The following is a 57671-nucleotide window of genomic DNA, read 5'->3' as shown; positions in this document are numbered from 1 at the left end:
ATGGCTCGAGCGGCCCCCAGCCAGCAGCAGACTGCCCCGCAAAGGGCGCGTCCCAACCCGGACGATCTGCCCCCCTGGGATCTGGATGGGATGCCCGCTGCGAAAATCGACACGCCTACCTCTGTCGCGCTGGCAGTCGCGCCGATGCCGGTGCCCGCCGCCGAGCAAAGCGAATTGCAGCCAGCGGCACCCCTGATGGAAACCATCGACTGGGATGAGCTGGAGAGCGAAGCCCAGCCGGAGGAGGGGGAGGAGGTCGCGAGGCTTATTCCATCCTCCCTGCTGGTCAACTGCGGCGATCCCTGGGCCGAGCTCATCGCCCGCACCGGGGTCGGTGGCCGGCTGCGCCAGCTGGCGATCAACTCGGTGATGACCCGGCAGGGGGAGCGGGTATCGCTTATCCTCAAACCCGAGCAGCGCCATCTGGTCAGCGATCGGGCCCTTGCCGACCTGGCCGAGATCATAGGCCCAGAGCTTGGAGAGTCTGTGCGCGTCGAGGTGACGCTGGGCACGGATCCGGCGCGGGAGACCCCGCTCGAGATCGAGCACCGCCTCTATCTGGGGGTGCGTGAGCAGGTGAGCCGGGATCTGGCCGAGGATCCCAACGTACAATTTCTACAACAGCGATTCGGGGCCGTGCTCCACCCAGAGAGCATTGAGCCGCTGAGTCGCTAAATCCCATGCCGGGAGCCCGCTCCCGGTTGAAACGCAGCGTGGCTGTCCCCATATTCAGGACAGACAAACCCACAGCCCGGCGCTGGATGCCGGATTTCAAGACGAGAGACGACCTATGTTTGGTAAAGGTGGAATGGGTAACCTGATGAAACAGGCCCAACAGATGCAAGAGCGCATGCAGAAGATGCAGGAGCAGCTTGCCCAGATGGAAGTAGTCGGTGAAGCCGGTGCTGGCATGGTCAAGGTCACCATGGCCGGCAGCCACAGCGTGCGCCGCATCGAGATCGATCCGAGTCTGATGGAAGATGACAAGGAGATGATCGAGGATCTGGTCGCCGCCGCAGTGAACGATGCCGTTCGCCGGGTGGAAGAGCAGAACAAGAGCAAGATGGGCGAGCTGACCGGTGGCATGCAACTGCCCCCGGGCTTCAAGATGCCGTTCTAAGCCAGTGGGTTCACCCTTGCGACCGCGCTATCTTGCGGCTCGAGGGGAACCAGAATGAAAAAGGCCAGAGCCATGCTCTGGCCTTTTTATTGATCAGCGTTTGGTAACTGTGGGGGAACTCAGGTTCTGCGGCGCCATGCCAGCGGCAACAACAGGAGGCCGAGCAGCCCTATGCTGCCGCCACCGGAGGAGGTGGTCGAGGCGTTGTGCGACTCAGTGCCGGACGAGGAACCGCCGGCGATGGCCGCATCGGTCTCGCGTCGCGGGGTGGTGACGGCGATGAGGCTTGCATCGAGACGCTGGCTGGCCCCATTGGGTTGGGTGGCGTTGAGTCTCAACCGGTAGAGCTGATAGGTGTCCGGCGTGAAGTTCGCATCGAAGCGCAGCTTGATGCGGCATTGCTCGCCTGCCGCCAGCACGGACGGGCACTCGTTTCGCATGGCCGGGGCGTCGGTGGTGGCGCCGTTCAGGGTGATCGCCTCGGCCGATCCGTTGAGCACCGTATAGCTGACCCAGCTGTGCTGGCCGGCGGGTAGGGCAACCAGTTGATGGCTGGTGAGGCTGACGGCGTTCATCTTCTCGGCCAGCCAGTCTCTGAACAGGGGCGCGAAGGTATAGCCCCCTGGCTGTCCCAGGCCGCAGCGTTGACTGCCATAGCTGGTAATGCCGACGAGGCCGCTCTGGTCGGTGAGGGGACCGCCACTGTCACCCCGGCAGGTATCCTGCCCGGCTATATTCCCGGCGAAGATATGAGTCTGGGTATTGTCATACATCCAGCGATCCCTGAAACCCTGAAATGCCAGCTCGACTCTCAGTAATTGCGGGCTGGCGAGGCTGGCGTTGGGATTAATTCCGCCATATCCCCAGGCCGAAAAACGAGAGCCGTTATTATAATCCGCGGGCGTCTCCTTGGCGGAGATGGGCAGGGTATTATTTTTGCTGGCGGTATTCAGGTGCAGCAGCGCAATATCCGAGTCGGCCTCCATATGGCCGGTACCGATATTTCTGAGAAAGCCGCTGAGATAAGTGTCATGCATGATGATCTGATCGACCCTGATGCGCGCATGAGGCTTGCTGAGATCGCTCACCCCGATGGCCACCTGCATGCCGTCGAGCTTGGCCTCTTCCAGACAGTGGGCGGCGGTGAGCACCCAGTCCTTGGCAATCAGGGTGCCGCCACAGTAATTGCGCCACTGACCGTCGCTGTCGTTGCCGATGGCTACCATCCAGCTGGGCGCCGGGGTGGTGGTCCCGCCGAGAATACGCGGCACAGCGGCTTGTTGCCCATGGGCTACGGATACAAATAATGACAACATGGTCAGCGATAATGTTTTCATGCTGGTATCGAGCATATTACTGTCTCTTTTGTTATTAATAATGAATCTGCGAATGTATTAAATAATACAGCGGTGGGTCATTTGAATATCGTGATCGGTGAGGTGGTTTTAAATATTTGTTTATTCATTCAATGATGCTGTCATTGATAGTGTATAAAATGTTCTGAAAATGATGCTTATATATATTGCATGGCAATTTCAGCCCGCAGGAAAATTGGTTACTCTGGCCAGCCGCTTATTATTCTGAACTATATCAATTCACCGCTCGGGTGTGCGTTGTCCGCGCCGGGCCAAGATCGCCATATAAGGGTGCGCGCAGGAGTGCCGGCGTGGCGGGAGGACGTGGGGTAAGGGTGGCCAGCCGCCCAGTTCCCAGTCTCTCCTGACGAGGGCCGCGCTGGCCCAGATAGAGAAAGGTGGGCATTTATCCTGGGCTTACTCTTCCTCCAGCGGCCTGAAGCAGTCAACCAGATGGTCGATCAGGGCGCGAACTGAGGGCAGCAGTCCACGGCGCGAGGGGAAGACGGCGTGGATGACCTCCCGGCGAGGAGCCCAGTCCGGCAGCAGCCGGATCAGCCGGCCGTCCGCCAGGGGCTCCCGCACCATCATGGCGGGCAGCTGTACCACTCCCACGCCGTCGATCGCCCCCTGGCGCAGGGTCTGCATGTCGGTCGCCACAAAACGGGGGCTGTGATGCTGCTTCACCTGTGCCCCTTCCGGCCCCTGCAGCGTCCAGTGATGACCCTCTATGCTGGGCCCGTGCCCCAGGCTGGGACAGGACAGCAGATCGGCGGGGGCCCGTGGCACCCCATGCCGCTCGAGCAGGGTTGGGCTGGCGACCAGGTACTGGTTCGCATGGCCCAGCACCCGCATGGCCAGATCGCTGTCTTCCAGCGGCAGCGGCCGCACCCTTATCGCCATGTCCAGCCCCTCGGCCACCACGTCGACCGCCCGATTCACCCCGATCAGTTGCACGCTGACGCTGGGGTACTGCAGGGCGAACGCCACCAGCATGCTGCCGACATGGGCATGCTGCAGGTCGAGCGGACAGGAGATCCGCACCAGGCCACAAGGTGCCTGATGAGTGGATTCAATCACGGCCTGGGCCGCCTCGGCCTCGACCAGCACGGCGCGGCAGCGGGCATAATATGCTTGGCCCAGCTCGGTGACAGTGAAGCTGCGGGTCGAGCGCTGGATGAGCCGCACCCCCAGCCGCTCCTCCAGCATGGCGATGCGGCGACTGAGCTTGGACTTGGGCATGCCGAGCGCCCTGCCGGCCTGGGCAAAGCCGCCGTGATCCACCACCTGGACGTAGTAATAGAGATCGTTGAGGTCTTGTTGCATCGCTCATCGTTCACAAAATAGGACTCTGACGTCAAATAATACGCCTACCGCGAATATCGTTCTATATGCAGACTGTATCCAACGCCACCATCTCGGAGCGGCAACCTTGGAGAGCATCATGAAAAAAGTTATCGGTATCTACAGTGCACCTCGCCAACACTGGGTTGGCGACGGTTTCCCGGTGCGTTCGTTGTTCTCGTACCACAGCCACGGCAAGGCGCTCAGCCCCTTCCTGTTGCTGGACAGGGCCGGGCCGGCGGAATTCGAGCCCGGCGACCATGCCCGTGGCGTGGGTCAGCATCCACACCGCGGCTTCGAGACGGTCACCATCGTCTATGAGGGGGAGGTCGCCCACCGCGACTCGACCGGGCAGGGCGGCGTGATCGGCTCAGGCGACGTGCAATGGATGAGCGCCGCCGCCGGCATCATGCACGAGGAGTTCCACTCGGAGGCCTTCACCCGTGCGGGCGGTACCCTCGACATGGTACAGCTCTGGGTCAATCTGCCCGCCAGGGACAAGATGTCGGCACCGGGCTATCAGGCCATCCGCAGCGACAGCATCCCCGAGGTCGCCTTGCCCGATGGGGCGGGTAGCGTGCGCCTCATCGCCGGCGACTACGCCGGCCGGCAGGGGCCCGCCCGCACCTTCTCGCCCATGAACGTCTGGGATCTGCGGCTCAAGGCCGGGGCCAGCCTGGCGCTCCCCGCGGTCGATGGCTGGAACACGGCCATAGTGGTGCTCAAGGGATCGGTGTGCATCAATGGTCAGGAGGAGGCGGGCGAGGCACAGCTGGTGCTGCTGGATCCCCGCGGCAGTGACCTCCAGCTTGAGACCCGCGAGGGGGCCGTGCTGCTGCTGCTCAGCGGTGAACCCATCGATGAGCCGATCGTGGGCTATGGCCCCTTCGTCATGAACTCGCAGGAGGAGATCACTCAGGCGATCGATGACTTCAACAGTGGACGCTTCGCCAATATCGCCCATTGATCCTCAGCGGCGTGCTTGATGTCGTCGGATAAAACAAACAAAGCGCCTGATGGCGCTTTGTTTGTTTCTGACTGGTGGTAACGGGGACTAGCTCAGCCAGCCCAGCGTCATTGCCAGCCGGCCACAGAGCGCGGCCAATATGATGCCGAGCAGGGTGCGCAGCAGCCAGATCATCACCAGCTGGCCCAGGCTCACCGGGATCTTGGTGGCCAGGACGCAGGGGATGGAGGCGGAGAAGAACAGCACCGAGCTCACCGACACCACGGCCGCGACATAGCGCACCAGCAGATCGGCGTCCTTGAGCAGGATGGCGGGCAGGAACATCTCCGCCAGCCCCGCCGCGAGCGCCCTGGCCGTGACCAGCGGCTCGCCCAGATCCAGCAGCCAGGTCAGGGGCCACAGCAGCCAGCCAAGTAGATCGAACAGCGGCGTGTGTTGCGCCAGCAACAGCCCGAGCAGGCCGACCGACAAGATGGTGGGCACCACGGCTGCCGCCATGTAGAGCCCATCCTTGAGATTGTCCTTGAGCTGGCGCAGCACGGGGTCCGCCTGGTTGGCCTGGGTCAGCCCCGAATCCAGCGCGGCTTGCCAGCGGCTCTTGCCGGCGGGCAGGGGCTCATCGGTCTCGCCGTGGTGCGCCATGCCGGAGATGGGGGGCACCCTAGCCAGGATGGCGGTGATGACGAAGGTGATCACCAGGGTGGACCAGAAGTAGAAGTTCCAGTGCTCCATCAGGTTGAGGGTCTTGGCCACGATGATCATGAAGGCGGCCGACACCGTGGAGAAGCCGGTTGCGATGATGACGGCCTCCCGCACCGTGTACTTGCCCGCCAGGAAGACCCGGTTGGTGATGAGCAGGCCGACCGAGTAGCTGCCGACGAAGGAGGCGACCGCATCGATGGCGGAGTGGCCTGGGGTACGCCAGAGCGGCCGCATCACGGGTTGCATCAGCACCCCGATAAACTCGAGCAGGCCGAAGCCGAGCAGGAAGGTGAGGGCCATGGCGCCGATGGGGACGATGAGGCCCACCGACATGGCCAGCTTGTCGAACAGGAATGGTAGCCGATCCGGGGTCATCAGCCAGGCCGGCCCCACGCCGGCCACATACATGACGGCCAGCACCAGCCCGAGCAGCTTGAACAGACTCAGCAGCCGGTCGATGGGGCGGGCCCGCCAGCGGCCGTCCAGCAGGGGCGTGATGGCGCCATAGGCGATCAGCAGCAGGATCAGCCCCAGGGCGAGCGGACGCTGCACCATCAGGAATCCGGCCAGGTGATCCACCAGTATGGTGCTGCGTCCCGCCAGTTCAAAGGGCACGAAAAAGATGGCGATGCCCAACACACTGGTCGCCAGCAGCTTGATGCCTACCCCCGGTTTGACGGGCGCCGTGAGTACCTGCTCAGGTTCCATTTGTCCTCCTTGTGATCCCCATGGGGCAACTCCTTCTGTGGTGTGAAATTGTATATACAATATCCATCCAAGGCCGAAAGGGAAGCAATAAATAAACAAAGATGCAACATTTGGTTAATTTAGGTCTCGTATGAGGTTTGATTGTTGTTGGCAGGGGGAGGCAGGGGTGGAGACCCAGGGTGCAGCAGGAGGAGAAAAAATGGCTGCCGGGGGGAGGGTAATGCGCAGCGCCTGGAAAAAGGCGCGGGACAAACCTGGTGGTATAACGACAAAAGCAATATGAAACATTAGCTTGGATTTAAAAATTTCCCGTCCCTTCATTCATGGGTACTTTTTTCATTACTATTTATGGATTGGTCATAAAACCTTTGTTCATTTGACTACTTTTCGAGTTTCCCATTGCAGAGTAAGATGCCACTTCAATAAAAATAAGAATTGGGAGTTCGGGTGTGAAGGCATTAGAAAAAGAAAGGATATCGCCGTATATCAGCCAGTTATACGAGTGCGGTATTAATGACTCTGACATTAAGTTGGTGGTGGACCAATTTCGCTCCGACCTGTCCGGCAGCTCGTCCCTGTTCTTATTGCGGGATGATGACAAGAGCGACGGTATCAAGCTCTTCTCCAGCGGCCTGAGCGAGGCGCAGCAGCAGTTCTATGTGCAGCACCATCGCCAGGATGTGTGGTTCAACCATTACCTGGACAAGGGCTGCCAGGGCATCGTGAGCGCCAACGCCATCTCCAATTCCGCCGGCCTGCTGGCCAGTTTTGGCGCCCAGTTCGCGGCGGGCGGCGTCTGCCGGGTGAAGGGGCGCGGCCTCAGCAGCCTGTGCAGTTATCGCGGCGCGGCCCAGGATGACTTCAGTGCCCAGGATCTCTCCTCCCTGACCGAGATCTATTCCGGCCTGGCCGCCTGGAGTCAGCATTATTGGAACCTGCTGGCCCTGGAAACTCAGAACTATCAGCTGCAACAGCTGGTGAAAAACCATAATAAGCCCAGTGCCATCATCGATGACAAAGGCCATATTCATTATTCCAATGTGGCGTTTAACCGGATCTCCGATGAAAATGTGGAGCTGCGGGCGATCAATGGTATTTTCTCGCTGCAAAATAAGGAGCAGCAACGCCAGCTCAAGGAGATATTGAATGGCTTTGCCTATCTGTTGCCGGGGGCGAGCGCTTATATGTCCATTCCCCGTCAGGCCAATTTAAGGCCGCTGCTGATCCAGTGCACCCTGATGAGTGGGCTCAGCCGCTTCGAGCGTTATGTCGAGGTGGTGCTGCGCGATCCCGAGCACTCCTTCAACCCGGATATCGAGGCGCTGGCCAGCCTCTATCCCCTCACCATAGGCGAGAAGGAGCTGCTGGTGCTGATGAGCAAGGGCTACAGCAGCAACGACATCGCCGAGCTGCGGGGAGTCAAGGTTGAGACAGTCCGCTCCACCCTGAAGGGGGTGTTCAAGAAGACCGACTGCCACAGCCAGAACGAGCTTCTGCTGCTGCTGCAATCCATCTCCTGAGGTGCCGCCAGCTATGCTTGGAGTGAGCCGGACATAGTGCCCGGCTTGCGCCTCCCGCCCGGGAGGCCTGTGGGGGAAGCGTCATGGAATCACTCAAGGCGAAGGATTATATGCAGACCAGGCCTATCACGTTCGGCGCGGACATGATGGTGCAGACGGCGGTCGCCAAGTTTCTCAACAGCCACCAGCTCGGTGGCCCTGTGGTGGATGCCAAGGGCCATCTGATCGGCTGGGTGTCAGAGCAGGACTGCATCGCCGTCATGTTGAAAGAGGCCTATCACTGCGAGCAGGTGGCCCAGGTCAAGGATGTGATGCGCAAGGAGGTGCTGGCGGTCGGACCCGACACCAGCATCCTGGAGCTGGCGGAGATGATGATGGGCCAGAAACCCAAGATCTATCCGGTGGTGGAGGGGGGGCGCCTGCTCGGGGTGATCAGCCGCCACAACGTGATGCAGGCAATCCATGCCCAGTTGGGCACCTGCTTCGTGCATCAGGCCAGGGGCTGACGCCCGGCTCGACATTCGTCATCAGGAGCAGGCCGGGTGCCTGCTCTTTTCATCCGTACCATTGCGCTTATCCGGACTCGGCACGCTTTAAGGCTTGCACCGCTCCCGCCCGCTCTTTAGGATCTCCCCAGCTATCGATATGGCCCCCCGCGGGCTTTCTATAAGGAATCTGTACCTTGTCTCTCTCTATCGAGGCGCTGCGCCGCCGTCTCTCTGCCTGCATGAATCTTGATGCCCGTCGCCTTTCCAGTCGCCTGCACGGGGTCAAGAAATTGCCTGAGGGCAAACAGACCGCCGTGCTGGAGACCCTGGCCGCCGATCTGGACAGCGCCGAGGCGCGCTATCGCTCCCGCCTGGCGGGGGTGCCCAAGGTCACCTACCCGGCCAACCTGCCGGTCAGCCAGAAGCAGGCCGAGATCGCCAAGGCGATCAGTGAGCATCAGGTGGTGATCATCGCCGGCGAAACCGGCTCGGGCAAGACCACCCAGATCCCCAAGATCTGCCTGGCGCTCGGGCGCGGGGTGAAAGGCTACATAGGCCACACCCAGCCGCGCCGGCTGGCGGCCCGCACCGTGGCGGCCCGCATCGCCGAGGAGATGCAGTCCGAGCTCGGCCAGTACGTGGGCTACAAGGTGCGCTTCACCGATCAGGTGAGCGAGCAGACCCACATCAAGCTGATGACCGACGGCATCCTGCTGGCGGAGATCCAGCACGATCGCATGCTGACCCAGTACGACACCATCATCATCGATGAGGCCCACGAGCGCAGCCTCAACATCGACTTCATCCTGGGCTACCTCAAGCAGCTGCTGCCGAGGCGGCCGGATCTCAAGGTGATCATCACCTCGGCCACCATAGATCCCCAGCGCTTCTCCAATCACTTCAACCAGGCGCCGGTGATAGAGGTGTCTGGTCGTACCTACCCGGTGGAGGTGCGCTATCGGCCGCTGCTGGAGGGTGAGGGGGATCGCGACGAACTGCAGGGCATCTTCGATGCGGTCGAGGAGCTGGCGCGCGAAGGGCTGGGGGACATCCTCATCTTCATGAACGGCGAGCGGGAGATCCGCGACACCACCGACGCCCTGCGCAAGCTCAACCTGCGCGATACCGAGGTGCTGCCGCTCTACGCGCGCCTCTCCAACAGCGAACAGAACAAGGTGTTCCAGCAGCACGCCGGCCGGCGCATCGTGCTCGCCACCAACGTGGCGGAGACCTCGCTGACGGTGCCGGGCATCCGCTATGTGATCGATCCGGGTACCGCCCGCATCAGCCGCTACTCCTGGCGCACCAAGGTGCAGCGTCTGCCCATAGAGCCCGTCTCCCAGGCCAGCGCCAACCAGCGCATGGGGCGCTGCGGTCGGGTCGCGGACGGTATCTGCATCCGCCTCTACAGCGAGGAAGATTTCAACAACAGGCCCGCCTTCACCGATCCCGAGATCCTGCGCACCAACCTGGCCTCGGTCATCCTGCAGATGCTGGCGCTGGGCCTTGGCAACATGGAGGCCTTCCCCTTCGTCGAGCCGCCCGAATCGCGCCACATCAAGGACGGCCTCTCCCTGCTCAAGGAGCTGGAGGCGGTGCGCGAGCTGCCCGCCAGCCGCGAGCAGGAGCCCAAGCTGCAGCTGACCGAGAGTGGCCGCCAGCTGTCGCGCATCCCGCTTGATCCCAGACTCGCCAAGATGGTGATCACGGCGGCACAGACCGGCTGCCTGAGCGAGGTGATGGTGATCACCGCTGGCTTGAGCATCCAGGATCCCCGCGAGCGGCCGATGGAGAAGAAGCAGGCCGCCGACGAGCAGCACCGCCGCTTCGAGGACAAAGAGTCCGACTTCCTCGCCTTCGTCAACCTGTGGAACTACCTGAAAGAGCAGCAAGACCTGCTGGGCAGCAACCCGTTCCGCCGCCTGTGCCAGAAGGAGTTTCTCTCCTACCTGCGGGTGCGCGAGTGGCAGGACATCCACTTCCAGCTGCGCCAGACGGTGAAAGAGCTGGGCTTCAAGAGCAACTCGGAGCCGGCGGACTTCAAGACGGTGCACTGCGCCCTGCTGACCGGCCTGCTCAGTCACATCGGCAACAAGGATCTGGAGAAGCCGGAGTTTCTGGGGGCCCGCAACGGCCGCTTCCACCTCTTCCCGGCCTCCGGCCTGTTCAAGAAGCCGCCCAAGTGGGTGATGGCCGCCGAGCTGGTGGAGACCTCCCGCCTCTATGCCCGCATCAACGGTCGCATCGAGCCCGAGTGGGTGGAGCCGCTGGCCGGTCACCTCATCAAGCTGCACCACAGCGACCCCCACTGGTCGAAGAAGAACGGCGCCGTCATGGCCAAGGAGAAGGTGACCCTCTATGGCCTGACCCTGGTCAACGAGCGGCTCATCAACTTCAGCACCCTGGATCCCGTCCTGTGCCGCGAGCTGTTCATCCGCCGCGCCCTGGTGGAGGGGGACTTCGAGACCCGCCATCGCTTCTTCGGCGAGAACCGCAAGCTGCTGGCCGAGGTGGAGGCGCTGGAGCACAAGTCGCGCCGCCGCGACATCCTGGTGGATGACGAGGACCTGTTCCGCTTCTACGACGCCCGCTTGCCCCAGGAGGTGATCTCCAGCCGTCACTTCGACAAGTGGTGGAAGGAGGCGCAGAAGCAGGATCCCGAACTGCTCAACTTCGAGCGGGAGATGCTGATGAAGGGGGATGCGGCCCACATCAGCGATCTCGACTACCCGAACTTCTGGCTGCAGGGGCGGCTCAAGCTCAAGCTGAGCTACCAGTTCGAGCCTGGGGAGGCGGCCGACGGTGTCACCCTGCACATCCCGCTGCCGCTGCTCAACCAGGTGGAGGTGAAAGGCTTCGAGTGGCTGATCCCCGGCTTGCGCCACGAGCTGCTGGTGGCGCTGATCAAGTCGATGCCAAAGCCGATGCGCAAGAACTTCGTGCCGGCCCCCAACTATGCCGATGCGCTGCTCGCCAGTATCAACCCCGAGCAGGGGCCGCTGCTGGACGAGATGGAGCGCCAGCTGCGGCGCATGACAGGGGTGACTGTGCCGCGCGAGGCCTGGGATTGGTCGGCGGTGCCCGATCACCTGAAACTCACCTTCCGGGTGCTGGATGACAAGCACAAGCCCATCGCGGAGGGCAAGGATCTGGAGGCGCTGAAGGAATCCCTGCGCGGCAAGGTGCAGGAGACCCTGTCCCAGGTGGCGGATGACGACATCGAGCAGTCCGGCCTCACCCTGTGGAGCTTTGGCGAGCTGCCGAAGGAGTACAGCCAGAAGCGCGGCGGCTTCGAGGTGAAGGCCTATCCGGCTTTGGTCGATCAGAAAGACTCGGTCGCGATCCAGCTGGTGGAGAGCCCGGTGGCCCAGCAGCAGCTGATGTGGAGCGGCCAGCGTCGGCTGATCCTGCTGGGGGTGCCATCCCCCATCAAGTACCTGCAGGAGAAGCTGCCGAACAAGGCCAAGCTCGGCCTCTACTTCAACCCCTTCGGCAAGGTGGCGGAGCTTATCGACGACTGCATCGCCTGTGGCTGTGACAAGCTGATCGAGCGCCACGGTGGCCTGGCCTGGGATGAGGCGGGCTTCGAGGCGCTCAAGGAGTTCGTGCGCGCCGAGCTCAACGATGCCGTGGTGGAGGTCGCGAGTCAGGTGGAAACCGTGCTGACCCTGTCCCACGAGATCAAAAAAAGGCTCAAGGGCAAGATGCAGCTCGATACCGCCTTCGCCATGTCCGACATCCAGCTGCAGCTTGACAAGCTCATCCACAAGGGCTTCGTGACCGAGACCGGCTGGCAGCGGCTGCCGGACCTGCTGCGCTACCTGCGCGCCATCGAGCGGCGGATGGAGAAGCTGGCCATCGATCCCAATCGCGACCGGGTCTACATGCTCAAGGTGCAGAGCGTCGAGGCCGACTACAAGGCGCTGCTCGCCAAGATCCCGAAATCCCAGCCGATCCCGGCCGAGGTGGCCAACATCCGCTGGATGATCGAGGAGCTGCGGGTCTCCTTCTTCGCCCAGCAGCTGGGGACCCCTTATCCGGTCTCCGACAAGCGGGTATTGAATGCGATAGCCCAATGCTAAGTTGCTATGTTGCTGTTTTTCTGCGCCATAATGTGACGGAATGCTTGGGCGAAGAGAGCGAGGGGAGGTGGTGATGCTGGGGATCTGGTTAGGAGTGGCGCTGGTCAACATCAGCGGCTATCAACCCATTGCGGAGCAAACCTGGGTGCAGCTCAATCCGGAATACTATCCGCTGCACCGCGCCGTGCCCCCCATCTTCGTGGCCTGGCGGGGCAACCAGTTCCCGCCGCTGGAACAGAAGAAGAAGAACGGCCATTGGCAAGTCCTGTTCCCCGCCCGGCTGGTGCCTCCTTTCGACTTGTTTGAGGGGGAGGCCCAGCTCTCCAAGGCGTATCTGGCGCGCCTCAAGCGCATCGACGAGATGGCCTATGGCATGGCGCCCCATCAAGCGGTCAGTCAACTCGCCAGTGCCCCCTCGTCATGGGATGAGGGGAGCAGTGCTCCCTTTATCGCCGAGTTCTCGCTGCCGGGAATGGACGCGGCAAGGGGCCGGACGACACAGACAGAGCCCCTGCTGGCCAGCCTGATGCGTCATGGCGCCCTGGGCGCGCAGGCGTCCGAGCGGGCCGCCGCAGTGCAGATCGCGGCTGTCAGCCAGCTGGTCGAGGCGACCACCCTGACCCTGTCTGCGCCGGCGGCGGGAGGCGAGTCGCGGCTCTGCCATCAGGTGGTGGCGGGGGAGACCCTCTGGCGCATCGCGAGCCAGCTGGTGGGGCAGGGAGCCCAGGCCGGGGCCGATACCTACAGCTATCTGCTGGCGCTGGTGGCGGAGAACCGGACCAGCATGGGCAAGGGGATCCAGGTGCGGGCCGGCCAGAGCCTCTATTGCCCGCGGGCCGAGACCCTGGCCCAGTTCGATGCCATGAGCCCGGCTCAGCGCCAGCAACAGTTTGCCCGGCTGGAGCAGGGGCACTGATCGCCCAGGGTCCGCCGCCGCGACAGTTCGTCTGATGGGAAGGCTCGGGGGATCCCGCACGGTTCGCGGCTTGTATCCGCTATGACCCCATGCTAGTATTCGCGCTCGTTTTGCGAGGTGCTGACCGGTCGCAGTCAACACCATAAATTCATCTTAAAAGAGATAACCACTATGTCTTTCGTATTCCAAGCTGAAGTCCGTTCTGACCTGGGGAAAGGTGCGAGCCGCCGCCTGCGTCACGCTGACCAAGTTCCTGCCATCATCTACGGTGCAGGCAAAGAAGCTCTGTCCATCACCCTGGACCACAAAAAAGTAGTACTGGCCCAAGAAAAGCCGGAATTCTACGAGTCCGTACTGACCATGGTCATCAACGGCGAAGAAGTTAACGTAAAAGTGAAGGCTATCCAGCGTCACCCGGTACGTTACAAGCTGGTTCACCTGGACTTCGTTCGCGTCTAATCGCGTCGATCCGGTTGAATAAAGAAGCCACTCTTCGGAGTGGCTTTTTGCATTCTGGCGTTCTTGTAGCGGCCATGAAAAAGGGCGACCCGCGGGTCGCCCTTTGGTCGTCTGCCTCTCTACCAGACCGGCTGGGTGAGGTAGGGATTGCTGACCCGCTCGCGACCGAAGGTGGAGCTGGGGCCGTGGCCCGGCACGAAGACGATGTCATCGCCAAGGGGCAGCAGGGTCTCGGTGATCGAGCGAATGAGGGTGCAGTGATCGCCACGGGGAAAGTCGGTGCGGCCGATGCCACCGGCGAACAGCACATCGCCGACCCAGGCGAGCCGCTCGGCCTGGCTGAGCAACACCACATGGCCCGGGGTGTGGCCGGGGCAGAAATAGACCTCCAGCTCGCAGTTACCGATTGTCACCTTGTCGCCCTGCGCCAGCCAGCCGTCCGGGCTGAAGGCGGGGGTGTGGGGAAAACCGAACATCTGGCTCTGCTGGGGCAGCATGTCGAGCCAGAAGGCGTCTTCCTTGTGGGGTCCGATGATCTTGACCCCGCTCTGCTCGCGCAGTTGGTCGGCGCCCCCCACGTGATCCAGATGACCGTGGGTCAGGATGATCTTCTCCAATACCAGGTCGTGCCGGGCGATGGCCGCCAGCAGCTTGTCTGTCTCACCACCGGGATCGATCAGCGCCGCCTGGCGGGTCTCGTCGCACCAGACTAGGGAGCAGTTCTGGGCGAAAGGGGTGACCGGGATCACCTCGAATTTCAACATGCTGGGGTCTCCTGATTGGCCTCTGCGGCCTGCTGCTCGGCGAAGAAGGCGAGGCAGGCCTGCTTGTCGCCCCGAAAGCGGATCCGCTCCCGTTTGTTGTTGAGCTGATAGAGATACATGGGATCGTAGTAGCGGGTCAGCAACAGGCGGATCCAGGCCAGGTGCAGCTCGGTGTGGCCGCTGCCGGCCTGCTCGCAGAGGGCCGCCTGCATCAGCTGATCCAGTTCGCGATGATCCTTGTCCCCGAGCCGCTTCTTGAGGCGCGCCAGGGCATCGGTCAGGTAGCCGGCAAACAGCGGCCAGCCCTCCTCGGCGCCGTACATCTCCTGGTAGCGCTGCCAGAGATCCTGCACGTAATCGACCCGGATCTGCTCGGCCCGCTCCTCTTGCGGCACATCCACCACCACCAGCGGTGCCTGGCACATGGCCTCATAGAGGCTATGGGGCAGGGCACAGCGGCCGATAAGACGGCTCTCGTCCTCCACCACGAAGGCGTGCTCGCCCCGGTGACGGCGCTTGAGCAGCTCGATGGCGATCTTGTTCTCGAAGTTGATGTTGCTGGGCTGGCCGCCCGGCAGCTGGCCGAAGGAGGAGCCCCTGTGATGGGCGTGCCCCTCCAGATCCACCGCCTGGGCAACCTGGCCCAGCATATGGGTCTTGCCGGAGCCGGTCATACCGGTCAGCACTGTCCAGTGGCACTCGGTCGCGGCCCTGTCCTGGGTGTCGATCAAGAAGCGGCGCAGCTCCTTGTAGCCCCCGGCCACCCGCGGACGGGTGACGCCGGCCTCGTGCAGCCACTGCTGCACCGTCTGCGAGCGCAGGCCGCCACGGAAACAGTAGAGCAGGGCATCGGGCTGCTGGCGCAACTGGGCCAGCCAGCCCTCGAGGCGCTCGGCGCGCACCGCGCCGCCCACCAGCTTGTGGCCGAGCGCGATGGCGGCGGCCTGGCCCTGCTGCTTGAAACAGGTGCCCACCTTGGCGCGCTCCTCGTCCGTCATCAGCGGCAGGCTGACGGCAGTGGGGAAGGCGCCCTCCTTGAATTCGATGGGCGCGCGCAGGTCGATGAGCGGCACATCCTGCAAGAAGATCCCGGCCAGGTCCGTGGCGAGTGGCAGTTCACTCATCGTGCATCACCCCGCAAGGCCTGGGCCAGATCGATGTCGGCGGCAAACCGCGATGAACTCATTGGATGACCTCGATAAAGCGTTCGCCATCCAGCGCCTTCATCACGCCGATGGGGGAGAGGCTGAGGCCGGCATCGGCGGCGATGCTCAGCAGCTCGGCTTCGCTCTCCTTGCCGACGGCCACCAGCAGGCCGCCGCTGGTCTGGGGATCGCACATGATGTTGCGGGTGCGATCGTCCATGGCATCGAGCTTGTGACCATAGGAGTCGTGGTTGCGCAGGGTGCCACCGGGCACGCAGCCCTCGGCCAGGTAGTAATCCACCTCGTCCAGCAGCGGCAGCGCCCCGAACTCGAGGCGGGCGCACAGCTTGGAGCCTTCGCACATCTCCAGCAGGTGGCCGGCCAGACCGAAGCCGGTCACGTCTGTCATGGCGTGCACGCCCGGCAGGGCTGCGAACTGTTGGCCGATCTTGTTGAGGGTGCACATGGCGTCGGGGGCCAGCTGCTCGTGCTCGGGCTTGAGCTTGCCCTTCTTCTGGGCCGTGGTGAGGATGCCGATGCCGAGCGGTTTGGTCAGATAGAGTACATCGCCGACCTTGGCGGTGTCGTTCTGTTTGATGGCATCGAGCGGCACTATGCCGGTCACCGCCAGGCCGAAGATGGGCTCGGGGGCGTCGATGCTGTGGCCGCCGGCCAGGGAGATCCCCGCCTCGTGACACACCTGGCGGCCACCGTCGATCACCTGCTGGGCCACTTCCGGGGCCAAGGTGTTGATGGGCCAGCCGAGGATGGCGATGGCGACGATGGGCTTGCCACCCATGGCATAGATGTCGCTGATGGCGTTGGTGGCGGCGATGCGGCCGAAGGTGAAGGGGTCATCGACGATGGGCATGAAGAAGTCGGTGGTGGAGACGATGCCCTGACCGTTGCCGATGTCCACCACGGCGGCGTCATCCTTGCTGCTGTTGCCCACCACCAGGGTCGGATCGTCGAACCCCGGGATCTGGCTCTTGAGAATGGTGTCGAGCACCTTGGGGGAGATTTTACAGCCGCAGCCAGCGCCATGGCTGTATTGGGTCAGACGAATGGAAGACATACTTACCCCTCTTGGTTCAAGCTCGTTCAGGCTGGTGCGACGCTGCTCGAGAACGGCGCGGCCATCACGGTACGGATAGATCGCAGAAAACGGGTGACCTTGGCTGGCATAGCGGGCGGACCGCTGAATGGGCCGTCGAGTCGGACGGGGCGCCGGGGGCAGGGACCCCTCAGCAGCGCCACCAAGGGCCACGGGACGGGGCATTATGCCACAAAGCGAGTGCGGGATCCGAACCGCAATTGAGATGAATGCACACGGGCGAGGCGCGCAGGCACCGCCGTGGCCCTGATGGCCGGGAGCGGCTCTGCTACAACTTAGGCATCCCTTTCTCGCAAGGTAAGCGCCATGAGCCTGAGCTGGTTCTCCTGGGCCCTGTTATCGGCCATTTTCGCCGCCCTGACCGCCATCTTCGCCAAGCTGGGGGTGCAGCATATCAACTCGGATCTGGCGACCCTGATCCGCACCGCCATGATCTTGCTGGTGCTCGGCTGTTACATTGGGCTCAGCCGCCAGTGGAGCAACCCGCTGCAGCTGTCTGGCCACAGCTGGCTGTTCCTCGGCCTGTCGGCGCTGGCGACCGGGGCCTCCTGGCTCTGCTACTTTCGGGCCCTGCAGCTGGGGGAGGCTTCCCAGGTCGCACCGATCGACAAGTTCAGCCTGGTGCTGGTGGTGCTCTTCGCCTGCCTCTTCCTCGGCGAGCGACCCGCGCCGCGGGAGTGGCTGGGCATCGGCCTGATTGCGGTTGGGGTACTGGTGCTCGCCATCAGGCGCTAGGGGGGCGATGACAAGTCTCGTGGGGTGATGGGCGGCAGGCGCCGAAGGATGGGGATAGACTGGGTTGTCACCCACCGAAGCGGAGCAGCCTTGTCATGAAACTCTATGCCCACCCTTTCTCGTCCTACTGCCAGAAGGTGCTGATCGCCCTCTACGAGAACGCCCTGCCGTTTGACTATCGCAACCTGGAGGATCCCCAGGCCAACGCCGAACTCGCGGCCCTCTGGCCCCTCAAGCGCTTCCCCGTCCTGCAGGATGGCAAGCGCACCGTGCTCGAGAGCAGCACCATCATCGAGTATCTCCAGTGCCACCATCCCGGCCCCCAGTGCCTGATCCCGGCCGGTGATGCGGGCATCAAGGTGCGCATGCTCGATCGCCTGTTCGACAGCTATGTGATGACCCCGATGCAGAAGGTGGTACTGGACCAGCTGCGGCCAGAGTCTGAGCGCGACAGCCATGGGGTGGCCGAGGCCCGCGAGATATTGGACAGTATCTACCCCTGGCTCGACGAGCGGCTCGAAGGGCGCCGCTGGATCGCCGGTGATGCCTTCACCCTGGCGGACTGCTCCGCCGCCCCCTCGCTCTTCTATGCGGATTGGGCCCATGAGATCCCGCCCGTTCACGCCAGGCTGCGGGCCTACCGTGCCCGTCTGCTGAGTCGGCCCTCGGTCGCCCGGGCGGTGGACGAGGCGCGGCCATTTCGCCACTACTTCCCGCTGGGGGCGCCGGATCGTGACTGAACAGGGCGGTGGCAGGCTGTCCTCACAGGCTCGGCATCTTGTCGACCCAGGCAGCAGCGAGCGCGCAGGGGGGCGACGGTATCAGCAGGGGGAACGTAATGCTTTATGCATTAAAGTGGGTTTTTATGAAAATATCGCCGATATTTCCCCGGGGAATTTTCAATATCAGTGATTTAATGCGCAGTTTTTTGCATAGACAAGAGCGCAACTCTCTCTCCTGCCGTTGGGGCTGAGTTCCCCAAGCCCCAACGGTTGGCAGTGAAGGAAGGGCGATTCGATGGGTATCTGTGGCAAGCCCCTTGGTCAGCGTGACCCTCGTTATCTCTTGCCGTGGAAGGGCGCAAACAAAAGGCCCGCTAGCGATAGCGGGCCTTTTCTGTGACACGGTAGGTCTCCCTTTACTGGCAAAGAGAGCCCTGCGGTCGCTGCGGCTTAGCGGGCGCGCACCGCCAGCCCCTTCAGGTAGAAGCCTTCCGGATAGGCGGTGCCGATGGGGTGATCGGAGGCCTGGGACAGCAGCTCCAGGATCTGGGCATCGCGGCCGGCGTCCAGCGCGGCATCGGCCACTATCTTCTGGAACAGGCTCTGCTCCATCAGGCCGGAGCAGGAGTAGGTCAGCAGCACGCCACCCGGCGCCAGCAGCTGGAACGCCAGCATGTTGATGTCCTTGTAGCCGCGGCAGGCACCCAGCAACTGGGCCTTGCTCTCGGCAAACTTCGGCGGGTCCAGCACGATGACATCGAACTTCTCGCCCTTCTCGCGGTATTCGCGCAGCAGCTTGAACACGTCGTGGCGGACGAACTGGGTGTTGGAGACATCCAGCCCGTTCAGCTCGGCGTTCTGGCGGGCCATGTCCAGCGCGTTCTGGGAGAGATCGACGTTGACCACCTCACGGGCGCCGCCCTTGAGGGCATAGATGCCGAAGCCACCGGTGTAGCAGAAGCAGTTGAGCACCCGCTTGCCTTCGGCGTACTTGGCCACCGCCTGGCGGTTGTCGCGCTGATCCAGATAGAAGCCGGTCTTGTGGCCGTTGCGGATGTCCACCAGGATCTTGACGCCGTCGTTCTCTTCGATCATCACCGGCTCGGTCGGGGCCTCGCCATGGATGACGCCGGTGCGCTCCTGCAGGCCCTCTTTCTTGCGTACCGCCACGTCGGAGCGCTCATAGATGTTGCACTCGGGGTAGAGGGTACGCAGCGCCAGGGTGATCAGCTCGCGCTGGAACTCGGCCCCGGCGGAGAGGATCTGGCACACCAGGAAGTTGGCATAGCGATCTATGGTCAGGCCCGGCAGGCCGTCCGACTCGGCGGCGCACAGGCGATAGCCGGTGAGACCCTGACGCTTGATCAGCGGATCCCGGGATTCCTGGGCATATTTGAGGCGGCGGATAAAGAAGTCCAGATCGATGGTCTCCTCTTTATCGAAGGTCCAGACCCTGGCCCTGATCTGGGAGCTGCCGGACCAGGCGCCACGGGCGAGCCACTTGCCATCGTTGCTGTAGATCTCGACGGTGTCGCCATCGATGGGGTTGCCTTGCACCTTGTCGATCCCCTTGGAGAAGATCCAGGGGTGACGGCGCAGCAGGGATTTTTCGCGGCCTTTGACGAGATAGATGTATGTGCTCATGGGTGTTTGCCGATGCCAGGAAGAGGAGGGGGCACATTCTAGTGTTAAAGAAGGGCTTAAGCCAGCCTTGCCCTGCGGCTTTCGTGGTCCCGCCCTGCGCCTCGCCGGTCCTGACGCACCACCAATGTTAAACAACTCGATAAACCTGAACCTTATCTGTCACTTGCCGGCAACAAACTTCTGCAATTGTTAGCCAGCTCGCGGTGTGAGCCGGGAAAAGCGGGCAGAGTATGTGCGCCGTCTGGCTCTTGCCTGCGGCAGGTACTAAGGTGCTGCGGCCTCAGGGTCGCCCAATATCACTGGCAACAATAAACAAGAAAGGAAGGCTTAACATGTCAGGAAGACACTCTCTGCTGGCGCTCTCGATCGGGCTGGCATTGTCTGGACAGGTGCAGGCACAGCTGCTCATCACCGAATATCTGGAAGGATCCGGCAACAACAAGGCGGTGGAGCTGAGCAATCTCGGCGCCAGCGCGGTCGATCTCGGCCAATACCGGCTGGCCCTCTACGCCAACGGTCGCACCCTGGCGGCGGGGCCGACCAACAGCCTGGCCCTGCAAGGGACCCTGGCCCCCGGCGCCAGCCTGGTGCTGGCCCACCCCTCGGCGCTGGCCGCCACCCTGGCCAAGGCCAACCAGACCAGCGGCAACCTGGTGTTCAACGGCGACGATGGGCTGGTGCTCTATCGGGGGGACGAGATAGTCGACAGCCTGGGTCAGATCGGGGTGGATCCCGGCACCGCCTGGGTGTCCGGCGCCGTCTCGACCCTGGACATGACGCTGCGGCGCAAGGCCGGCGTCAACCTGGGGCGCACCGGGGCCGAGGCCGCCTTCGACCCGGCGGCGGAATACCAGGGCTTCGCCAGGGATGAGGTGAGCGGCCTGGGTTGCAGCGGCGAGCAGAGCTGCGATGGCTCGCAGCCGCCGGTCTTCGCCTGTCCGGTGGACGAGTTGATCCCGGTGCCGGCCATTCAGGGCAGCGGTGATCGCAGCCCGCTGGTGCCGGCCGGCAAGTTCGAATCCGAGACCGCCTATGCCACCCGCGGGGTGGTGACCCAGGTCGTGAGCGGCCTCTACAAGGGCTTCTTCATCCAGGACGCGCAAGGAGACGGCGATCCCGCCAGCTCCGACGGCCTGTTCGTGCAGAGCAGCCAGACCAGCGGGCTGGTGCCCGGGGCCGAGGTGTGTGTCTCCGGCAAGGTGAAGGAGTATTACAACCAGACCCAGCTCAGCGCCGACGCCCTGACGGTGACCCAGCCCATGGTGGGCTTGGTGCCGGCGGTGGATCTGGTAGCGACGGCGGGCGAGAGCCTGACCACCCTGCTGGAGCGCCACGAGGGGATGCGGGTGCGGCTGGTGCCCGAGTCCAGCCTGGTGGTCACCCGCAACTTCAGCTTCGACTACGATGGCAAGCGCAACAACCTGGTGCTGGCCTACGGCGCGCCACTCATCAAGTCGACCCAGAAATTCCCGGCCATGAGCGAGCAGGCGAGCCAGTGGGCCGAGCGCAATCGGCTGAATCAGCTGGTGGTCGAGACCGATGCCAAGGCGCCGGATGGCGTCCTGCCCTGGTATCCCGCCTTCGATGCCGAGCAGGGTTATCTGCGCATCGGCGATCGGCTGAGCAACCTGGAAGGGGCCATCGGCTACTCCTATGACTTCTACCGGCTGGTGGCGGACAACCGCATCACCCCGGCGGACGTGGACCACCGCGGCTGGGATAGGGTGCAGACCCCTGAGTTAGCCGCTGCGGGGGATCTGCGGGTGGCGAGCTTCAACGTGCTCAACTTCTTCACCACAGTGGTGGGGGGCGATGCCAACCCGACCGGCAGCAACCGAGGCGCCTTGACGGTGGCCGAGTTCGAGTTGCAGCGCACCAAGATCGTCAGCGCCATCACCCGGCTCAACGCCGATGTGGTCGGGCTGATGGAGATAGAGAACAACGGCTATGGGGAGAGCTCCGCCATCGCCAATCTGGTGGGGGCCCTAAACGCCGCCCTGCCGGACGAGCAGGATCACTACGCCTGGGTGGCCTCGCCGGATGGCCAGCCCATGGGCACGGACGCCATCACGGTGGGGCTCATCTACCGGCCCGCCAAGGTGAACCTGGAGGGCGGCGCTCAGCTGATCCCGCTGCCGGTGCAGGTGGCCGAGGCCGTCGACGGCGCAGGCAAGCCGGTCAGCATCCGGCAGGGCATGCGCGACTCCCTGATGCAGCGCTTCCGCTCACCCAAGGGGGATGCGCCGCTGACCCTGGTGGTCAATCACCTCAAGTCCAAGGGCTCGGCCTGCTATGAGGACTATCCCGACTATGCCAGCGCCGATCCCCTGGATGGGCAGGGGCACTGCAACGCGCTGCGGGTCTCCGCCGCGAAAGTGCTGGGGGAGCGACTCAAGCAGGAGGCGGGGGATCTACTGGTGATCGGGGATCTCAACGCCTACGGGATGGAGGATCCGGTGCGGGTGCTGACCGACTATGATCCGGCCGCCCAGAGCCGCCAGATCATGAGTGCCGGCTTCACCCAGCTGGCGGGGCAGCCCTATGAGGAGCAGCCGAGCGCGGTGGGCAAGGGGGCCGGGCTGGTCAACCTCAACACCCAGTTCCACGGCACCGACACCTACTCCTACAGCTATGAGGGGGAGCTGGGCAATCTGGATCACGCCCTGGCGAGCCCGAGTCTGGTGAGCAAGGTGATCGGCATCGAGGATTGGCACATCAACTCGGCCGAGAGCAACTTCTTCGAGTACGGCAGTAAGTTTTCGGGTCAGCTGGCCAAGTCCGAGGGGCCGTTCAGCGCCTCGGATCACGATCCCGTGCTGGTGGCCATCCAGTACCCGCTGCCGCCGACCGGGGAGCTGAGTCTGAGCATGAGTGCGGCCAGCGTGGAGGAGGGCAACACCCTCAGCCTGGCGGTGCAACGGCTGGCCGGCAGCCATGGCGCCGCCAGCGTCAGCTGGCGCGTGCAGCACGGCAGTGCCGACGGCCAGGACGTGGCGCAGCTCGGCGGGGTGCTGAACTGGGCGGACGGGGACAAGGAGGAGAAGACCCTGCAGATCCCCATCCTGAGCGACACCCGCAACGAAGGGGATGAGACCTTCAGCCTGGTGTTGCACGATGCCAGCGGCGCCACCCTGGGGGAGCAGCATCAGACCCTGGTGACCATCAAGGACAAGCTGGCCCCCTCCACCATCGCGCTGCAGAGTCCCGTCATCAAGGTGAGTGAGGGTGACTGGCTGGTCGAAATCCCGCTGGTGCGCAGCGGCGACCTGCGTCAGCCCGCCCGTGCCCAGCTGGCACTCGATGGCCTGAGCGCCCGCTGGGGGCTGGACTTCCTGCCCTGGTTCGGCCAGTCCGTGAGCTGGGCCGCCGGTGAGGGCGGCGTCAAGTCCATCAAGGTGCTGGTCATCGACGACTGGTTTGTCGAGCCCACCGAGCAGTTCAGGGTCAGCCTGCAGCGGCTGCAAGGGGCGCAGGCCGGTGATCAGCAGGAGACCCGGGTCGACATCCAGGACAACGACAAGTCCTGGTGGCCCTTCGGGCGCTGAGTCGGCAGGCAGAAAGGGACCCGAGGGTCCCTTTTTTCATTCGCTGGCGGCCCGTCACGGGGCGTTCAAACGCATACTCATAAAAAAGGCCATCCGTTGGATGGCCTTTTTGTTTGAGTGTCGAACCTCAGATCCGCAGACCCGTCATCGCCTGACTCAGCTCGGTGGCGGTGGCCTTGAGGCCTGAGGTGCCGGCGACCGAGGCGCTGGCCGACTCTTCCACCCGACCGGCCTCGTTGCGCACCTGATCCAGGTTGCGGGTGATCTCCTCGGCGACCGAGCTCTGCTCCTCGCTGGAGGTGGCGATCTGGGTGCTCATCTCCAGCACTGCGTCGCTGTGGCTGCTCAGCTTGTCGATGTCCTGTCCCACCTCGGTGATGAGCGCCTGGCTGCTGGCGGCGCGGCCGACGGTCTTCTCCATGATGTCGTTGAGCGCCCCTGTGCCGGCCTGCAGCTCCTCGATCATCTGCTGGATCTCCACCGTGGCCTGCTGGGTGCGGCTGGCGAGGGTACGCACTTCATCGGCCACCACCGCAAAACCGCGACCCTGCTCGCCGGCCCGGGCGGCCTCGATGGCGGCATTGAGCGCCAGCAGGTTGGTCTGCTGGGAGATGGCGTTGATGACGCTGACCACCTCGTTGATGCGATTGGCGTTGTGGGTCAAGCGCTCGACGGCGCCCGAGGCATTGCCAATCTCATCGGCCAGGGTACGGATCGCCGTGATGGTGCGGGCCACCCGCTCAGCGCCGTTGGCGGCCTCCTCGCTGGACTGGCGGGTCTGCAGCAGGGTGTTGTTGGCGTTGCGGGCGACTTCCCTGATCGCGGCGGACATCTGCTCCATGGCGGCGGCCAGGGAATCCATGTGCTGGCGCTGGGCGCGGGCCAGGGTTTCCCCGTCGCTGGCGTGCTCGCGGAACTCGTCGGCGGCCATGGCCAGCGCCTCGGCGGACTCATCCACGAGACGCACTATCTTGTGCTGGCGATCGGTGAATCTGTCTATGCTGCCGGCCAGGATGGAGAACTCGTCCCGCACCGGGAAGAAGTTGAGGCGGAAGGTGAGATCCCCGTCGGCCACCGTCTGCAGCGCCTTGTTGGTGGAGTAGAGCGCCCCCGCCACGAAGGTCATCAGATAGTGGGTGATGAGGGCCAGCAGGGCGGCCAGCACGGCGATGATGGTGAGGGTCTTGCCTTGCCCGTCCCACGGGGAGTAGTGGCTGGCATCCAGGGTGCCGGTGACATAGCCGGCCTGACCCGCGCTCGCGCTGAAGCTGTAGTGATCTCCCTGCTGGCTCAGGCCGCCGCTGGCGGTCTGGCTCAGGGTAAGCTCGGCCGGCAGGTTGAGGGTCGGCTGCTGGCTCACCAGTTGCGCCGTGGTCTCGACCCGTTGCTGCAGCTGATCCAGCCGCAGCTGCATCTGCCGATCATGACCGTCGGCCAGCAGATACCAGGTGAGGAAGGCGATGAACAGCAGGGGGCACCAGAAGGTGATGAGAAATTTTTCGCTGATTGTGAGGTGAATGAGATAACGGTCAACCCACCGAAACTTTACTTCTTTCATAATGATATTGCGTCCTGCAAGGGAAGAGTGTCGCACTCATTATCGCCTTGGAGGGAAATTTCTTAAGGGAAAGGTGCCGAAAATGGGAGAGCAATCGTTTGTCGTCCGGGTCTGGGGCCAGGTGCAGGGCGTGGGATTTCGCTACTTCACCCGGGAGCGGGCTCTGCAGCTGGGGCTGCGGGGTCATGCCTACAATCTGGAGGATGGCTCGGTCGAGATCCTGATCGCCGGCCCCGAGGAGAGGGTGCAGATGATGCTGGGCTGGCTGGAGCACGGCCCCAGGACGGCGACTGTGACCCGAATGGAGTGTGCCAAGGCAGCGCCGCCCACGGGCAGCGGCTTTCATACCAACTAGCAGAAGGGAGGCAAGAGCATGGAGAGGATGCCACAGACGGCATGGCTGGAGCAGGCGCACAGGCTCATCGATCAGTATTGGGCGGCCACCCTGGCCCTGCGCCAGCGGGCGGATGTGGCCGAGGTGCACGCCTACCGGATCGCGGCCCGCCGGCTGCTGGCGCTGCTCGCCCTGTGGCGCCCCCTGATCCACCAACCCGGGCTGGAGCGGCGCCTGCACCGCGCGACCTGTCGACTCTCCGCCCTGCGGGATGCCCAGGTGTATGGGGAGCGCTTCGGCGGCAAGGCCGTCCCCATGCCGCCAGTCCGGGTGCCCATGTTGACGGTGCGCCTGGAGCGCTGGATCAGCCGCCTGGCCCAGGTGCCCACCGACTTCAATCCCTTGCCACTGTTTCAACTGCAGCTGGTGCTGCGGCTGGCCGACGGGCTGGCGGCGCCGCTGGATGCCGCCGCCAGCGAGCGGCGCCAGTTGCGCCATTGGCATCGGCTGCGGCTGATCCTCAAGCAGACCCGCTACGGGGTGGAGCTGCTGGTCGGGCAGGGGGTCGGCGATCCGGCCTGGCTGGCCATGCTGATCGAGTGGCAGGAGCGGCTCGGTCAGCTGCAAGACGGTCGGCAATGGCTCAGACGGCTGCGCCGCAAGCGGGTCAGCGACAAGCGCAAGCGTCAGCTGCATCGGCTGGAGGCGGCGATGCACTGCCAGTTGCAGCAGCTCGATTGCCAGCAGGCGGAGCTGGTCGGGCTCAGGATGGCGATGCTGCGCCCGGCCTGACGATGGATCCCGGCCCTGCCGCGGTGATGAGGAGCGAGAAAGGAAGAGATAAAAAAAGAGAGGCCAATGGCCTCTCTTCTTGATCGCAGCGTGTTGATTACAGCGTGCGGGTCGCGCTTACTTGACGCGCATGCCGGGCTGGGCGCCTTCCTGCGGCTCCAGGATCCAGAGATCCTTGCCGCCCGGGCCTGCGGCCAGCACCATGCCCTCGGACATGCCGAAGCGCATCTTGCGCGGCGCCAGGTTGGCCACCATCACGGTCAGCTTGCCTTCCAGATCTTCCGGGTTGTAGGCGGACTTGATGCCGGCGAACACCTGACGGGTCTCACCGCCGAGATCCAGCTGCAGCTTGAGCAGCTTGTCGGCCTCCGGCACGGCTTCGGCCTTCTTGATCAGCGCCACGCGCAGGTCCAGCTTGGCAAAGTCCTCGTAGGAGATGGTCGGGCTGATGGGGTCATCCGCCAGCGGACCGGCCACCTTGGGTGCCTGCTCCTTGGCCAGATCTTCCTTGGAGGCTTCGATCATGGCCTCGATCTTGGCGGGCTCGATGCGGGAGAACAGCGCCTTGAACGGGGCCAGCTGGTGGTTGGTCAGCGGCTTGGCGACTCCTTCCCAGCTGAGGGTCTCACCCAGGAAGGCTTCGGTGCGCTCGGCCAGCAGCGGCATGACGGGCTTCAAGTAAGCCATCAGCACCCGGAACAGGTTGATGCCGACGGAGCAGACGTCCTGCAGCTGCGCATCCGCGCCTTCCTGCTTGGCGATGACCCAGGGGGCCTTGTCGTCCACGTAGCGGTTGGCCTTGTCGGCCAGCGCCATGATCTCGCGAATGGCGCGGCTGAACTCGCGGGCCTCGTAGGCGTCGGCAATAGACGCGCTGGCGTTGGCAAACTCGGCGTAGAGCTCGGGTTCGCTGCAGCTGTCAGCCAGCTTGCCATCGAAACGCTTGGTGATGAAACCGGCGTTGCGGGAGGCCAGGTTGACCAGCTTGTTGACCACATCGGCATTGACGCGGGAGACGAAGTCTTCCAGGTTCAGATCCAGATCGTCGATGCGGCTGTTGAGCTTGGCGGCGTAGTAGTAACGCAGGCATTCCGGATCCAGGTGCTTGAGATAGGTGCTCGCCTTGATGAAGGTGCCCTTGGACTTGGACATCTTGGCACCGTTGACGGTCACATAACCGTGCACGTTGACCTTGGTCGGCTGGCGGAAACCAGCCCCTTCCAGCATGGCTGGCCAGAACAGGCAGTGGAAGTAGGCGATGTCCTTGCCGATGAAGTGATAGAGCTCGGCGGTGGAGTCTTTCTTCCAGTAGCTGTCGAAATCGATGTCGCCGCGCTTGTTGCACAGGTTCTTGAACGACGCCATGTAGCCGATGGGGGCATCCAGCCAGACGTAGAAGTACTTGCCAGGGGCGCCCGGGATCTCGAAGCCGAAGTAAGGGGCATCACGGGTGATGTCCCACTGCTGCAGGCCGCTCTCGAACCACTCCTGCATCTTGTTGGCCATCTCTTCCTGGATGGCGCCGGAGCCGCGCACCCAGCCGGCGAGCCAGGTTTCGAACTGGGGCAGGTCGAAGAAGAAGTGCTCTGAGTCCTTCATCACAGGCGTGGCGCCCGAGACGGCGGACTTGGGATCGATGAGCTCGGTCGGGCTGTAAGTGGCACCGCAAGCGTCGCAGTTGTCACCGTATTGCTCGGGGGACTTGCACTTGGGGCAGGTGCCCTTGACGAAGCGGTCCGGCAGGAACATGGACTTTTCCGGATCGAACAGCTGGGTGATGGTACGGCCCTTGATGAAGTCGCCCTCTTTCAGGCGCCCGTAGATCAGCCCCGCCAGCTCGCGGTTCTCGTCGCTGTGGGTGGAGTGATAGTTGTCAAAGCTGATGTTGAAGCCGGCGAAATCCGTCTGATGCTCTTCGGACACGGCCGCGATCATCGCTTCCGGGGTGATCCCGAGCTGCTGCGCCTTGAGCATGATGGGGGTGCCGTGCGCATCGTCGGCACAGACGAAATGCACCTGATGGCCACGCATTCGCTGATAACGAACCCAGATATCGGCCTGGATGTGTTCCAGCATGTGACCGAGATGGATGGAGCCATTGGCATAGGGGAGGGCGCAGGTTACCAGCATTGTACGAGGATCAGTTGCCATAATACGTTCTTTATGTGCCTGTTGGGATGATACAGTGCCGTGCATGTTACCCGAATTGGGGGCGGCCTGCCTAGGGTTGTGGCCTTGCCTGGCGCGGCAGAGGGCATCCCGGATCCGCAGTCAAGCCACTGATTTGTGTGCGGTAACCGTTCACCTCAGTGTAATGAACGATACGGACAATAATTCCAATCAAATTGCGGTATGTCGCTCGTCTCAGCATAACGACAACATAATGGGGAGTTAATGGTGATTGATTCAGTAAAACAGATCCTTGCCGAATTTAAGCCGGCAGGGTGGGGCAAAGATCTGGTGGCGGCCGGTTTCGTGCGTGCCATCGAGCATCATGAGCAGCGCCTGACCATCAAGCTGGTGCTGCCGTTTGCCGGGCGCTCCCTGTTTGCGCAGATTAAGCAAGACTTCGATTCCCGCCTGCGCATCGCAACGGGAACCGCCGCCATCGACTGGCACTGCGACATCGAGGTGGCGAGTATGCCCCGCGCCCAGCAGATGGCGGCGGTGCAGGGCATTCGCAACATCCTGGTGGTGGCCTCCGGCAAGGGCGGGGTGGGCAAGTCCACCACCGCCGTCAACCTGGCGCTGGCGCTGAGCAGGGAAGGGGCGCGGGTCGCCATCCTGGATGCGGACATCTATGGTCCCTCCATTCCGACCATGATGGGCACCCTCAAGGAGCGTCCCGGCAGCCGCGACGGCAAGACCATGGAGCCGGTGATGGCCTGTGGTCTCAAGAGCAACAGCATCGGTTACCTGGTGGCCGAGCAGGATGCCACCATCTGGCGCGGTCCCATGGCGAGCAAGGCGCTGGCGCAGATCCTGCACGAGACCCGCTGGGGCGAGGTAGATTACCTGGTGGTGGACATGCCGCCGGGCACAGGGGACATCCAGCTCACCCTGGCCCAGCAGGTACCCACCACGGCGGCGCTGATCATCACCACCCCGCAGGACGTGGCGCTGGCGGACGCACGCAAGGGCATCGCCATGTTCAACAAGGTGCATGTGCCGGTGCTCGGCATCATAGAGAACATGAGTTATCACGTCTGCAGCGCCTGCGGTCATCACGAGGCGCTGTTCGGGACCGGTGGCGGCCAGAAGATGGCAGAGCAGTATCAAGTGGCACTGCTTGGCCAGCTGCCGCTGCACATCGACATCCGTCAGCACATGGACAATGGGACTCCCACCGTGTTCGGTGCGCCGGAAGGGGAGTTGGCTGAGGCTTACCTCAAGCTGGCCCGCCGGGTCAGTGCCGAGCTCTATTTCAGCGGTAAACCGATTGCGACCCCGCTCTACACGGTGGCGCTGGACGAATAATCGGCTGTTGGCCGATTGCAATGGATTTAGGGTGGGCATGGCTCACCCTTTTTTATATAATGGATCGGTTTAAACAATCCCCAGTGCTCTTCTCCTTAGGTATTTTCAATGTCTGATACTCAACATTCGTGTGTGATCATCGGTATTGCTGGTGCATCCGCATCCGGCAAGAGTCTTATCGCTCAAACCATTTATGAAGAGCTGGTGGCCGAACTGGGCGCAGGTCAGATTGGTGTGATCACCGAAGATTGCTACTACCGTGATCAGACCCACCTGACCATGGAAGAGCGGGTCAAAACCAACTATGACCATCCGAATGCCCTGGATCATGATCTGCTGGTGCAGCATCTGAGCCAGCTGGTGCGCGGAGAAGCCGTCGATATTCCCCAGTACTCCTATACCGAACACACCCGCCTGGCGGAGGTGACCGCCTTTGCCCCCCGTCGGGTCATCATCCTGGAAGGGATACTGCTGCTGACCGATAGCCGGCTGCGGGAGCTGATGGATGCCTCCATCTTCATGGATACCCCGCTGGACATCTGCCTGTTGCGCCGCTTGGTGCGCGACGTGCAAGAGCGCGGCCGGACCATGGACTCGGTGCTCAAGCAGTATCAGAAGACGGTGCGCCCGATGTTCATGCAGTTCATCGACCCGTCCAAGCAGTACGCCGATGTGATAGTGCCCCGCGGCGGCAAGAATCGCATCGCCATCGACATGCTCAAGGCGCGCATTCGCCACATGTTGATCGGATAAGATGCTACAAGCCGGGCGATGCCCGGCTTTTTTAAATGAATCATTTAGCAGGAGAGTCGCCCAATGCGTCTTTGTGATACCGATATCGAACGCCATCTGGATGAAGGCAAGATCGTCATTGAGCCGAGGCCCGGTGTTGAGCGGATCAGTGGCGTCAGCGTCGATGTGCTGCTCGGCAACGAGTTCCGGGTGTTCCGCGATCACACCGCCCCCTATATCGACCTGAGCGGCCCGAGCAGCGAGATGGCCGATGCTATCGATCGGGTGATGAGCGACGAGATCCACATTGCGGACGGTGAGGCCTTCTATCTGCATCCGGGTCAGCTGGCCCTGGCGGTGACCTACGAATCCGTCACCCTGCCGGCCGATATCGTCGGCTGGCTGGATGGTCGCTCCTCCCTGGCCAGACTGGGGCTGATGGTGCACGTGACCGCGCACCGCATCGATCCGGGCTGGTCCGGTCGCATCGTGCTGGAGTTCTACAACGGCGGCAAGCTGCCGCTGGCGTTGCGCCCCAAGATGAAGATAGGCGCGCTCAACTTCGAGATGCTCTCAGGTGCCGCCGCCCGTCCTTACAACAAGCGGGAAAATGCCAAGTACAAGAGCCAGCAGGGGGCGGTGGCCAGTCGAATGAATCAGGACTGATTGAGCCTCGTATACTGCTAGCTTGTAGAGGGTACCCAGGTACCCTTTTTTCATTTTCTGGTCAGATGCCATGATGCTTGGCATCGAGGTCCTCGCCGTCGCCACAGGGCGAAACCGCAAAATCGGTTGCGGGGAAAGAGCGAAAAAACGGGTTCTCATAGATGAATTGGGGTTGATTGAAACCTATCCAGAAGGGAGAGGAGGGGTTTAATTAATCTCTGACAAGGCGCATTCCCACAGGCCCTAAGACATTTTCTGACGGAATGCCCTTTTTTTTTCTTACTGAAATATTTCAACAACGGGTATGGCGCATCGAGCCTTCTGGCATAATCCGCCGCAACTCATAAACAGGTTCGTTTTTATGTTTGAAATGTTTAGTGGTTTGGGTTTGTGGTGGTCAATCGGTTTGGTATTGGCCGTTTTTTTTGTGCTGGCTTATGAATTCATCAACGGCTTTCACGATACCGCCAACGCGGTAGCAACGGTTATCTATACCAAGGCGATGCCCGCTCATACGGCGGTAGTGGCTTCTGGTCTGTTCAACTTTGCCGGGGTCATGATGGGCGGATTGGGGGTGGCATACGCCATAGTCCATCTGTTGCCCATCGATCTGCTGCTCGGCATGGATTCCACTCAGGGTTTGATCATGGTGTTCTCCCTGCTGTTCTCTGCCATCGTCTGGAACCTGGGTACCTGGTTCTTCGGCATCCCGGCATCCAGCTCGCACACCTTGATCGGCTCCATTCTGGGGGTCGGTGGTGCCTATGCCTGGCTCAATCACCAACCTCTTACGCAGGGGATCAACGTCGGTAAAGCCATCGACATCATGCTCTCCCTGATCATCTCTCCCACCGTGGGTTTCATCATCGCCGCCTTGTTGCTGTTTGCCATGAAGCGCGTCTGGCAGGGCAGCAAGATCCATAAAACCCCGGAAGAGCGTCTGCTGGTGGACGGCAAGAAGCATCCACCGTTCTGGGCCCGTGTGACCTTGATTTGCTCCGCCATGGGCGTGAGCTTCGTGCATGGCTCCAACGATGGCCAGAAGGGCATAGGTCTGGTGATGCTGGTGCTGATCTGCATGGCACCTGCCTACTTCGCCCTGGACATGAGCAGCCGCTCCTACGAGCTGGATCGGACCCAGGACGCCAACCAGCGCATCCTGGAGATCTACCAGCGCAACCATGAGCAGGTGTCCCAGGTCGTGAACTTCAGCGTGCCGGCTCATGCCCAGCAAGAGCTGATGACACACTGCTCCGCCGGTGAGGCACTCGAGGCGATGGCCACGCTGGATAACCGTCTCGGTCAGGTGCGTACCTATGAAGAGATGGACTTGACCGACCGCCGCGAAGTGCGTCGTCTGCTGCTCTGCATCGACGACACCGCCCGCAAGGTCTCCAAGTTGCCGCTGCCGGCCAAGGAGCTGACCGATCTGGCCAAATGGCGCAAGGATCTGACCGCGACGGCCGAATATGCACCGACCTGGGTCATCGTCTCCATCGCCCTGGCGCTGGGTTGCGGTACCATGGTGGGCTGGCGCCGTATCGTCTACACGGTCGGTGAGAAGATTGGCTCTTCCGGCATGACTTACAGCCAGGGGATTGCCGCCCAGATCACGGCCGCGGCCTCCATCGGGGTAGCCAGCCTGACCGGCATGCCCGTATCCACCACCCATATCCTCTCCTCTGCGGTGGCGGGGACCATGGTGGCCAACAAGTCAGGGCTGCAGAGCCAGACCATCAAGACCATACTGCTGGCCTGGGTGCTGACCCTGCCGCTGACCATGTTGCTCTCCGGTGGCCTGTTCCTTATCAGCAACAGCCTGTTTGGCAACTGATAGCAGATAACCTGATTGAATGACGAAGGGCCTATGGGCCCTTTTTTCATGCCTGCTTATCAGCAATGGTGTGCGCTACTTAGTGATCGAATCAGACTATATGCCATCAAGCTGGATTTGTGATACACAGATAAACACCCCCGACCTTACCTCCATCAACACCCTCAGCAAAACCCTGCCACCAAGCCAAGGGATCACCTCCCAACGAGAGCTTGAAAGGGCAGGAGCACTCAGTGCTGGCTCCTCTTGCGCTATGGTGCTTGAGCGTTGAGATATGGTGATGATGGATGGATGGTCAGCCTCGTATCCTGATAAGACAGTGCTGTTGCCTGGAAGAGGCATCTCGGTTCAATGGGGCATATCGCGTGTCATCACTCGGCCAGAGAGACGAACGTTATGTGTCGGCACCTGTGGGCAGGCTAAATGAAAGAACAGGGAGTGAGGTATGGAGCCAAATTCTGTGGTGCTGCCTATGTGGGGAGAGGCAGTGTGCCGGATACCTCGCGGGAAGACGCGCGTGAGCAGGCCGCAGCGACCGTATGACCGGGGCAGATGTGCATCCCGATTGCAGGCAAGACACCATTCGGCAGTGACGCCAGAGCAGAGTAGCTCCAAGAAGAGAAAGACAGAAGATAGGGGATGCGGATCTACTGAGGGGGTATCTCGACAGCCAAGCAAAAAAAGAGCCACACAGGGTGTGGCTCTTTTTATCAGACTAGCGAACTAGCAGATCAGGGACGACCCGCCGGGCTGGTTGCCACGTTGACAGCAGCAGTGCTGCCAGCGTGACGGCCAGAGCTGGCGACTTCGTTGCGAACCAACGGTGCCTGTTCGACCGGCTGCTCAGACTCAGGCTGGGCAGGGGCCGCAGCCGGTGTCGCCATAGGCGCAGAGGCTTTGCGAGCTCGCGCCAGAACACCTGCACCCTGATCGACCGGTTTGGTCTGGGCAGCCACGGCGGCCTTGGCAACGGTCTCGACCTGAGCCGCGACTACTGGTGCGGGCTCAGCGACGGGGGCGGCTGCAACTTCCTCAACCGGCAATGCGGCTTCGGTGCTGACCACAGGTGCCACTTCCACGGCGACAGGAGCAGGAGCAACCTCGGCGATGGGGGCCTCAACCACAGGCGCCTCTTCGACGACCACGGCAGCAGCGACTTCGACTTCCGCCACAACCGGCTCGGCAACGGGGGTCACCTCTGCAACGGTTTCGGCGACCGCCTGGACTGCCTGGGCAACCACTGGCTCAACGACGGGCTCAACCACAGTCGCAGCGGCCTGTTCACGGGCTTCTTCCGCCACGGCTTCCGCGACCACGTGCTCGGTCAGGGCGGCAGAGGCTTGCAGCGCGGCGGCAACGGCTTCGGCGCTCGGGATGGTGATGACGGGTACCGCAGGCTCTTCCACTTTCACCTGAGCTGCATCCGCCTGAGCGGCCGCAGTCAGTTGAACGTCAGCCTGGGGATCATCATCACGCTGGCCACGTGCATCTTCGTTGATGCGCTTGCGACGCTGACCTTCGATCCGCTGGCTGCGCGGGGTACGACGAGAGCGGCGCTGACCGTCGGTCTGCTCCTCTTGCTCACCGGCCACAGCCAGCGTCTCGACGACGTCATCCGCCTGCTCGTCCACCGACAGGGCAGGGGTGTCGGCAGCAACGACATCGACACGAACCTGCTTGCGCAGTTGACGACGTTCGCGGCGCTCGGCCACCTTCTGCTCTTTCTCCTGCTGCGGCTCGTCATTGACGATGGCAGCATCAAGCTGAACGGCTTCTACCGCTTCAACGACGACTTCGGCACGAGGTTCACGCGGAGCACGGGGTTCGCGAGCCGGGCGCGGGGCGCGGGGTTCACGTTCCTGACGCGGCTCACGAGGTTCGCGATCCACACGCGGTTCGTTGCGTGCTTCGCCACGGGGCTCGCGCTCCTGACGGGGTTCACGATCCATGCGCTGTTCGCTGCGGGCTTCACCACGGACTTCACGTTCCTGGCGCGGCTCGCGCTCTTTGCGCGGACGACGGTTGCGGCTCTCGCCACCCTCGCGGTTGGCGGTACCTTCACGCTTCTCACCCGCTTCCGCAGTGTTGCGGTTGCTGCGGTTGTCGTCGCGACGGGGACGCTGACCACGGGCACGGTTCTCATCGCGCTGATGGCGGTGACCGTCATCCTTGCGATCTTCCCGTTGCACGGCCGGCTTCTCGGCAGGGGCTTTGACATCGGCAGGGGCGGCGTCGGAACCGAACAGACCGGAGATGGCCTTGCACAGTTTACCGAACAGACCCGTTTCGGCGGCAACCGGTGCCGGCGCGGCGACGGGCGCCGGCGCGACGGGCGCGGGTTGGGGAGCCTGCACGAAGCCTTGCAGCAACGGCTGCTCGCGCTCGATCACCTGAGCCTGCTTCGGCTGGTAGACCGGCTTGGCAATCTCGGTTTTCAGCTCGTAGCTGGCCGCTTCCGGGACTTCATTCTGACGAATGCGGGTCACTTCGTAGTGCGGGGTTTCCAGATGCTGGTTCGGAATGATGTACAGACGCACTTCATTACGCTGTTCCAGGCTGGCGATGGCGGTACGCTTCTCGTTGAGCAGATAGGCGGCGACATCGACCGGCACCTGAGCATGAACCTGCTCGGTGTTGTCCTTCATGGCCTCTTCTTCGATGAGACGCAGGATGGACAGGGCCAGTGATTCGTTGTCACGGATCACACCCTGACCCTGGCAGCGAGGGCAGATGTGGCTGCTGGACTCGTTGAGGGAGGGGCGCAGACGCTGACGGGACATCTCCAGCAGACCGAAACGGGAGATCCGTCCCAGCTGGATGCGGGCTCTGTCCTGGTGCACGGCTTCACGCAGACGGTTTTCCACTTCGCGTTGATGGCGAACCGGCGTCATGTCGATGAAGTCGATGACGATCAGGCCACCGAGATCGCGCAGACGCAATTGACGGGCAATTTCGTCGGCCGCTTCCAAGTTGGTCTGCAGCGCCGTCTCTTCGATATCGCCGCCCTTGGTGGCGCGGGAGGAGTTGATATCGATGGAGGTGAGCGCTTCGGTCGGATCGATGACGATGCTGCCGCCGGAGGGCAGACGCACTTCACGCTGGAAGGCCGACTCGATTTGGCTCTCGATCTGGAAGTGATTGAACAGAGCAACTTCGCCCTTGTACAGCTTCACGCGGTTGAGAAAATCGGGACGGACCAGCTCGATGTGAGACTTGGCACGCTCGAAGATGACAGGGTTGTCGATCAGGATCTCGCCGACATCGCGACGCAGGTAATCACGGATGGCGCGCACGATCACGTTGCTTTCCTGATGGATAAGCACCGGAGCGGAGCGGTTCTGTGACGCCTTGTGGATGGAATCCCAGTGGTTGAGCAGAACGTTCAAGTCCCATTCCAGCTCTTCCGGGGATTTACCCACACCGGCGGTGCGCACGATGAGGCCCATGCCGTCCGGCACGGTCAGGCCACTCAGGGCTTCTTTCAGTTCTGTCCTTTCATCACCCTCGATGCGACGGGAGATACCACCGGCACGGGGGTTGTTCGGCATCAGCACCAGGTAGCTGCCGGCCAGGCTGATAAAGGTAGTGAGGGCCGCACCCTTGGTGCCACGCTCTTCCTTATCAATCTGGACGATCACTTCCTGACCTTCGCGGATCACTTCTTTGATGTTGGGACGACCCTGATAGGAGTAACCGGAGGGGAAGTAATTGCGGGCGATTTCCTTTAATGGCAGGAAACCGTGGCGCTCGGCGCCATAGTCGACAAAAGCAGCTTCGAGACTGGGTTCTACGCGGGTGATTTTACCCTTGTAGATGTTCGCTTTCTTCTGCTCGTGTCCCGGACTTTCAATATCCAAATCGTAGAGCTGTTGTCCGTCAACCAGCGCTACGCGCAACTCCTCTTCCTGAGTCGCGTTGATTAGCATTCTTTTCATTGAGTTCTCATTATTTTGTCATTTTGATTCCTCCACAGGGTCCTGCCGGTGCCGGCCTCGGGTCTTCAGCATGCTTGGGCAACCTCCCGGTTGGGGCATGCATGAGGCGCAAACTAAGGGCACTCTGGTTCTGCCTTCTCGAGAAGGCGTGAATTAAGGATACCGATGTGGAGACAATTAAACCGGTTCTGTTTGCGTTCTCCATGCGTTGTACCTCGCACCCGGGAACCGTCATGTTCTTGTATACACGGTGTTTCGGGATTGGGTGGCATAATTTTTGGCCACTTAGTACAAGGCTTGAACACAATGACAAAACCTTGTTTATTATCCCATTTAAACCACTTTTATAGCAAGGTGCCATTTTTTAACAAAGCATGCAGCCAAGGGGCACCGGCAGTGTTAAAATCCGCGCCATGACACAGATACATCAACAAGTGCAGCTGCTCACCATCGAAGCTGAGCATGAAGGGCAGCGCATCGACAATTTTCTCAAGACTCAGTTAAAGGGCGTCCCCAAGAGCCTGATTTATCGCATCCTTCGAAAAGGAGAGGTGCGCGTCAACAAGAAACGCATCAAACCCGAATACAAACTCTGCCCAGGTGACGAGGTGCGGGTTCCGCCCGTGCGCGTTGCCGAGAAGAACGAATTGCCCTCTGCCAACCTCGGCAGCATCCAGCGTCTGGAGAGCCAGATCCTGTTTGAAGACGAGGCCATGATAGTGCTCAACAAGCCGTCCGGCATGGCCGTGCACGGTGGCAGCGGCCTGAGCTTCGGGGTCATCGAGGGGCTGCGAGCCCTGCGCCCGGAAGCTCGCTTCCTGGAGCTGGTGCACCGCCTCGACCGCGACACCTCAGGCGTACTGCTGGTTGCCAAGAAGCGCAGTGCCCTGCGCAGCCTGCACGAGCAGCTGCGGGTCAAGACTATGCGCAAGCAATACCTGGCGCTGGTGCGTGGCCAATGGCAGTCCCACGTCAAGGTGGTCAATGCGCCGCTGCGCAAGAACGATCTGCAATCCGGCGAGCGGGTGGTGCGAGTCAACAGTGACGGCAAGCCATCCGAAACCCGTTTCCGGATCGCCCGCCAATTTGCCGAGGCGACGCTAGTGGAATGCAGCCCCATCACCGGCCGCACCCACCAGATCCGGGTCCATACCCAGCATGCCGGCCATCCCATCGCCTGTGATGACAAGTATGGCGAAGCCGCCTTCGACGAGAAGATGCGCGCCCAGGGCTTGAAACGGCTGTTCTTGCACGCCTGGAAGCTGAGCTTCACCCATCCGGCCGATGGCCGCGAGATGCAGGCGGAGGCGCCGCTCGCTCCCGAGCTCGACAACTTCCTGAACAAGCTGGCGCGCTGATGAAGGCTATCCGGCTCGCCATCTTCGACTGGGACGGTACCCTGATGGATTCGGTGGGCCGGATCGTCGCCTGTGTGCAGGGGGCTGCACGGGATTGTGGCGAACCCGTGCCGACGGCGCAGGAGACGCATCAGATCATCGGGCTCAGCCTCGAGGTCGGCATGCCCCGACTGTTCAACCTGCCCCAGGGCGGCGAGCGGGCTCAGGCCCTGATCGCCCGTTATCGCCACCACTACCTGCATGATGACACACCGAGCCCGCTGTTTGCCGGGGCCAGCGACTTGTTGCATAACTGGCATGAGCAGGGTATTGCGTTGGCGGTGGCCACGGGCAAGTCCCGCCGTGGCCTGGACAGGGTACTGGGCGAGACGGGGCTGCGCCCCTTGTTTGCCGCCACCCGTGGCGCGGACGAGGCGAATTCCAAGCCCGATCCCCTGATGCTGGTGCAGATCCTGGATGAACTGGGGCTGGCCCCTCATCAGGCGCTGATGATAGGGGATTCCGTCCACGACATGGCGATGGCGGAGGCGTTGCAGATGCCGCGCCTCGGCGTGACCTGGGGCGTGCACGACAGGGCCCGGTTGGCCGAGCATCATCCCGTCGCCATCGTCGATACCATGGAGGCGCTGAGGCAACAGCTGAGTTGATCGGCCTGCTTATCTACTCATCGTAAAACGGGAGCCTTGGCTCCCGTTGTTGATCTCGGCGCATGCCGTGGCTTAGGGCAGGGCCAGACCATGCAGACCCAGCAGCTCGATCAGGCCGATGAGGGGGAGGCCGATCAGCGCATTGGGATCCCGCCCCTCCAGCCCCCTGAACAACACTATGCCCAGCCCCTCGCACTTGAAGCTGCCGGCGCAATCGAGCGGCAGCTCAGCCTCCACATAACGGCGGATCGCGGCCTCATCGAGGTAGCGAAAGTGCACGGTGAAGGGTTCGACCAGCTGCTCAACCTGACCGCTTGCGGCATCCAGCACGCACAAGCCGGTATAGAAGGTGACGCTCTTGCCCTGTGCCGCCATCAGCTGCGCCACCGCCTTCTCCACCGTACCCGGCTTGCCGAGAATGCGGCCGTCACACACGCACACCTGATCCGAGCCGATGATCAGCCCCTGCTTATGCTGGCTGGCAATGGCGCTCGCCTTGGCATGCGCCAGCCGGGCGACCAGCGTCTCGGCCGATTCCCCGAGCAGAGGAGTTTCATCGACGGCGGGGGAGGCGCATTGAAACGGCAGGCCGAGTTTTTCCAGCAGTGCCTTGCGATAGCGGGAAGTGGAGGCGAGGATCAGGGGAGTGCGCATATTCTGGTGATATCCATCTATAAATCAATTGGTTGATTCTACCGATGTGGGGCGAACAGCACAAATAGACTGGAAGGTCACAGCCAGGGGGGCCGGTGCTGACTGCCCACGCCGCGGCCATGCGGAGGCGTGGAGAGGTCGTCTCACAGACCACCGGAAAAACGGCTATAAGCATAGGGTAATGAGGCGGGAGAGACCGATGACTAGATGCGGAGTACTGGCCCTGATGCTGATCTCCCTGGCGAGCTGGGGGCAGGGGTGGCAACGCCAGCAGAGTGAGGCGGGGGTGATGCTCTGGACCCAGCCCCGTCCCCCGTCCCCCTTCCTGGCCCTGCGCCTGGAGATGAGAGTCATGGCGGATCCCGTTGCGCTGCTGGCCGTGCTGCGGGACACCGCGCGTCATCGGGAGTGGTTGCCCCAGAGTCGCGAGGTACGACTGCTGGCAAGGTCTGGCCCCGATGACGATCTGGTCTATACCCGACTGGAATCCCCCTGGCCGGTACAGGACAGAGAGCTTATCACCCGTTCTCATCTGAGCAGACGGGCCGACTGCGGGCTGGAACTCAAGGTGTGGGCCGAGCCGGATGCCTTGGCTGCGCGTCCTGGTCTGGTGCGGATCCGGGCCAGTGCCGGGCGCTGGGAAGCGTTGCCACAACAGGATGGCTCTACCCTGATCAGGCTGGAGACCTATACCAACCCAGGCGACAACCTGCCGGGCTGGCTGGTCAATCCGATGGCTGTCAAGGCGGCGCTAGCCAGCTTTCAGGCCATCCGGCGATTAATGGAGGCGCAACCCCGATCAAAGTCTCAAAAGAAGCTGCTTGGTGGCAGTAAACATTGTCCTGCCACTCCCTGAGGGGGAAAGGAAGGTGCGGTTGCGATCAGTCACCCATAACCAGCACGGGGCAGGTGGCGGGGCTGTCAGGAGTGCTCACGATCACGGACTCGATGCGATAGAGGCCGTCGTAATCTGCCGCGGCCCCCTCGCTGTCGGCGTTATCTTCGAAATGACCGGTAACCTCGACATAGATCGGCTGATGGTCGCCCAGTTTACTGACCTTGTCCCGCAAGGGTTGCAGCACGCTTTTCTCGCCCAGCACCCAGAACGCGTTGTCCGAGCCGCAGGGAATGAAGGATTCGACCTCGCGCTCCCAGTAATAGTGGCCGGTGGCCTTCTCTTCGGCGAATGCGGGTAGCAGTAAGCTGCCAACTGACAGCAACAGGGCGAACGACCAGGGGATCAGGCCTTTCATGGGCACACTCCAGATGATGTCCTTATAAGATCCACCCTTATCCTAAGACAGAGCATAAGACGCTGTAAGGGTGTTTTTTGACCAGTGCGTCAGGTTCAGTCGAGGGGGAGGGCCGCGCGGTCGTCCGCATCAGCCTGGATCTGCTCGCTCAGCATGCCCCTGCTAGTGCGTTGCCACTGGATCGTGCAGGATCCTGTGTGGGATCCCGAGGTTTGTGGCATAATCAGCCACCGATGAACACAAGTTCCTGTATTCAGGGGACCTGTGCGGTTAAAATCATCGGCGGTAAGGACTTTTTCCTTTGACTATCCCTTGTTGGACCTATAATATTCGCGCCCTATGCAAAAGGTGAAGTTGCCCGTTAAGGTTGATCCAGTCCGTAATGCCTTGAAGCTACTCGACTATGTCGGGATAGTGGAAAAGTCGCAGATGCCCAGATTGGAAGCGTCAACCGAAGGCTTGCGAAGTGATGTGGATGTCACTGTGCAATTTGGTAAAGATATCCAGCATTTGACCGTTATGAAAGGCACTGCCCATGCCAAGGTCAATCTGGTTTGCCAACGTTGTGGAGAGGCATTCGAACACCTTTGTGAAGCTGATTTTATCTACACTCCGCTGTTTGAAAAAACAAACGAGGAAGAACTGCCGGAAGCTTATGAGCCCATTGAGTTGGATGAAAACGGCGAGATAGATCTTCATCAAATCCTGGAGGATGAACTCATCCTCTCGTTGCCTCAGGTAGCAATGCATCCAATGGATGTTTGCCCGCGAGGGAACATGGAGATGACTTGGGGTGATATCGAACCTGCTGATGAGCGGCCGAATCCCTTTGCAGTTCTTGAAGAGCTCAAACGTAAGTGAATTTTTAGGAGTTAGCCTACCATGGCCGTACAACAGAACCGTAAAACCCGCGCCAAGCGTGGCATGCGTCGTTCCCACGATGCACTGACCGCAGCAGCACTGACTGTTGATCAGACCAGTGGTGAAATCCATCGTCGTCACCACGTGACTGCCGATGGTTTCTACCGCGGTAAAAAGGTAATCGCTTAAGGATTGCCTTTGTCTACGCAAACTGTCGCGCTAGACATAATGGGGGGAGATATTGGCCCCTCGGAAACAGTGCCTGCCGCCGTGCAGGCACTGTCTCTTCTGCCTCAGCTCAAACTTATTCTGGTCGGTGACCAACACCAGACCGCCTCCCTGTTACAGCAACATGGCTTGCTGACTCATCCCCGCGTTCGTATCGTGCATGCTTCACAGGTGGTGAGCATGGGCGAAAAACCGATCGTGGCGCTGCGTACCCTGAAAGACTCCTCCATGCGTGTGGTCCTGGATCTGGTCAAGGCCGGTGAGGCCGATGCCTGCGTCAGCGCCGGCAATACCGGCGCCCTGATGGCCATGGCCAAGTGTGTGCTCAAATCCCTGCCCGGTGTCGATCGGCCTGCGCTGATCAAGGCGCTGCCAACCCTGAGTGGCAAACGCACCGTGATGCTGGATCTGGGGGCGAACGTGAGCTGCGATGCCGACACCTTGCTGCAATTTGCGGTGATGGGGTCTGTGGTGGCGGAGCGGGTCGAGGGGATCGCCTCACCCCGGGTGGCGCTGCTCAACGTGGGGGAGGAGGAGATCAAAGGCAACGATCTGGTGCGCCACAGCGCCGAGCTGCTACGGCAGTGCAGCGCGCTCAATTTTGTCGGTTTCATCGAGGGAGACAGGATCTTCAGCGGTGAATGTGACGTCATCGTCTGCGATGGCTTCGTCGGCAACGTGGCGCTCAAGACGGCCGAGGGGGTGGTGCGAATGATGGCCCAACTGGCCGGATATCCCCGCAAGAAACGCAGTTTTCTTGGCCGGATCGCCGGATTTATGTTCAAACGGCGTTTTTCTTACCTGAACCCCGACCAGTATAATGGCGCAAGTCTGTTAGGATTGCGCGGCATTGTGGTAAAAAGCCATGGGCGGGCCGAACGGCGCGCTCTGTGTAATGCGATCCTGCTGGCCGCACAAGAGGCCAAGCATCAGCTTCCATTGCAAATAGCAGATCGCCTTGAATCTGTCTTTTCCGACAGGGACCTATAAGAACTCTATGCATAGCAAAATTCTGGGTACTGGCAGTTACCTGCCGAGCTCGGTGCGTACCAACGCCGATCTTGAACAGATGGTTGAGACCAGTGACGAATGGATCGTGGAACGTACCGGGATCCGTGAACGCCGCATCGCAGGGGCCGACGAGACCGTCGCCACCTTGTCTCATCAGGCTGCCTTGCGGGCACTGGACGCGGCGGGCCTGACGGCGGCCGATCTGGACATGATAGTGCTGGCCACCACCAGTGCCGAAAATGCCTTCCCTGCTGCCGCCTGTGAACTGCAGGGCCTGCTCGGGGTGCCGGGGATCCCGGCCTTTGATGTGGCCGCCGCCTGCGCCGGTTTCACTTACGCCCTCGCCATCGCCGATCAGTTCGTCAAATCCGGTGCGGCCCGCCATGTGCTGGTCGTGGGGGCCGATGTGCTCTCCCGTATGTGCGATCCGAAAGATCGCGGCACCATCATCCTGTTCGGGGATGGGGCAGGGGCCGTGATCGTGGGCGCCAGCGAGACGCCGGGGATCCTGTCGACCCACTTGCACGCCGACGGCCGTTATGGCGAGCTGCTGAAGCTGCCGCAGCCCCGTCGCGGCATGCCGGGCGCCGAGCTCGAAGCCTACATGTATATGAAGGGCAACGACGTGTTCAAGGTGGCGGTTACCCGTCTGAGCGAGATCGTGACCGAGACCCTGGCCGCTGCCGGCATCGATCCGAGCGAGCTCGACTGGCTGGTGCCACATCAGGCCAATTTCCGCATCATCAACGCCACCGCCAGGAAGCTTGGCATGGGGTTGGACAAGGTGATCCTGACCCTGGATCGCCATGGCAACACCTCCGCCGCCTCCGTACCCATCGCCTTCGATGAAGGGGTACGGGATGGCCGTATCAAACCGGGTCAGCTGGTGCTGCTGGAAGCCTTCGGCGGTGGTTTTGCCTGGGGTTCGGCGCTGGTGCGTCTCTGATACCACGCGGCGCCCGGATGTCGGGTGCCCGCATAGCGATTTCGTCTTACCTTAAAGGAATCAATGATGACCCGATTTGCCATTGCCTTCCCTGGACAAGGCTCCCAGAGCGTCGGCATGCTGGCCGAGCTGGCCGAGCAACACGTCGTGATTAAAGAGACCTTCGCCGAGGCGAGCCAGGTCCTGGGTTATGATCTGCTCAGCCTAGTGCTGGACGGTCCTGCCGAGGATCTGAACAAGACCTGGCGCACCCAACCCGCGCTGCTGACCGCCTCCGTCGCCCTGTGGCGCCTGTGGCAGCAGCAGGGTGGGGCCACTCCCGCCGTCATGGCCGGTCACAGCCTGGGCGAGTACTCCGCCCTGGTCTGCAGCGGTGCCCTGGACTTCGCCGATGCGGTCAAGCTGGTCGAACTGCGTGGCTTGGCCATGCAGGAAGCCGTGCCGGAAGGCACCGGCGCCATGGCCGCCATCATAGGTCTGGACAACGAGTCCATCGCCGCCAACTGCGAGAAAGCGGCGCAGGGCCAGGTGGTCTCCCCGGTCAATTTCAACTCCCCGGGCCAGGTGGTGATCGCCGGTCACAAGGAAGCGGTCGAGCGTGCCAACCTGCTGATGAAAGAGTCCGGCGCCAAGCGTGCACTGCCGCTGCCGGTCTCGGTGCCGTCTCATTGCGCCCTGATGCAACCTGCCGCCGAAAAATTGGCAGCGGCGCTGGATGGGATCGAGATCAAGGTTCCAACCATCGCAGTCATCAATAATGTCGACGTATCCTGTGAACAGGATCCGGCCGCCATCAAGCAAGCCCTGGTGCGTCAGCTGTTCAGCCCGGTTCGCTGGACCGAAACGGTCGAGCGGATGGCGAACGATGGCGTGACCCTCGAGATCGAGATGGGACCGGGCAAAGTATTGACCGGGTTGGCCAAACGCATCGACAAGCGCGTGGAAGGTATCCATGCCAACGATGCCGCCTCATTCGAGCAGGCGCTGGCCCAGATCAAGTAAACAGGAGCGAGTCATGAGTTTTACCGATAAGGTTGTGTTGGTCACCGGAGCCAGTCGTGGTATCGGCCGTGCGATTGCCGAAACTTTTGCGGCCCGTGGCGCGAAAGTGGTGGGGACCGCGACCAGCGAGAGCGGTGCCGAGGCCATCAGTGCCTACCTGGGTGAGCAAGGCTGTGGCATGGCGCTGAATGTGACCAGCCCAGAATCCATTGAAGCCGTCTTCGCCGCCATCAAGGCGCGCTTTGGCGACATCGACATCCTGATCAACAACGCGGGCATCACTCGCGATAACCTGTTGATGCGGATGAAAGATGATGAGTGGAACGAGATCATCGACACCAATCTCACCTCTCTGTATCGTCTGAGCAAGCCGGTATTGCGTGCCATGATGAAGAAGCGTCACGGCCGCATCATCAGCATAGGTTCAGTGGTCGGAACCATGGGCAATGCGGGTCAGGTCAACTATGCTGCCGCCAAGGCGGGCTTGGTTGGCTTCACCAAGTCGCTGGCCCGTGAAGTGGCATCCCGTGGTATCACGGTGAATGCGGTGGCGCCCGGTTTTATCGAGACCGATATGACCAAGGCCCTCAATGATGAACAGCGTGCCGGCATCATGAATCAGGTGCCTGCCGCCCGTTTGGGTGATCCGAAAGAAATTGCTGCCGCTGTGGTATTCTTGGCGTCTGATGACGCTGCTTATATCACCGGCGAAACCCTGCATGTTAATGGCGGGATGTACATGGTGTAATCAATTTGTCGTGAGATCTGTTCAAATTTGCGATAATACGCCGAAGTTTGGCGAATTTCGTGGTTTGACCAGCGGCAAGCTACTTGCAAACTCACGTCAATTGAATACACTACCCCAACCAGACGCAATAGCGTATTTTTAAAGGAAAATTCAGGTCATGAGCAACATCGAAGAACGCGTAAAGAAAATCATCATCGAACAACTGGGTGTTAAAGAGGAAGACGTTAAAAACGCTGCCTCCTTCGTCGACGACCTGGGCGCTGACTCTTTGGATACCGTTGAACTGGTAATGGCGCTGGAAGAAGAATTCGATACCGAAATTCCTGATGAAGAAGCCGAGAAGATCACCACTGTTCAAGCGGCTATCGATTACATCACCGCTAATCAGGAATAAGTTCCTGTTCTGAAAGAAGCGGCCCAAGGGCCGCTTCTTTTATGTTTACTCCCTTTCAAAATACCTCTCGGAGACTAGCTCAGTGTCAAAACGCAGAGTCGTGGTGACCGGCCTGGGGATGCTTTCCCCGGTGGGCAACACTGCCGAATCCAGCTGGCAAGCCCTGCTCAACGGGCAGAGCGGCATTTCCCTCATCGACCATTTTGATGCCAGCGAGTTCGCTACCCGTTTCGCCGGTCTGGTCAAGGATTTCGACCCCGAACAATTCGGCATCAACCGCAAAGAAGCCCGCAAGATGGATCTCTTCATCCAGTACGGCGTGGCGGCGGGTGTGCAGGCGCTGGATGATTCCGGTCTGGTCATCAACGAAGAGAACGCGGAGCGGGTTGGCGTGGCCATCGGCTCCGGCATCGGCGGTCTGGGTCTCATCGAGCAGAACCACACCAGCCTGATGAACGGCGGCCCGCGCAAACTGAGCCCCTTCTTCGTGCCCTCCACCATCATCAATATGGTGTCCGGTCATCTCTCCATCATGAAGGGGTTGCAAGGTCCGAACATCGCCGTGACCACAGCCTGCACCACCGGCACCCATGCCATCGGCATGGCCGGTCGCATGATCGCCTACGGTGATGCAGACGTGATGGTTGCCGGCGGCACCGAGAAGGCTTCCACCCCGATGGGGATGGGTGGTTTCGCGGCGGCCAAGGCGCTCTCCACCCGCAACGACGAGCCACAGAAGGCGAGCCGCCCCTGGGACAAGGATCGCGACGGTTTCGTGCTGGGTGACGGCGCCGGGGTGCTGGTGCTGGAAGAGTACGAACACGCCAAGGCGCGCGGTGCCAAGATCTATGCCGAACTGGTCGGTTTTGGCATGAGCGGCGATGCCTATCACATGACGGCGCCTCCCTCTGACGGTAACGGTGGCGCCCGCGCCATGCGCAACGCCATCAAGGATGCCGGCATCGCGCCTGAGGCGATCGGCTATATCAATGCCCACGGCACCTCCACCCCCCTGGGTGACGTAGCCGAGCTGCGCGGCATGAAGAAGGTGTTTGGCGAGCACGCCAGCGCCCTGATGATCAGCTCCACCAAGTCGATGACCGGCCACCTGCTGGGTGCTGCCGGCGCCATCGAGGCCATCATCACCGTGCTGGCGCTGCGCGACCAGCGGGTACCGCCCACCATCAATCTGGATAATCCGGATGAGGAGTGCGACCTGGATCTGGTGCCCCATGTGGCCAAGGCGGGTCAGTTCGATTATGCCTTGTCCAATTCGTTTGGTTTCGGCGGCACCAATGGCTCCCTGATCTTCAAACGCGTATAATTCTCGCTGGGCGGCTTGCTAAGCGAAGAGTCGGGCCCGATACCAAGTATCGGGCCTTTTTTATCGGAGGGATCCACTTGCTGATCAATGGAATACCAACAGATACCTTATCCGCAACGGATCGTGGACTGGCATACGGAGACGGCCATTTCACCACCATGCAGGTGCTGGACGGGCGGGTGATCTGGTGGCCGCAGCACCTGGCGCGATTGCAACATGCCAGCGCCAGACTCGGTTTTGCCGAGTTGCCCTGGGACCTGCTGACCGAGGAGGTGGCGCAACTTGCGGCAGGGCAGACGCAGGCTGTCGCCAAGATAGTGCTGACCCGTGGCAGCGGTGGTCGGGGCTATGACGGCGCCGGTTGCCAGTCGCCCACCCGCATAGTGTCTCTGGCCGAGTACCCGGCGCACTACCCGGAGTGGCGGCAACAGGGCATAGAGGTGCTGGTCTGCCAACAGCGACTCGGCGATGCGCCCATGCTGGCGGGGCTCAAGACCCTGGGTCGGTTGGAGCAGGTGCTATTAAAAAGCGAACTTGCTGCGCGCGGCAGAGTCGAAGGTATAGTATTGAACAGCCGCGGATTTCTGGTAGAAGGAGTCAGCGCAAATCTGTTTTGGCGTCGCGGCAAGACGGTGTTCACGCCGGATCTCTCCCACGGGGGGATCGATGGCATCATGCGCCGCCGCGTGATGGCGATGCTTAAACAGATGGGCATTGAACTGCGTGTCGTGGAGGCTCCGTTGGAGTCACTGTGGCAGGCCGAAGAAGTATGGCTGACCAATACCCTGATGGGCATAGTGCCGGTGACCGGCATCGGGGATCATCAGTATCCCAGCCCGGTATTGATCCGCCGTTTACAGGAGCGTTTGGTCATTGAAGTTTAATCGGCTTTACACCCTGCTCGCGGGGGCGGCGCTGACAGTTGCCGTCGCCGGGGGCTATGTATATTACAAATGGCAGCAGGTGGAGACGCTCACCAACAAGGGGCCGACCCGCCTGTTCACCGTCGAGAAAGGGGCCCACGCGGCGCGCCTGATCGCCGAGCTGGGGGAGGGGGAAACCAGTCCCTGGGCGGTGCGACTCTGGCTGCGTGGTCATCCCGAGCTGGTCGCCATCAAGTCGGGCACCTACGAGATCAAGGAAGGGGCGCCGCTCAAGGATGCCCTCTCCCTGTTTGCCTCCGGCAAGGAGTTCCACTTCAGCCTCACCTTCGTCGAAGGCTCCCGTTTTGAGGACTGGCTGAAGCAGCTCTCCGGCGCACCTTATCTGGAGCGGTTGACCGTGGAGCAGACCGAGGAAGATCTGGCCCAGGAGCTTGGCATCGAGAACGGCAAGCTGGAGGGCTGGTTCCTGCCGGAGACCTACGCCTATACCACCCATGCCAGCGACATCTCGATCCTGCGCCGCGCCTATCAGGACATGAAGGCCTTCCTGCAGGAGAACTGGGACAAGCGTCAGGCCAACCTGCCTTACAAGACTCCGTACGAGGCGCTGATCATGGCCTCCATCATCGAGAAAGAGACAGGTCAGCCGGACGAGCGGGCGCAGATCGCCTCGGTGTTCGTCAATCGCCTGCGCCTTGGCATGAAGTTGCAGACCGATCCTACCGTCATCTACGGGGTCAAGGACAGGTACGATGGCAACATCCGTCGCAGCGATCTGACCGACGTGAACCCGTACAACACCTACGTGATCGACGGTCTGCCGCCCACCCCCATCGCCATGCCGGGCAAGGCCTCCATCGAGGCGGCGCTCAATCCCAAGTCGACCGATTATCTCTATTTCGTCGCCAAGGGGGGCGGGGCCCACCAATTTTCCAAGACCCTCGACGAGCACAATAGAGCGGTTCGTGAATACATATTGAAGAAACCCTAATGTCTAAATTTATCGTAATTGAAGGACTGGAGGGGGCAGGGAAGAGCTCCGCGGTACGCTATGTGACCGACTATTTGCGCAGCCATGGCATCGTTCGGATCGAGTGCACCCGCGAACCCGGTGGCACGCCACTGGCCGAGCGGATGCGGGCCATCGTCAAGGAGGTGCACGACGAGCGCCTCACCATCGAGGCCGAGTTGCTGCTGATGTATGCCTCCCGGGTGCAGCTGGTCGAGACCCGGATCAAACCGGCCCTGGCCGAAGGGATCTGGGTGGTGGGGGATCGCCACGATCTCTCCTCCCGCGCCTATCAGGGCGGTGGTCGTGGCATAGACGCCGCCTTGATCGACGCCATCAAGCAGGCGGTGCTCGGCAACTTCAAGCCGGATCTGACGCTCTATCTCGACATAGATCCCGCGCTCGGTCTGCAGCGGGCCCGCCATCGCGGCGAGCTGGATCGCATCGAGCTGGAGCAGCTCAGCTTCTTCGAGCGCACCCGCGCCCGCTATCTGGAACTCGCGGCCAAGGATGATTCCATCCTGGTGATCGATGCCGGGCAGACCCCGGAGCGGGTCAAGGCCGCCATCGAGGCCGCACTGGACCATTACCTGTCGAACGAGCGCCTATGTATCCCTGGCTGATCCCGGACTGGCAGGCCCTGAGTCAGAGTGCCCAGAGCGGTCGCCTGGGTCACGCTTGGTTGCTGCTCGGGGATCCTGGGCTTGGCAAGGAACAGCTGGCCGAGCGATTGGCCCGCCTGCACCTCTGTCAGCAACCTGTGTCGGGGGAGCCCTGCGGTCAGTGTCACTCCTGCCAGCTGTTCGACAAGGGCCATCACCCGGATCTCGGCACTATCGCCGCCGACAGCAAGACCATAGGCGTCGAAGCCATTCGCGAGATCTGCGGCCGCTTGCAGAGCACCGCCCAGCTCGGGCGGGGCAAGGTGGTGATCATTCCGGAGGCGGAGCGGATGACGGAGTCCGCCGCCAACGCCCTGCTCAAGACCCTGGAGGAGCCGGCCGGCGACAGCCTGCTGCTGCTGATCGCATCCAGGGTGTCTCGCCTGCTGCCTACCATACTGAGTCGCTGCCATAAACATGTCTGTCAGCTGCCGGCGGAGGGGGATACCCTGCGCTGGCTGGCCGAGCAGGGGCATCAGGCCACCCAGGCCCAGGTGCGGATCTGCCAGGGGGCGCCGCTGCGGGTGTTGCGCTATATCGAAGAGCAGCAGGATGTTGCCCGGCGGACGCTGCTGGAGAGTTTCGTCGCACTGACCCAGGCGCCGACCCGCGCCACCAGCGTCTGTACCCAACTGGCGGAGGAGAGTCAGGTCCGCCTGCACTGGCTGCAGCTATTCTTGTGTGACGCCCTCAAGACCCAGGCCGGTTGTGGCCATCACCAGCTGGCGATGCCGGATCTGGCCAGCCTCAGCCAACAGCTGGCCGAGCGGCACTCCAGCGAGAAACTGCTGGAGGCGGAGCAGCAGCTCGTCGCCCTGAAAGCGGCCTGCCAGCCGGGTCAACTCTCCAATCCCACCATCCATCTGATGAACTGGCTCAGTCGCTGGTTATGACAAGCTTTAAGGTCGTGTATGTTACTCGTTGATTCCCATTGCCACCTCGATCGCCTCAGCTATGGCAGCAAGCAGACCGACATGGCCGATGTGCTGGCCAAGGCGGCCGTTCAGGGGGTGGGATACTTCTTGTGTGTGAGCGTCACTCAGCAACAGTTCCCGACCATGCTGGCGGCCATCACCCCTTATCCCCAGGTATTTGCCTCCTGCGGCGTGCACCCGCTCAACCAGGATCCCGGTGTGGACGCGGATCTGCTGCTGACCCAGGCGGCAGACTCCAGAGTGGTGGCCATCGGTGAGACCGGGCTCGATTACTTCTATTCACCGGAAAACAAGGAGGTGCAGCAAGCCTCCTTCCGCGAGCATATCCGGGTGGCCCGCGCCCTGAATAAACCCCTCATCATCCATACCCGGGATGCCCAGCAAGATACCCTGCAGATCATGCGCGAAGAGGGGGCCGATCAAGTCGGCGGTGTGTTGCACTGTTTCACCGAGTCTTTGGAGATGGCACAGGCCGCGATGGAGATGGGCTTTTATATTTCCATCTCGGGTATCGCGACCTTCAAGACGGCCACGGCCCTGCAAGCCGTGGTCAAGGCACTGCCACTGTCACGGCTGCTGGTCGAGACCGATTCTCCTTATCTGGCCCCGGTGCCTCACCGGGGGAGGGAGAACGAACCGGCCTTCGTGCGAGACGTCGCCCAGTTTATCGCCGACCTGCGCGAGATCCCGCTCACGGAATTGGCCGAAGCCACCAGCCATAACTTCTTCGAATTATTCAAGCTGGCAAAAAAGTGATCCATGAGGCCCCATAAACCGGGGCCTCATTCTTTTAAATGTTCAGCATAATCAGCCGCACCATTCCCACCTCAATCAGTCGTTATCTCTCACAAAGCATTTCCTGACCAAGCTCCAATAACCTGGAGAACCAGCTCTATTTCCCATTGTAGTTTCGGGAGAGATGCGGAGGTCGATGGGGTTAAACTGAGATATCATAAGTATCGATAATATTCATTATCGATACTTGATGTACCTGAAAGATCCTGTAAGATCCTCCTAAACTCCGCATAGAATCATAGACTTAAGTGGCATATCCAACCGTCTCACCCCCTGTTCACCAGTCCTTGCAGGCCGTGTTCGATCCCGCGCTCAATAACCGGGCCCGGCGGTTCCTGCGCAGTGCCAAGGCGGACTCGACCCTCAACGCCTATCAGGCAGATACCCGCATCTTCGTGTTCTGGTGTCAGCTGCACGGGCTGGATCCACTGCAAACCAGCCATCACGACATCATGAATTTTTTGGCGGATCAGGCCGATGGCATTCTGGCCGACTGGGTATGGCTGGACAGGGAAGAGGGGAAGGGGGAGCTGCGCAACGGCGAACCTCGCAAGCCGGCCACCCTAGTGCGGCGACTGGCTGGGATCCGCTACGCCTTCAAGCAGAAGGGCATTCATCCCATGCCGACCGAGCATGCGGAGATCAAAGAGATGATGCGCGGCATAGTGCGCCTCGGTGATAACCGCAAACGCAAGACGGGAGCCTTGACCCTGCAACCCCTAACGCGGGTGCTCGATGAGATAGACACCTCCAATCTGGCCGGTTTGCGGGATCACACCCTGCTGCTGTTGATGTTCAGCGGGGCCCTTCGTCGTTCGGAAGCCGCCCGCATCGAGGTGAGCGACCTCGATTTCGTGGGGCAGGGGATCCGACTTAGGCTCAAGCCGAGCAAGCATCAGCTCCATGAAACCGAGATCGCGCTCATTCCTGGCAAGCAACATTGCCCGGTGTCGGCCCTGAGTCGCTGGTTGAAAGCGAGCCGGCTAAGCCAGGGCCCGCTGTTTCGGCGGATGACCCGCTGGGGACAGCTCACCGCGGATCCCCTGGGCCCGCAGGGCATCAACCTGATGATAAAGCGGCGCACCGGCCAGGCCATCGACGATCTCTATGTCAGTGGCCATAGTCTGCGACGGGGATTCATCACCTCGGCCGTGACCGCCGGCAAGCCGATGAACAAGATCATCGAGGTGACAAGGCACAAGGACATGCGTACCCTGCAGGAGTATTTCGACGATGCGCACAAGTTCTCCGATCATGCCCTGGAAGGCTTGCTTTGAATTAACCGCGCCACCATATTATTTATGTTAAATACTATCTCTTTGATCCTGTTACCTATAATCCAATCCCTTCTGAAGGGAGCGGGGCGGATGAGAGAAATGCCATAGGGCGGCTCTCCACCAAGAGTGAGAGATAACGAGTCACAATAGTGAACGATGCAAGGTCATATGAGCCAGGAAATAACAGCGAATGAAGTGCAAGACAATGCCGAGCGGCAGCGTCAGCATGTGAAGCGCAAGCAGGAAACCCACAGTCGGCTGCAGTGCTGGATCAGCAATCGCCACGCGCAGCGGTTGCAGGAACTCGGTCACCATCTGGAAGACAGTCAGGCGTCGCTCATCGAGCAGGCTATTGATCTGCTCTACCAACATGAGCTGGTGCCACAGATCCGCTCCGAGCAGGCGTTGACGGAGACTATCGAATAAGATGCCGAGCGGGCGAACATAAAAAAAGCCAGGTACGAATTCCTTGTACCTGGCATAGGGGAATTGGCTCCTTGCAGAGCCGTGCGCTAATTGATATGCGGATTGCCTTAATCTTAGACAAGGCTAGAGGCATTTCAAGATCTGACTAAAAGTTCAACCAGAGTGTGGGTTTTCCAGACTCGAACAGGTTTTACACCCGCGGCGACGCTTCGGTTCAGGAGGCAACCTTACTTCCGGCTGCCAGCCTGTTGAAGGCTCAGATGTTGAACAGATTGTTGTCACGCACCAGCTCGCGGGGCAGGGCATTCTTGATGCGACTCCCGACCCATTTCCCCATCCCCAGCGGATGTCCCTGATAGCGGACGATCACCTCGCCAGTACCAGCCTCCAGCTCGGGCCAGACATCCCGCCCCATCATGAATTCACGGGCGTTGGCGACATCCAGCTCGACGAATCCCCGGGTGGCCAGACTGCCATAGGCCAGCGCCCATTCGTGGGTCAGTCGATACCCCTTCTTGAAGGTCTCTGCCAACTTGATGCCGATGCGATCGAAGCGCAGCTTGCCCCGCACCTGTTCAAACGCCTGGGGGAAGAGCCAGATCTCGTCGCTGCGACCGGACAGCTGACCCCGCGGAACTATTCCGAAGCTCGCCTCAATCTCGCACAACATGGGCTCGGCCTCTTTCGCCGGCAACGGGGAGAAGGGGAACTTGCCAAGCTTGCCTGGCTTGAACATGGTGTTCGGCACAGAGTGGTGCTTGCGCAGCCTGGCGACGAAGAAGCCCTCGCTGTCGAAGATCTGGGGCCAGACATGGAGGTAACCTTCTGCGGTGCAGGCTTGCTCGGCACCGGGGAACAGACCGGCAAGGGAATCAAAGCTCAGGGCATCGCCGAACTGGTCCAGCAGGGACTGGCAGATGGCCTGGTTCTCCTGCTCGCTCAGGGTACAGGTGGAATAGACCAGCACGCCGCCCGGCTTGAGCGCATGGAAGGCACTCTCCAACAGGCCCTGCTGCACCGCGGCGATCTCGTCGATGCTCTCTATGCTCCAGTTGCGCAAGGCATCTTCGTCCTTGCGCACAGTGCCTTCTCCCGAGCAGGGGGCATCGAGCAGGATGGCATCGAAGGTCTCCGGCAACCACTGGCCAAACACCTTGGCATCGAAATGGGTCATGCCCACGTTGGTCACGCCACAGCGCTGGATGTTGGCACTGAGTACCTTGAGCCGGCTGCTGGAATATTCGTTGGCGATCAGCATCCCCTGGTTATCCATCAGGGCGGCGATCTGGGTAGTCTTGGAGCCCGGCGCCGCCGCCGCATCCAGTAACATGCCATCCCGCTTGATCTTGTCGCTCGCAAACAGTGCCGTCACCGGCAGCATGGAGCTCGCCTCCTGGATGTAGAACAGGCCGCTCAGGTGCTCGGCGGTGTTGCCGAGGGGCACTGTCTCATCGGCGCGAACCAGCCAGAAGCCGGTCTCACACCAGGGTACGGGATCCAGCTGCCAACCCAGCCCCTGCATCCGCGTGACGAAGGCCGGCACTGTGATCTTGAGGGTGTTGACCCGGATGCTGCGCCGCAGCGGTCGCCGACAACTCGCCACAAACTCCTCCATGGAGAGGTGCGCCGGCATGATGGCCGCGATATGGCGTAGGAAGTGATCGGGAAGATAGGTGTTATCGTGCACGGCGCAGTCTCGCTGACCCAAAATGAGGGGCCATATCCTATCACAGGATAAGGGTTTTCTTTAGCGAGCTTGCTGGATGGCGTGGGAGAGCTGAATGAACAAACCCGGCAGAATGCCGGGTTTGGAGATAACGACAACAACGGATCAGGGTTGGATGCGGGGGCTCCACTCCAGCCACTCTTTCTCCGCCTTGCCATACAGCGGATAGCGGTGGCCAGCCTTGACGGTCGGTCCCATCTCCCGCTCCGGGGTGTTGAAGGCGATGCCGCCGGCCAGCAGGCTCTGCACGGTTTCCACCTCTATGGTGCCACCGGTCAGACCGATGTCGGCCTTGACGCCGGACACATTCCAGAAGCGACTGTTGGCGCGCACCAGATGGGCGTACTCCCGATCGACGTTCACGTCGATCAGCACCTCGCTGCCATCCCGGGCCAGTGCCACCCCGGTGACGCTGCCAACCATCAGTTTGCGGAACAGCAAGGGGCTGCCGACGCTGATGCCGCTGACCGACGGGCTCCTGAGGGTCAGCTCCAACCCGATGGGGCCGCTCTGGCTCAGGGGGAAGCGATCCTTGCCCGCGCCCTGGCCCGGGCTCGCCTCGACGAAGGATCCCTTGATCAGGGTATCGAGATGGGCGACGCCGCCCAGCCCCAGCTTGGCCTGTATCAGGGTGAACCTGGCCCCGGACTGCAGGAAGCGCGCGGCGTACTGCTCATCCAGCTCGGCCTTGAAGCTCACCTGACCGAGGGAGGGGTCCAGTTCGATCTGCTCCACCTTGCCGATGTCGACCCCCCGATAGCGAATGGGGCTGCCCACACCGAGCCCGGGATTGTGCTCGGCGGTCAGCGTCAGCGTCCGCACCCGGGTTCTGGCCTGCTCCTTGCTGTCGAACAGCTGGTGACTGCTGCGGCCGGTGCCGAGCCGATCAAACTCGATGCCGCCGCGCAGCAGGGTGGCGAGGTTCCCCATCTTGACCTGTACCCCGTCCAGCCGGATCTTGCCGTCGATGGCCGCTTTCTTCCAGAACTGGAGCTGCTGCTTGAGCAGGGGCGCATAGACGGCATCGATCTCCAGGGTGATCTCCACGCCGCGGTCATCCGCCTTCAACCCCTTGACCTTGCCGGCCTCCAGTCCCAGATAGAGGACCGGCGAGCCGATGCTGACGCCATCCGCCTGTTCGGCGCGCAGCAACCAGTGTTGTGGCCTGGCGTTGCGGGTGCCAAGCAAGGCCAGTTCCTGACTGGGGTAGAGCCGGTCGATGCGCTCACCCGCGGGGGCCTGGACCAGCTTGATCCCGCCCGCCAGCCAGGCGCTCGCCGGGCTGGTGTCCACCTTGATACCGCTCAGATTGGCCTCGATCTGCAGGGGGGCGGCGCGATAGAAACGCGCCCCCTTCAACAGGTGACTATGGTTCTCGTTCACCAGCAGGCTGACGCTGGCATTGCCCTTGGCATCCAGGGTCAGGGGACCTACCTGGCCGATCTGCAAGCCTTTGAACCAGAGCGGCGCACCCTCGCTCAGACCGGCGAGATCGTCGGCCTGCAGGGTCAGCTTGATGCCGCCGCGCTGGGCCTGACTCTCCAGAGTCATGGTGCCGACCCTGGCACCCGCCACGTAGTCGAGCCGGATGGCCGGCCCCGCCAGCAGCCGATCCGCATGCTTGAGCCCGCTCGGGGAGAGCGACACCGTCTCCCAGACGAGGCGGCTCTTGCCGGTCACCCGAAATGCCTGCTCCGGGTTGACCAGGGCGGTGACGATCCGGCCCTGCTCGGTCAGGCGGATGGGGTCGACCCTGCCGATTTCGATCCCCTCATAGAGGATGGGCATCCCTTCCTTGATCGGCAGATCCCCCGCCTGGATGCTGATGCGCTCACCCCGCGCCGCTTCGGCCAGTCCCTTGTAGAGGGTGAAGTTCAGCCCCTTCTGGGCGACCGGCGACGCTTTGGGGGAGTCGAACGCTATGCCGCCACTCAGGATGGAGGCGAGGCTGCCGGCCTCCACATTGACGCCAGCCAGACTGAAGGAGCCCTTGATGCCGCTGATGTTCCAGAAGCGGGTGTCCATCTTGACCAGGTGTTCGAAGCGCGGCTCGATCACCAGATCCAGGATCACATTCTGGTTGTCCTCGCTGAGGCGGGTGTTGATGACGCTGCCAACCTCTAGCCCGCGGAAATAGATCTTGGCACCGATGCCGACCGATCCCAACGAATCGGCGGTCAGGTGCAGGGTCCGCCCCTGGGCCTGATAACCGGGGGGAGGGCCGTCCTGGGCATCGAACTCATCCTCCAGCGGGTTGTTGTCCCGGCCGGGCTGCAGGTTGATGTAGTTGCCGGAGACCAGGGTATCGAGGCCGGAGATCTCGGTCAGCGAGGCCTTGGGGCTCACCAGCCAGAATGCGGAGCCCTTGCGGATCAGCGGCCGGGCGCGGCTGTCTATCTTGGCCAGCACCGCTATCTTGCGACCATCCTGAGCCAGTACCAGCTCCTGCACCACCCCGATGGCGACCCCCTGATAGCGTATCTGGGTCTTGCCCGGCAGAATGCCGTTGCCCTGGGCAAAGTTGATGCGAATGATCTGACCACTGCTCGTCCACTGCTGGTAGATGAAACCGCCCGCCAGCAACAACGCTATGACGGGCAATAACCAGACTGGGGATAACCAGCGATGTTTCTCGATGACGGGTTCAGCCCCGATCATAACGACTCCTTATTGGCTGTGATAAACAGCGCATCCGATACAGACGAAAAAAGCATTAGCGGGACGCCTTGTCCCATAACAGGCGGGTGTCGAGCATGCGGGCCGACATCATGGTGAGCACCACCACGCCGGCGAAGGCGGTGGCCCCGGGGCCCGCTCGCACGTTGAGCAACACGCCGCGATCCACCAGGGCCACCATCAGCGAGATGACGAAC

50 protein-coding genes (2 of these 50 running past the window's edge) are annotated in these 57671 nt (G+C 61.7%); 35 read left to right on the top strand and 15 right to left on the bottom strand.

Going from position 1 to position 57671, the window contains the following annotated elements:
• Together dnaX and KW821_RS10785 are read left to right on the top strand one after the other, a co-directional pair.
• Nucleotides 1-675 carry the end of a DNA polymerase III subunit gamma/tau gene (gene dnaX, locus KW821_RS10790; protein ID WP_218291445.1) on the top strand. It extends 1935 nt beyond the left edge of the window, so 675 of the gene's 2610 nt are visible here — the last part of the coding sequence; its start codon lies off the left edge, out of view; it ends in the stop codon at nucleotides 673-675.
• A 115-nt stretch (nucleotides 676-790) separates the two neighbouring features.
• On the top strand, nucleotides 791-1120 hold the full coding sequence (locus KW821_RS10785) for a YbaB/EbfC family nucleoid-associated protein (protein WP_042654799.1): 330 nt from the start codon (nucleotides 791-793) through the stop codon (nucleotides 1118-1120).
• A gap of 119 nt (nucleotides 1121-1239) precedes the next feature.
• Here KW821_RS10785 and KW821_RS10780 read toward each other — a convergent pair whose 3' ends face one another.
• Nucleotides 1240-2457, bottom strand: a complete 1218-nt coding sequence (locus KW821_RS10780; RefSeq protein WP_256353432.1) for a trypsin-like serine protease — start codon at nucleotides 2455-2457, stop codon at nucleotides 1240-1242.
• A gap of 435 nt (nucleotides 2458-2892) precedes the next feature.
• Nucleotides 2893-3801 carry a LysR family transcriptional regulator gene (locus KW821_RS10775; protein WP_218291443.1) on the bottom strand — a complete coding sequence of 303 codons (909 nt, stop codon included), beginning with the start codon at nucleotides 3799-3801 and terminating at the stop codon, nucleotides 2893-2895.
• Nucleotides 3802-3919: 118 nt separating this feature from the next.
• Here KW821_RS10775 and KW821_RS10770 point away from each other — a divergent pair, with 118 nt between their 5' ends.
• Nucleotides 3920-4786 carry a pirin family protein gene (locus KW821_RS10770; protein WP_218291442.1) on the top strand — a complete coding sequence of 289 codons (867 nt, stop codon included), beginning with the start codon at nucleotides 3920-3922 and terminating at the stop codon, nucleotides 4784-4786.
• Between the two features lie 87 nt (nucleotides 4787-4873).
• Here the strand turns inward: KW821_RS10770 and KW821_RS10765 are convergent, their stop codons facing one another.
• The gene (locus tag KW821_RS10765; protein ID WP_218291441.1) at nucleotides 4874-6196 is read right to left on the bottom strand and encodes a YjiH family protein; all 1323 of its coding nucleotides are present in this window, start codon (nucleotides 6194-6196) and stop codon (nucleotides 4874-4876) included.
• Between the two features lie 449 nt (nucleotides 6197-6645).
• On the opposite strand from KW821_RS10765, the gene KW821_RS10760 reads away from it, so the two are divergent.
• The 5 genes from KW821_RS10760 to rplY all read left to right on the top strand — a co-directional run bounded on the left by KW821_RS10760 (nucleotide 6646) and on the right by rplY (nucleotide 13661).
• Nucleotides 6646-7716, top strand: a complete 1071-nt coding sequence (locus tag KW821_RS10760; protein WP_218291440.1) for a LuxR C-terminal-related transcriptional regulator — start codon at nucleotides 6646-6648, stop codon at nucleotides 7714-7716.
• 83 nt (nucleotides 7717-7799) lie between these two features.
• The gene (locus KW821_RS10755; protein WP_218291439.1) at nucleotides 7800-8222 is read left to right on the top strand and encodes a CBS domain-containing protein; all 423 of its coding nucleotides are present in this window, start codon (nucleotides 7800-7802) and stop codon (nucleotides 8220-8222) included.
• A 176-nt stretch (nucleotides 8223-8398) separates the two neighbouring features.
• Entirely contained in the window at nucleotides 8399-12286 is a 3888-nt protein-coding gene (hrpA, locus tag KW821_RS10750) for an ATP-dependent RNA helicase HrpA (RefSeq protein ID WP_218291438.1), read from the top strand.
• Nucleotides 12287-12359: 73 nt separating this feature from the next.
• Nucleotides 12360-13202 (top strand): hypothetical protein, encoded by an 843-nt coding sequence (locus KW821_RS10745; RefSeq protein ID WP_218291488.1) that lies wholly within the window; start codon nucleotides 12360-12362, stop codon nucleotides 13200-13202.
• Between the two features lie 171 nt (nucleotides 13203-13373).
• Nucleotides 13374-13661 carry a 50S ribosomal protein L25 gene (gene rplY, locus KW821_RS10740; RefSeq protein WP_042654790.1) on the top strand — a complete coding sequence of 96 codons (288 nt, stop codon included), beginning with the start codon at nucleotides 13374-13376 and terminating at the stop codon, nucleotides 13659-13661.
• 119 nt (nucleotides 13662-13780) lie between these two features.
• Here the strand turns inward: rplY and KW821_RS10735 are convergent, their stop codons facing one another.
• The 3 genes from KW821_RS10735 to selD are packed head-to-tail and all read right to left on the bottom strand — an operon-like array spanning nucleotide 13781 to nucleotide 16645.
• Nucleotides 13781-14425 carry an MBL fold metallo-hydrolase gene (locus KW821_RS10735; protein WP_218291437.1) on the bottom strand — a complete coding sequence of 215 codons (645 nt, stop codon included), beginning with the start codon at nucleotides 14423-14425 and terminating at the stop codon, nucleotides 13781-13783.
• Nucleotides 14419-15549 carry a tRNA 2-selenouridine(34) synthase MnmH gene (mnmH, locus tag KW821_RS10730; protein WP_218291436.1) on the bottom strand — a complete coding sequence of 377 codons (1131 nt, stop codon included), beginning with the start codon at nucleotides 15547-15549 and terminating at the stop codon, nucleotides 14419-14421. Before mnmH ends, KW821_RS10735 begins: the two co-directional genes overlap by 7 nt.
• Nucleotides 15550-15607: 58 nt before the next feature.
• Nucleotides 15608-16645, bottom strand: coding sequence for a selenide, water dikinase SelD (selD, locus tag KW821_RS10725; RefSeq protein ID WP_218291435.1), 1038 nt, complete (start codon nucleotides 16643-16645; stop codon nucleotides 15608-15610).
• Between the two features lie 345 nt (nucleotides 16646-16990).
• On the opposite strand from selD, the gene KW821_RS10720 reads away from it, so the two are divergent.
• On the top strand, nucleotides 16991-17419 hold the full coding sequence (locus KW821_RS10720) for an EamA family transporter (protein WP_218291434.1): 429 nt from the start codon (nucleotides 16991-16993) through the stop codon (nucleotides 17417-17419).
• A gap of 95 nt (nucleotides 17420-17514) precedes the next feature.
• On the top strand, nucleotides 17515-18159 hold the full coding sequence (locus tag KW821_RS10715) for a glutathione S-transferase family protein (RefSeq protein ID WP_218291433.1): 645 nt from the start codon (nucleotides 17515-17517) through the stop codon (nucleotides 18157-18159).
• 432 nt (nucleotides 18160-18591) lie between these two features.
• On the opposite strand, the gene KW821_RS10710 is transcribed toward KW821_RS10715, so the two are convergent.
• Entirely contained in the window at nucleotides 18592-19785 is a 1194-nt protein-coding gene (locus KW821_RS10710; RefSeq protein ID WP_218291432.1) for a class I SAM-dependent methyltransferase, read from the bottom strand.
• A gap of 332 nt (nucleotides 19786-20117) precedes the next feature.
• On the opposite strand from KW821_RS10710, the gene KW821_RS10705 reads away from it, so the two are divergent.
• Entirely contained in the window at nucleotides 20118-23330 is a 3213-nt protein-coding gene (locus KW821_RS10705) for an ExeM/NucH family extracellular endonuclease (protein WP_256353431.1), read from the top strand.
• A 127-nt stretch (nucleotides 23331-23457) separates the two neighbouring features.
• Here the strand turns inward: KW821_RS10705 and KW821_RS10700 are convergent, their stop codons facing one another.
• Entirely contained in the window at nucleotides 23458-24888 is a 1431-nt protein-coding gene (locus KW821_RS10700; protein ID WP_218291431.1) for a methyl-accepting chemotaxis protein, read from the bottom strand.
• A gap of 82 nt (nucleotides 24889-24970) precedes the next feature.
• Between KW821_RS10700 and KW821_RS10695 the strand changes: the two genes are divergently transcribed.
• Entirely contained in the window at nucleotides 24971-25243 is a 273-nt protein-coding gene (locus KW821_RS10695) for an acylphosphatase (protein WP_218291430.1), read from the top strand.
• 27 nt (nucleotides 25244-25270) lie between these two features.
• Entirely contained in the window at nucleotides 25271-26014 is a 744-nt protein-coding gene (locus KW821_RS10690) for a CHAD domain-containing protein (RefSeq protein WP_218291429.1), read from the top strand.
• 117 nt (nucleotides 26015-26131) lie between these two features.
• Here KW821_RS10690 and metG read toward each other — a convergent pair whose 3' ends face one another.
• Nucleotides 26132-28165, bottom strand: coding sequence for a methionine--tRNA ligase (gene metG, locus KW821_RS10685; protein WP_218291428.1), 2034 nt, complete (start codon nucleotides 28163-28165; stop codon nucleotides 26132-26134).
• Nucleotides 28166-28408: 243 nt separating this feature from the next.
• Here metG and apbC point away from each other — a divergent pair, with 243 nt between their 5' ends.
• From apbC to KW821_RS10665, 4 genes are all read left to right on the top strand, one after another.
• On the top strand, nucleotides 28409-29491 hold the full coding sequence (gene apbC / locus KW821_RS10680; protein WP_218291427.1) for an iron-sulfur cluster carrier protein ApbC: 1083 nt from the start codon (nucleotides 28409-28411) through the stop codon (nucleotides 29489-29491).
• 108 nt (nucleotides 29492-29599) lie between these two features.
• Nucleotides 29600-30244, top strand: coding sequence for a uridine kinase (gene udk, locus KW821_RS10675; protein WP_042654777.1), 645 nt, complete (start codon nucleotides 29600-29602; stop codon nucleotides 30242-30244).
• Between the two features lie 63 nt (nucleotides 30245-30307).
• Nucleotides 30308-30889 carry a dCTP deaminase gene (gene dcd / locus KW821_RS10670; protein WP_043134827.1) on the top strand — a complete coding sequence of 194 codons (582 nt, stop codon included), beginning with the start codon at nucleotides 30308-30310 and terminating at the stop codon, nucleotides 30887-30889.
• 361 nt (nucleotides 30890-31250) lie between these two features.
• On the top strand, nucleotides 31251-32723 hold the full coding sequence (locus tag KW821_RS10665) for an inorganic phosphate transporter (RefSeq protein WP_042654775.1): 1473 nt from the start codon (nucleotides 31251-31253) through the stop codon (nucleotides 32721-32723).
• 731 nt (nucleotides 32724-33454) lie between these two features.
• Here the strand turns inward: KW821_RS10665 and rne are convergent.
• On the bottom strand, nucleotides 33455-36658 hold the full coding sequence (gene rne, locus KW821_RS10660; RefSeq protein ID WP_218291426.1) for a ribonuclease E: 3204 nt from the start codon (nucleotides 36656-36658) through the stop codon (nucleotides 33455-33457).
• Between the two features lie 413 nt (nucleotides 36659-37071).
• On the opposite strand from rne, the gene rluC reads away from it, so the two are divergent.
• Both rluC and KW821_RS10650 read left to right on the top strand, forming a co-directional pair.
• Nucleotides 37072-38016 carry a 23S rRNA pseudouridine(955/2504/2580) synthase RluC gene (gene rluC / locus KW821_RS10655; protein ID WP_218291425.1) on the top strand — a complete coding sequence of 315 codons (945 nt, stop codon included), beginning with the start codon at nucleotides 37072-37074 and terminating at the stop codon, nucleotides 38014-38016.
• Nucleotides 38016-38663: an HAD family hydrolase gene (locus KW821_RS10650; protein ID WP_218291424.1), complete on the top strand. Its 648-nt coding sequence runs from the start codon at nucleotides 38016-38018 to the stop codon at nucleotides 38661-38663. The genes rluC and KW821_RS10650 overlap by 1 nt, the downstream gene beginning before the upstream one ends.
• 72 nt (nucleotides 38664-38735) lie before the next feature.
• Here KW821_RS10650 and KW821_RS10645 read toward each other — a convergent pair whose 3' ends face one another.
• Nucleotides 38736-39317 carry a nucleoside triphosphate pyrophosphatase gene (locus KW821_RS10645; RefSeq protein WP_218291423.1) on the bottom strand — a complete coding sequence of 194 codons (582 nt, stop codon included), beginning with the start codon at nucleotides 39315-39317 and terminating at the stop codon, nucleotides 38736-38738.
• Nucleotides 39318-39516: 199 nt separating this feature from the next.
• Between KW821_RS10645 and KW821_RS10640 the strand changes: the two genes are divergently transcribed.
• Complete coding sequence (locus tag KW821_RS10640; protein WP_218291422.1) at nucleotides 39517-40173, top strand: START domain-containing protein; 657 nt, start codon at nucleotides 39517-39519, stop codon at nucleotides 40171-40173.
• A gap of 25 nt (nucleotides 40174-40198) precedes the next feature.
• On the opposite strand, the gene KW821_RS10635 is transcribed toward KW821_RS10640, so the two are convergent.
• Nucleotides 40199-40570 (bottom strand): hypothetical protein, encoded by a 372-nt coding sequence (locus KW821_RS10635; protein WP_218291421.1) that lies wholly within the window; start codon nucleotides 40568-40570, stop codon nucleotides 40199-40201.
• Between the two features lie 339 nt (nucleotides 40571-40909).
• On the opposite strand from KW821_RS10635, the gene yceD reads away from it, so the two are divergent.
• The 15 genes from yceD (at nucleotide 40910) to KW821_RS10560 (ending at nucleotide 53072) form a co-directional block, all read left to right on the top strand.
• Nucleotides 40910-41431: a 23S rRNA accumulation protein YceD gene (gene yceD / locus KW821_RS10630; protein WP_084228411.1), complete on the top strand. Its 522-nt coding sequence runs from the start codon at nucleotides 40910-40912 to the stop codon at nucleotides 41429-41431.
• 21 nt (nucleotides 41432-41452) lie between these two features.
• Nucleotides 41453-41620, top strand: a complete 168-nt coding sequence (rpmF, locus tag KW821_RS10625; RefSeq protein WP_081966227.1) for a 50S ribosomal protein L32 — start codon at nucleotides 41453-41455, stop codon at nucleotides 41618-41620.
• Nucleotides 41621-41629: 9 nt separating this feature from the next.
• Nucleotides 41630-42649, top strand: a complete 1020-nt coding sequence (gene plsX / locus KW821_RS10620) for a phosphate acyltransferase PlsX (RefSeq protein ID WP_218291487.1) — start codon at nucleotides 41630-41632, stop codon at nucleotides 42647-42649.
• A 7-nt stretch (nucleotides 42650-42656) separates the two neighbouring features.
• Entirely contained in the window at nucleotides 42657-43616 is a 960-nt protein-coding gene (locus KW821_RS10615) for a beta-ketoacyl-ACP synthase III (protein WP_218291420.1), read from the top strand.
• Between the two features lie 66 nt (nucleotides 43617-43682).
• On the top strand, nucleotides 43683-44618 hold the full coding sequence (fabD, locus tag KW821_RS10610) for an ACP S-malonyltransferase (RefSeq protein ID WP_218291419.1): 936 nt from the start codon (nucleotides 43683-43685) through the stop codon (nucleotides 44616-44618).
• Nucleotides 44619-44631: 13 nt separating this feature from the next.
• Nucleotides 44632-45366 (top strand): 3-oxoacyl-ACP reductase FabG, encoded by a 735-nt coding sequence (fabG, locus tag KW821_RS10605; protein ID WP_042654765.1) that lies wholly within the window; start codon nucleotides 44632-44634, stop codon nucleotides 45364-45366.
• 157 nt (nucleotides 45367-45523) lie between these two features.
• Entirely contained in the window at nucleotides 45524-45760 is a 237-nt protein-coding gene (gene acpP / locus KW821_RS10600; RefSeq protein WP_005300909.1) for an acyl carrier protein, read from the top strand.
• Nucleotides 45761-45842: 82 nt separating this feature from the next.
• Nucleotides 45843-47084, top strand: coding sequence for a beta-ketoacyl-ACP synthase II (gene fabF / locus KW821_RS10595; protein ID WP_042654764.1), 1242 nt, complete (start codon nucleotides 45843-45845; stop codon nucleotides 47082-47084).
• A 77-nt stretch (nucleotides 47085-47161) separates the two neighbouring features.
• Nucleotides 47162-47968 carry an aminodeoxychorismate lyase gene (pabC, locus tag KW821_RS10590; RefSeq protein WP_218291418.1) on the top strand — a complete coding sequence of 269 codons (807 nt, stop codon included), beginning with the start codon at nucleotides 47162-47164 and terminating at the stop codon, nucleotides 47966-47968.
• Complete coding sequence (mltG, locus tag KW821_RS10585; RefSeq protein WP_042654762.1) at nucleotides 47958-48959, top strand: endolytic transglycosylase MltG; 1002 nt, start codon at nucleotides 47958-47960, stop codon at nucleotides 48957-48959. The genes pabC and mltG overlap by 11 nt, the downstream gene beginning before the upstream one ends.
• Nucleotides 48959-49600, top strand: coding sequence for a dTMP kinase (gene tmk / locus KW821_RS10580; protein WP_042654761.1), 642 nt, complete (start codon nucleotides 48959-48961; stop codon nucleotides 49598-49600). Before mltG ends, tmk begins: the two co-directional genes overlap by 1 nt.
• Entirely contained in the window at nucleotides 49585-50532 is a 948-nt protein-coding gene (holB, locus tag KW821_RS10575; protein WP_218291417.1) for a DNA polymerase III subunit delta', read from the top strand. The genes tmk and holB overlap by 16 nt, the downstream gene beginning before the upstream one ends.
• Nucleotides 50533-50550: 18 nt before the next feature.
• Nucleotides 50551-51330 carry a TatD family hydrolase gene (locus KW821_RS10570; RefSeq protein ID WP_218291416.1) on the top strand — a complete coding sequence of 260 codons (780 nt, stop codon included), beginning with the start codon at nucleotides 50551-50553 and terminating at the stop codon, nucleotides 51328-51330.
• Nucleotides 51331-51617: 287 nt separating this feature from the next.
• Nucleotides 51618-52646: a site-specific integrase gene (locus tag KW821_RS10565; RefSeq protein ID WP_126623323.1), complete on the top strand. Its 1029-nt coding sequence runs from the start codon at nucleotides 51618-51620 to the stop codon at nucleotides 52644-52646.
• A gap of 168 nt (nucleotides 52647-52814) precedes the next feature.
• Nucleotides 52815-53072, top strand: a complete 258-nt coding sequence (locus KW821_RS10560; RefSeq protein ID WP_218291415.1) for a RepB family protein — start codon at nucleotides 52815-52817, stop codon at nucleotides 53070-53072.
• Nucleotides 53073-53328: 256 nt separating this feature from the next.
• Here the strand turns inward: KW821_RS10560 and rsmF are convergent, their stop codons facing one another.
• From rsmF to KW821_RS10545, 3 genes are all read right to left on the bottom strand, one after another.
• A complete protein-coding gene (gene rsmF, locus KW821_RS10555; RefSeq protein ID WP_218291414.1) occupies nucleotides 53329-54759 on the bottom strand; it encodes a 16S rRNA (cytosine(1407)-C(5))-methyltransferase RsmF in 1431 nt (476 codons plus the stop codon).
• A gap of 144 nt (nucleotides 54760-54903) precedes the next feature.
• Entirely contained in the window at nucleotides 54904-57456 is a 2553-nt protein-coding gene (locus tag KW821_RS10550) for an MlaD family protein (protein WP_218291413.1), read from the bottom strand.
• Nucleotides 57457-57511: 55 nt separating this feature from the next.
• Nucleotides 57512-57671, bottom strand: the final stretch of a protein-coding gene (locus KW821_RS10545) for a paraquat-inducible protein A (protein WP_042654755.1). It continues 449 nt past the right edge of the window; 160 of the gene's 609 nt are visible here — the last part of the coding sequence; its start codon lies off the right edge, out of view — the gene reads right to left on this strand; the stop codon is at nucleotides 57512-57514.

This window comes from Aeromonas sp. sif2416 (genome assembly GCF_019218665.1).
Lineage (GTDB): Bacteria > Pseudomonadota > Gammaproteobacteria > Enterobacterales > Aeromonadaceae > Aeromonas > Aeromonas encheleia.
The sequence above is the reverse complement of the archived record's forward strand: the minus strand, read 5'-3'. Positions and strand labels throughout refer to the sequence as shown.

Coding starts and splice junctions, on each gene's coding strand:
- KW821_RS10785 (WP_042654799.1), top strand. CDS start 791: ATGTTTGGTAAAGGTGGAATGGGTAACCTGATGAAACAGGCCCAACAG.
- KW821_RS10780 (WP_256353432.1), bottom strand. CDS start 2,457: ATGAAAACATTATCGCTGACCATGTTGTCATTATTTGTATCCGTAGCC.
- KW821_RS10775 (WP_218291443.1), bottom strand. CDS start 3,801: ATGCAACAAGACCTCAACGATCTCTATTACTACGTCCAGGTGGTGGAT.
- KW821_RS10770 (WP_218291442.1), top strand. CDS start 3,920: ATGAAAAAAGTTATCGGTATCTACAGTGCACCTCGCCAACACTGGGTT.
- KW821_RS10765 (WP_218291441.1), bottom strand. CDS start 6,196: ATGGAACCTGAGCAGGTACTCACGGCGCCCGTCAAACCGGGGGTAGGC.
- KW821_RS10755 (WP_218291439.1), top strand. CDS start 7,800: ATGGAATCACTCAAGGCGAAGGATTATATGCAGACCAGGCCTATCACG.
- KW821_RS10745 (WP_218291488.1), top strand. CDS start 12,360: ATGCTGGGGATCTGGTTAGGAGTGGCGCTGGTCAACATCAGCGGCTAT.
- rplY (WP_042654790.1), top strand. CDS start 13,374: ATGTCTTTCGTATTCCAAGCTGAAGTCCGTTCTGACCTGGGGAAAGGT.
- KW821_RS10735 (WP_218291437.1), bottom strand. CDS start 14,425: ATGTTGAAATTCGAGGTGATCCCGGTCACCCCTTTCGCCCAGAACTGC.
- mnmH (WP_218291436.1), bottom strand. CDS start 15,549: ATGAGTGAACTGCCACTCGCCACGGACCTGGCCGGGATCTTCTTGCAG.
- selD (WP_218291435.1), bottom strand. CDS start 16,645: ATGTCTTCCATTCGTCTGACCCAATACAGCCATGGCGCTGGCTGCGGC.
- KW821_RS10720 (WP_218291434.1), top strand. CDS start 16,991: ATGAGCCTGAGCTGGTTCTCCTGGGCCCTGTTATCGGCCATTTTCGCC.
- KW821_RS10715 (WP_218291433.1), top strand. CDS start 17,515: ATGAAACTCTATGCCCACCCTTTCTCGTCCTACTGCCAGAAGGTGCTG.
- KW821_RS10710 (WP_218291432.1), bottom strand. CDS start 19,785: ATGAGCACATACATCTATCTCGTCAAAGGCCGCGAAAAATCCCTGCTG.
- KW821_RS10705 (WP_256353431.1), top strand. CDS start 20,118: ATGTCAGGAAGACACTCTCTGCTGGCGCTCTCGATCGGGCTGGCATTG.
- KW821_RS10700 (WP_218291431.1), bottom strand. CDS start 24,888: ATGAAAGAAGTAAAGTTTCGGTGGGTTGACCGTTATCTCATTCACCTC.
- KW821_RS10695 (WP_218291430.1), top strand. CDS start 24,971: ATGGGAGAGCAATCGTTTGTCGTCCGGGTCTGGGGCCAGGTGCAGGGC.
- KW821_RS10690 (WP_218291429.1), top strand. CDS start 25,271: ATGCCACAGACGGCATGGCTGGAGCAGGCGCACAGGCTCATCGATCAG.
- metG (WP_218291428.1), bottom strand. CDS start 28,165: ATGGCAACTGATCCTCGTACAATGCTGGTAACCTGCGCCCTCCCCTAT.
- apbC (WP_218291427.1), top strand. CDS start 28,409: ATGGTGATTGATTCAGTAAAACAGATCCTTGCCGAATTTAAGCCGGCA.
- udk (WP_042654777.1), top strand. CDS start 29,600: ATGTCTGATACTCAACATTCGTGTGTGATCATCGGTATTGCTGGTGCA.
- dcd (WP_043134827.1), top strand. CDS start 30,308: ATGCGTCTTTGTGATACCGATATCGAACGCCATCTGGATGAAGGCAAG.
- KW821_RS10665 (WP_042654775.1), top strand. CDS start 31,251: ATGTTTGAAATGTTTAGTGGTTTGGGTTTGTGGTGGTCAATCGGTTTG.
- rne (WP_218291426.1), bottom strand. CDS start 36,658: ATGAAAAGAATGCTAATCAACGCGACTCAGGAAGAGGAGTTGCGCGTA.
- rluC (WP_218291425.1), top strand. CDS start 37,072: ATGACACAGATACATCAACAAGTGCAGCTGCTCACCATCGAAGCTGAG.
- KW821_RS10650 (WP_218291424.1), top strand. CDS start 38,016: ATGAAGGCTATCCGGCTCGCCATCTTCGACTGGGACGGTACCCTGATG.
- KW821_RS10645 (WP_218291423.1), bottom strand. CDS start 39,317: ATGCGCACTCCCCTGATCCTCGCCTCCACTTCCCGCTATCGCAAGGCA.
- KW821_RS10640 (WP_218291422.1), top strand. CDS start 39,517: ATGACTAGATGCGGAGTACTGGCCCTGATGCTGATCTCCCTGGCGAGC.
- KW821_RS10635 (WP_218291421.1), bottom strand. CDS start 40,570: ATGAAAGGCCTGATCCCCTGGTCGTTCGCCCTGTTGCTGTCAGTTGGC.
- yceD (WP_084228411.1), top strand. CDS start 40,910: ATGCAAAAGGTGAAGTTGCCCGTTAAGGTTGATCCAGTCCGTAATGCC.
- rpmF (WP_081966227.1), top strand. CDS start 41,453: ATGGCCGTACAACAGAACCGTAAAACCCGCGCCAAGCGTGGCATGCGT.
- KW821_RS10615 (WP_218291420.1), top strand. CDS start 42,657: ATGCATAGCAAAATTCTGGGTACTGGCAGTTACCTGCCGAGCTCGGTG.
- fabD (WP_218291419.1), top strand. CDS start 43,683: ATGACCCGATTTGCCATTGCCTTCCCTGGACAAGGCTCCCAGAGCGTC.
- fabG (WP_042654765.1), top strand. CDS start 44,632: ATGAGTTTTACCGATAAGGTTGTGTTGGTCACCGGAGCCAGTCGTGGT.
- acpP (WP_005300909.1), top strand. CDS start 45,524: ATGAGCAACATCGAAGAACGCGTAAAGAAAATCATCATCGAACAACTG.
- tmk (WP_042654761.1), top strand. CDS start 48,959: ATGTCTAAATTTATCGTAATTGAAGGACTGGAGGGGGCAGGGAAGAGC.
- holB (WP_218291417.1), top strand. CDS start 49,585: ATGTATCCCTGGCTGATCCCGGACTGGCAGGCCCTGAGTCAGAGTGCC.
- KW821_RS10570 (WP_218291416.1), top strand. CDS start 50,551: ATGTTACTCGTTGATTCCCATTGCCACCTCGATCGCCTCAGCTATGGC.
- KW821_RS10560 (WP_218291415.1), top strand. CDS start 52,815: ATGAGCCAGGAAATAACAGCGAATGAAGTGCAAGACAATGCCGAGCGG.
- KW821_RS10550 (WP_218291413.1), bottom strand. CDS start 57,456: ATGATCGGGGCTGAACCCGTCATCGAGAAACATCGCTGGTTATCCCCA.